Source organism: Actinoplanes sp. NPDC004185 (assembly GCF_053603475.1).
Genome location: NZ_JBSGFR010000016.1, coordinates 132,319 through 182,987, shown reverse-complemented (window position 1 = coordinate 182,987; position 50,669 = coordinate 132,319). Strand labels below are relative to the sequence as shown.

Sequence of the window (50,669 nt, the reverse complement as noted above, 5' to 3'; positions counted from 1 at the left end):
ACCGACGGCATCAACGCCAAGTCCACCGGCATCTACAACATGGTCCGCGACTTCAAGTCCCGCGGCGTGCCCATCGACTGCGTCGGCTTCCAGTCGCACCTGGGCACCGGCATCGACTCGACCTACCAGGCCAACCTGCAGCGCTTCGCCGATCTGGGCGTCGACGTGCAGATCACCGAACTGGACGTGGCCCAGGGCGGCAACCAGGCGAACATCTACGCGACCGTCACGAAGGCCTGCCTGGCCGTGTCCCGGTGCACCGGCATCACCGCCTGGGGCATCCGTGACAGCGACTCGTGGCGCCCGGGCGAGAACCCGCTGCTGTTCGACGGCTCCGGCAACAAGAAGGCCGCGTACACCTCGGTGCTGAACGCCCTCAACGCCGGCGGCACGACGACCCCGGTGACCACCCCGGCCACTCCCCCGGCGTCGGGATCCGGCTCCTGCACCGCCACGCTGACGCCCGGCACCGCCTGGGGCGACCGCTACAACTCCACGGTCACCGTGACCGGGGCCGGCGCCTGGAGCGTCGTCGTCACCCTCACGTCGCCGCAGCAGGTCTCCTCGGTCTGGAACGGCACCGCGACCTGGGACGGCAGCGGCACCGTCATGACGGTGAAGTCCAACGGCTCCGGCAACGCGTTCGGCTTCACCACCATGTTCAACGGCAACACCACCGCCCGTCCCCGGATCACCTCCTGCTCCGGCTCCGGCGGGGGCAGCACCACGCCGACCACGCCCACCACGACCCCGGCCTCGTGCGCGCTGCCGTCGTCGTACCGGTGGAGCTCGACCGGCTCGCTGGCCAACCCGAAGTCGGGCTGGGTGTCGCTCAAGGACTTCACCACCGCGCCGTACAACGGCAAGCAGCTCGTCTACGCCACCACCCACGACACCGGCACGTCGTGGGGCTCCATGAACTTCGGCCTGGTCAACAACTTCTCCGAGCTCGGCTCGGCCGCCCAGAACAAGATGAACGCCGGCACCGTCGCGCCGTCGCTGTTCTACTTCGCCCCGAAGAACATCTGGGTGCTGGCCCACCAGTGGGGCCCGACCGCGTTCTCCTACCGCACGTCGAACGACCCGGCCAACGCCAACAGCTGGTCGGCCGCGCAGCCGCTCTTCACCGGCACCATCAGCGGCTCCGACACCGGACCGATCGACCAGACACTCATCGGTGACGGCACGAACATGTACCTGTTCTTCGCCGGTGACAACGGCAAGATCTACCGGGCCAGCATGCCGATCGGGAACTTCCCCGGCACCTTCGGCTGGTCCTCGACCGTGGTCATGAGCGACTCGAAGAACAGCCTCTTCGAGGCACCCCAGGTCTACAAGGTCCAGGGCCAGAACCAGTACCTGATGATCGTCGAGGCGATCGGCGCGAACGGCCGCTACTTCCGGTCGTTCACCGCCACCAGCCTCAACGGCTCCTGGACCCCGAACGCCGCCACCGAGAGCAACCCGTTCGCGGGCAAGGCCAACAGCGGCGCGACGTGGACCAACGACATCAGCCACGGTGAGCTGATCCGCACGAACGCCGACCAGACCATGACCATCGACCCCTGCAACCTGCAGCTGCTCTACCAGGGCCGCTCGCCGAGCTCCGGCGGCGACTACGGGCTGCTGCCGTACCGTCCGGCGCTGCTGACCCGGCAACGCTGACCGCACGACCCGATCGGCGGGCCCGGCTTCCACGCCGGGCCCGCCGTGGCGTTTCCCACCGGTCGCAGCCGGGGTACCCGTCGCGGGTGGGGACGGACGAACTGTGGCAATGGATCGGCGTCGGCATCAACCTGACGGGGCTGGCCGTCATCATCACGGCGCTGGTCCTGGTGTTCCGGCACCGGGCCCGGACCCGGCGGCCGTCGGCCCTGGCCGGGCTGGCCCCGGCGGAGCGCCGGCGGGTGCTGCGCCAGATCCGCGGCCACGCGCCGGTCGACCCGCGGGACGCCCCGGTGGCGCGCCAGGGCGCCGGTGACCTGCTGGGGCAACGACGGCTCATGGCCACACCGGCCGGGCTGATCCTCGTGCAGGCCGGCCAGGCCGTTCAGCACCGCAGCGTGATCTGGACAGTGCTGGCCCTGGTGGTGACCGCGCTGTGCGCGACGGCGATCATCCTGCTCGGGCGGGATATCAGCCGTGCCCGGCGCTTCCTGGAGCGGCACCCGGCCTGAACCTCAGTCCGGCGGCTGGCGGTGGCGGCCCGGCACCCGGTGCGTCGGCAGCCGGCGCCCCTCGGCGAACTTCTCGATCAGGTGCAGATCCGCCGGCTGGAGGCCGCGGTTCGCCCGCGGCGCGATCAGCAACGCCCGGCCGTCGGTGGTGAGCTCGTCGCGTTCCGGGCTCGGCGCGGGCAGCGCCTCGTCGTCGGTCCAGATGAGCCGGCGGCCTTCGGCCAGCACCTGCCGGGCCGCCGCCAGCTTGAGCGGCCAGCACTGCGGGCCGCGGGGCATCGGGTCGGCGTCCAGGGCCCGGGCCAGCGCCGGCAGCCGCCACAGGCTTTCGAGGCGTTCGGCTTCCGGGCACCAGGTCGTGCACCAGCGGACCTCGACCCGGCCGCCGTCGTGCAGGGCCCGGATCCGGTCGACCAGCAGCGGGGACCAGCGCAACACGTACGACGTGTTGTCCGCCCCCGACCACACCAGCGACTTGCGCGGTGCGGCCCCCCAGCCGGGCTTGATCGTGTTGATGACGCCGTCGACGTCGAGAAGCCACACGGGCTTCTCGACGTCGATCACGCCATGGATTCTAGTTCTGGTCCGCGATGAACGAGGACACCCAGGCCAGCGGTGCGTTCCAGTTGATGGTCAGCTCGTTGGTCGACCAGGACTGAATGTCGTCGATGTAACAGAACTGACCCACGCAGCCGGCCAGCTTGCTCTGCGCCAGCGGGTCCTGGATCGAGGAGTTCGGTCCGCCGGCCAGGGAGCCCTTCGGCGGGTTGGGCAGGGCCGGGTCGAGCTGGTGGGCGTACCAGCGGCTGTGCTGGTTGTGCGAGTTGACCTCGCCGTAACCGGTCACGTAGGACTGGTTGAGCGCGTTGCGGCCGAAGATGTAGTCCATGCCCTCGTAGACCGCGTTGCGGAACCTGTCGCGGCCGGTGATGTCGTAGGCGGAGGCCAGCACGGTCATGTTGTTCAGGATCGCGCTGTTGGAGCCCCAGTCCCACATGTTGTTGGCCGGGGCGTACGCGACGCCGTACGGGTGCGCGTTCTGGATCTTGAGGTACTTCTCCGCGCCGGCGACGATCGAGGCGCGGACCTTGTTGCGGCCGGGCAGCCTGTTCGGCAGCAGGGCCAGGTCGAGGCGGCCGGCCGCGGCGGTGCTGGCCCAGTCGAAGGCACCAGTGCCGAAGATGTCCGCGGTGTGCACCGGCGAAGCGAGGATGTCACGGGCGTACTTCTTGTCACCCGTGCTGATGTAGAGCTCGGCGGCGGCCCAGTAGAAGTCGTCGTCGACCTTGTCGTCGTTGTACGCGCCGCCGCCGGTGCCGTCCTCCACGGTGGCGTAGCGGGCCGGCTCGGCCAGAGCGGCGGTGTAGGCGGTCCGGGCCGCGGCCAGGGCCTTGGCGGCGAACGCCTTGTCGTAGTGGCGGTAGATCCGGGCGGCCTGCGCGGCGGTGGCGGCCAGGTTCAGCGTCGCCGCGGTCGAGACCGGGTGCAGTTCACGCTGCTGGGGGTCGAGGTGCGGCAGCAGCGGCAGCCCGGTCCAGTTGGCGTCGTGGATCTTGTGGTGCACCATGCCGGCGAACGGCTTCCCGGCCGGCACCTGCATCTTGAGCATGAACTCCAGCTCCCAGCGGGCCTCGTCGAGCAGGTCCGGGACCTTGTTGCCGCTCTCCGGGATGGCCAGCGTGCCGTCGCCCAGCTTGCGCGGCTCGGAGGTGCGCTCGTACTGGTTGAGCAGCTGCCAGGTGGAGATGCCCCCGTTGACGACGTACTTGCCGTGGTCGCCGGCGTCGTACCAGCCGCCGGTCACGTCCAGCTTGTAGTCGCAGACGCCGGGCTGGCACGGCACCGAGCCGTCGCCCAGGTTCGGCGGGACGTCGACGTGGCCGGCCGGGCGGGCGTACCCGGGCCGCAGGTCCTCGCGGATCTCGATGCCGCTGCGCTGGGTGTAGTAGAACTTCAGCGCGTCGGCCCGCAGCTGCTCGTAGACGGCGGCGTCGATGTCGAACGGCCGGCTGGTCTCACCGTCGGCGACCAGCGTGTAGCCGGTGCCGCGCTTGCGGTAGCGGCTGAAGTCGATCGTCTGCACGTTCTGCCCGGACGACACGTCGACCCCGCGCGGCACGGTGGTGCCCCGCGCGACGGTGGCGCCGGCCGCGTTCTTCAGCTGCCAGGGCAGCTTGGTGGTGGATTCCGTGACCAGCGTGGCCTTCTTCGGCCCGCGCGGCAGGTAGGCGACCTGGTTGACCCGCACGCGCGGGCCGGTGTCGGGCTGGTAGACCTCCGGCGGCACGCCGCCGACCAGCGAGACGTCGTCCAGGCAGAGCCGCCAGGGGTCGGCGCTCCCGCCGACCTGCAGCGCGACCTGCGCCTGGGCGGTGGTCACGGCCGAGGTGAAGGTGTACGAGTACGTGTCGCCCGAGACGGTCAACGCCGGCGACGCCTCGAAGTACGTGTCGTACGGCGAGACGGCCAGCCCCACGATCGCCCGGGCGACATGCCCATCGGGATCGCCGCTGGCTGTGAACGAGTACCGGTAGGTCTCGCCCGCGACGAGATCGATGTCGTTCTGACCGACGGCGACGTCCCACCGGTTGCTGGTGCCGCCCGGCACGTCCATACAGGCTTTGCCGTCGGTCAGGGCCAACGGCCCGGGATTGCCCCACCACGGGTCGGTGCCGGTGGTGAAGCCGCCGTTGACGACCTGCTCGACCTCGTCGGCGGCAGCGGCCGGACCGGCCGGTACGGCGGTGAGGCCGGCCACGAGCAGGACGGCGGCGCCGAGGGTTCGGATCACGAAGGGTCTCCTTGGGAGCGCTTCCATCAGTCAGTGCAGATATGTTGATCCCCTGGGTAACGACCTGTCAACACGGCTGAAACGTTCAGTGATTCAGCGGCGTGAGCTGGGCGCTCTCGGCACGATGTCCGCTGTGCTGATCCGCGCGTATGACGACAGTGACTGGCTCGCCCTCTGCCGCATCCACGACGCCGCCCGCCTCGACGAGCTGCGCGACTCCGCCGGCTTGGACGCCTTCCTGACTTTGGAACAGACCGCCGAGGGCGAGGGCCTCTTCGACGGCCTCCTCTGGGTCGCCGAGACCGGCGGCGTGGTGACCGGCTTCGTGGCCCTCGACGGCGATGAGATCACCTGGCTCTACGTCGACCCGGCGCACCACCGCCACGGCATCGGCCGGGCTCCGCTGCGCCAAGCCCTCGCCCACACCGGTGACCACGCGGAGGTCACGGTCCTCGACGGCCACCCGCACGCGCTGGCCCTGTATCGCAGCGAAGGCTTCGTCGTGCGGGAGACCCGGACCGGTCCGCTGGCCGGCAACGAACGCTTCACCGCCACCGGCCACCTCATGCGGCGCCCGGCCCCCGGCGGGTGAGCCCGGGAGAACCACCCGCGACACCGCCCGTCCGGCGGTGCCGGGGCTGGCGCGTTGCCCTTAAGGTCTCTAGCTGTGGCGATGCAGTACGGCTTGGGGATCGATCTCGGTACGACCCAGACGGCGGCGGCGGTCCGCGTCGACGGGCGCACCGAGGTGGTCCGGCTGGGCGGGCGCCGGGCCGAGATCCCGTCGCTGGTCTTCGTGCTCCCCGACGGTGGCCTGCTGATCGGTGAGGCGGCCGAGCGCCGTGGTCAGGCCGAGCCGGCGCGGCTGGCCCGTGAGTTCAAGCGCCGCATCGGCGACCCGGTGCCGATCCTGGCCGGTGGCGTGCCGTTCTCCGCGCACGCGCTGACCGCCAAGCTGCTGCGGCACGTGCTGGACACGGTGATCCGGCTGCAGGACGGGCCGCCCACAGTGCTGACCGTGACGCACCCGGCGAACTGGGGACCGTACAAACGGGAGCAACTGGACCAGGCACTGCGGCTGGCCGACACCGGGCCGGCCTTGCTGCGCACCGAGCCGGAGGCCGCGGCGCTCCAGCACGCGACCGCCCGCCGGATCGGTCCGGGCGAGACAGTGGCCGTGTACGACCTGGGTGGCGGGACCTTCGACGCGGCGGTGCTGCGCCGGGAGGGCGAGGGCTTCCAGGTGCTCGGCGAGCCCGAGGGCATCGAGCAGCTCGGCGGCGCGGACTTCGACGAGGCGGTCTTCGGGCACGTCCTGGGTGTGCTCGGCGACCGGGTCGAGGGCCTGGACCCGAACGAGCCCGACGTGGTCACCGCCCTGGCCCGGCTGCGCCGTGACTGTGTGGAGGCCAAGGAGGCGCTGTCCTTCGACACCGAGGTGATGATCCCGGTGGCGCTGCCCGGCGTGCACACCCGGGTCCGGCTGAACCGCTCCGAACTGGAATCGATGATCGCCCCGGCGCTGGCCGACACGGTCGCGGCGATGCACCGGGCGCTGCGCGCGGCGGGGGTGGCCCCGGCCGAGCTGGACGCGGTGCTGCTGGCGGGCGGATCGTCGCGGATCCCGCTGATCGGGCAGCTGCTGGCCACGGCGTTCGACCGGCCGGTGGTGGCCGACCCGCATCCGGAGCACAGCGTCGCGATGGGCGCTGCCGTGGCCACGGCGCTGGTCACCGGTGGGGTATCGCCCTTCGGTGACGCGGTGGCGCCGCCGCCGCTCCCGGTCGCCGTGGCCGATCCGGAGCCGGTCACGCCGGCCGCCACCGACGCGACAGCGGCCTGGCAGGACCCGGAAGTCGGGGACCCCGTGCCCGAGACGCCGGCTACCGCGGGTTTCGCGCAGGCCACCTGGGCGACCGCACCCCCTGACGCCGAATCCACGCAAGCGGCGACGGGCATCGGCACCGCGCCGCAGGACGACGCTGGATCCACCCAGCTCCTGGCGGACAACGGCCCGCAGACCGCGCCAGGAACTCCCGTCGACGCCGGATCCACGCAGCTCCTAGCGGGCAGCGGCCACGGCACCGGTAACGGGAACGGGAACGGGAACGGGACGGCGGGAGCCACACGGATCGTGCCCGGCGGGGCGGCGCACGGCCCGGTGGCCTACTCGCGCGGCGCTGCGTCCGTACCGTCGAACGGGCAGTCCTTCGGTGCCCCGACCCGCACATTCCCCCAGCCGACGAGCCCCGCGCCGCCGTCCGGGCCCCCGCCGGTGCACCATCCGCCGGCGCCGGCCGGCGGCGACCGGCCGCCGGCCCGGCGCAACGGCAAGTTGCTGGTCCTGGTCGGTGCCCTCACCCTCGCGATGATCGCCGGGACCACGGTCCTGGTCGCCCTGGTCCGGCGCGGCGACAAGGACCGGGGCACGGCCGCGGCGCCGACCGCGTCCCCGTCGGCCGGTGCGCCGGCCTTCCCCACCGCCGGGATGCTGATCCAGGTCGACGCCGGCGGCGACAAGCGGCCCGAGCTGAAGTCCAGCGCCTACCTGCTCACCCCCGGCAAACCCGGCCGCACGGCCGTCGCGGACACCGGCGGCGACGCCGTGCCGGAGTGGTCACGCAACCGCGAACGGGTCGCGGTGATGCGGTACGAGCCCAACGGCAGCAATTCCGTCTGGGTGATGAACGCCGACGGCAGCCGGCCGGAGAAGGTCGCCGAGAAGGCCATCGGCGGCCGGGTCTCGTGGAACCCCGACGGCACCGCGCTCGCGTTCCTGAGCCGAGTCGACGGCACCCCGCAGATCTTCACCGTCAAGATCGGCGGGTCGAAGCCGACCCAGCTGACCTCGGCACCCGGCAAGAAGGACGACCCGGCCTGGTCACCCGACGGCGCATCCATCGCCTACTGGAAGGTCGTCGGCGACCAGCCGCAGATCTTCGTCCTGGACACCGGCGATCCCCAGGAGCCCGGCCGCCAGATCACCGAGGGCGACAGCGCCCCCGGCGTCGATCCGAACTGGGCACCGGACGGGAAGACGATCGCGTACACCCGCAACACCGGCAACGGCGCGTCCGACATCTGGCTGATCGACGCCGACGGCGGGCACCCCCGGCAGCTGACCGAGCACGAGGACCGCGAGATGGACCCGTCCTGGTCCCCGGACGGCACCTGGCTGGCCTTCTCCCGCGGACCCCTGGAACAGCCGAAGATCGTGATCGCGAAGGTGGACGGCTCCGCCGAGCAGGTCCTCACCGAGGGGAACGACCGCGAGGGTCACCCCTGCTGGTCCTGACCCTTCCAATCGTCGGCCAGGATCGCCATGACCGTGGCGTCCACCCAGCCCTGCGGCGTCCGCAACGCGTCCCGCCGCACCCCCTCGACGACAAAACCCACCTTCTCGTACGCCCGGCGGGCGCGCGGGTTGAAGGGGTACACCTCGAGGGCGATGCGGTGCAGGCCGAGCTGCTCGAACGCGTACCCGACGAGCAGCCGGACCGCCTCGGTGCCGAGCCCCCGGTCCCGTCCGCCCGGCCCGAACATGGTCCGGAAGTTGCAGCTGCCGTCGGCCGGGTCCCACTCGTTCAGGACGACCTCACCGACCCAGGCTCCGGTGGCGCGCTCCTCGACGGCCAGGTCGAGCCGGTCGCGCTGCCCGGCGCGGGTGCCGTACCACTCGCGGAGCCGCTCCTCGGCGTCCGCGTCCCAGACGATCGGCCGGCTGCCGGTGAGCCGGACGACCTCGGGATCGCGCAGGGCGTCCCGGACGGCCGGGAAGTCACCGGCCACGAACGGACGCAGCACGACGCGGGGGCCGACGAGGGTGGGCTTGACGGAGAAATCGGCGGCCATCGGCCGATGATCGACGACCCACCCCCGCTCGGCAAGCACATTCGCCGGATCGGGAACTGTCGCAAGTCGCACCTCGCGACCTATTGATCACCACCCGTAGCCCCAGGTGGGTACGGGTGTCTATCCTCTGCCGATGCTGGACGCCGAATCACGTCTGTTGATCACGCCTCACCTGGCCGCCTTCCGCCGAGTGACCAGCGCCCTCGACACGGACCAGCGGCGGCTGGAGGAGACGACGGCCGAGCTCGCGGGCAAGCCGGTCCCGGTCCGGCTCTTCGGTGGCTCGCTCGGCAAGGACATAGCCACGGTCAAACGGATCAGGGATCTGCGGCGCAGCCAGCAGGACCTGACCGTCCAGATCGAACAGCAGCAGGCCCACGCAGAGGCTCTGGCCGAGCAGATCGACGCCCTGGTCGAGCCCGCGCTGCGACTCAACGACGGGCACTATCAGCGGCTGGTCGTGGCGACGCTGCTCTACACCCGGGCGCTGGGACAATGCGAGGAGGCCGGCCGGCACCTCGGCACGGCCGCCGGGGCGGCGGGCACGGTGATACGGGCCGTGATGGGCCGGACCACGGGGTCCGCCGACCAGTTCAGGGCCGAGTGGTCGGCCCGCGAATACGACAACCACATCCGCGACGCGGCTGCGGGTCTGCGGGCCCTGCCGGACCAGATCGCGTACGCCGAACGCAGAGTGGCCGAGCTGACCGGGACCACCGTACCGGCCGCCCGGACGCCGGATCTCGCCTTGCTGGACGAGGTGCCGCGGACCCTGGGGAGTGCCGGGGCCCGGCTGGGGCTGGCGGAGAGCCTCGTCCCGCTCGGCGCCCTGCAACGGCAGCTGCGGGCCACCACCGAGGTGATCGAGCAACGGCGCAAGCGGGCCGACCAGAGGCGGCACGCCGCGCTGCGGGCCGCCTACAGCCGCCTCTGACCCTCGCGGGCTCAGCCGGCGGCTTCGTCCAGGTCGACGATCTCGCGGCCGAGGGGCCAGAACGCCGCCGGCACCAGCTTGAAGTTCGCGATGCCGAACGGGATGCCGATGATCGTCACGCACTGGGCGATGCCCGCGACCACGTGACCCAGCGCCAGCCACCAGCCGGCGATGACGACCCACAGCACGTTGGCCAGGCCCGAGGCAACGCCCGCGGTGGGCCGGGTGACCAGGGTGCGGCCGAACGGCCACAGCGAGTACGACGCCAGCCGCAGCGCCGCGACCCCGAACGGGATGGTCACCACGAGAGCGAAGCAGAGCAGCGCGGCCAGCCCGTAGCCCAAGGCCAATACGAAGCCGCTGCCGAAGATGAACCAGAGGACGTTCAGGATGAAGCGCACCTGATCAGCATGACGCGGGCGCGCCAGTGACCCGTCCCGGCGGCCATGGACCCGGCCGTTCGGCCGGGCGCACGGTTCAGGCGACGCCGGCCAGCAGCCCCTCACAGCTGCGGGTGACCGCGCGTGCCGCGGTGCGCAGCTCCCGGGCCGAGAACGGGTGCTCGGCCAGCGTCTGCCAGCGGGTCAGGGCCTCCCGGGCCGCCGCGGCGATCTGCTCCGGCGACGCATCGGCCGGAAGGCTCAGCCGCAGGTACGCGGCCCCGCCCGCCCCGCCGAGCAGCAGGTCCATCTCGGCCAGCTGGGCCTGCGTGCCCGGCAGCCGGCCCGACCGCAGCAGGTGCAGCAGCCGCAGCTCGACGAACTCGTGGGCGCTGGCCCGGATCCGCTCGGCCTGCGCCGCCAGCGCCGAGCCGGGGTCGATGAACTCGTCCAGCACGGCCAGCGCGGACCGGGCCTTGAGCACCTCGCTGCGCCCGACGAACTGGGCCGCGAAGACCTCCCGCAGCCGGTCGATGCCGCTGTGCGCGGTCAGTGCGGCGGCCAGATCGGCGGAGTCGTGCACCTTCTGCTCGCGGATGAGCCGCACCGACAGCCGCACGCCGAACAGCCCGAGCCGGCCGAGCACCTCACGCCGGCCGGGCGCCGAGCCGGCGAAGCGGTCGGCGGTCAGCAGCAGCTCCACCACGTCGGCCATCGGCAGCGCGGCCACCGCGGCCAGAGTGCGGAACTCGTCCTCACGCAGCGTCGCCCCGGCCGCGCCGAGCAGGCCGGCCACCGGCACGACGACGGGGCAGAGCCGGCGCAACCGGTCGTCGGCGGCGTAGCGGGCGGCGACCCGGGCGGCCGCCTCCATCGCGTCCAGCCGGGCGCCACCGATCTCGTCGGCCCGGGAGAGCACCCCGACGGTGTTGACCGGGGTGCCGCCGGCCAGGTCGTCGCCGTGGAAAGACTCCAGGAAGCGGAGGTCGTCGGCGTGCATGTGGCGCAGCAGGTAGATGACCGCGTCGGTCTGAGCGGGCCGGTCGGACTCGGCGTCGAGGAACGCGGTGGTCCGCAGGGACACCTCGGTGGACAGCGATGCGATGCCGGGCGTGTCGATCAGGGTGTGCCGGCGCAGGCGGGCGCTGGGGACGCGTACCTCGAGGTGGTCGATCTGCCCGGCGGGCCGGTCGAGGGTGATCCGGACCGCGCCGGCGACCCGGCGGAACGGCAACGGCCGGGTGCTGCCGTCCCGCAGGTGGGCCGTGACCGCGTACGTCGGGCCGTCGGCGTACCAGGTCACGATGCGGGTGCACTCCCCCGCGTCGGTGGGGGCCAGGCCCTCACCGACCAGCGCGTTGAGCAGGGTGGACTTGCCCGCCTTGACCTTGCCGGCGAGGGCCACCCGCAGCGGCTCGCCCAGGCGGCGCCGGGCGGCGCCGACCGCCGCCCGCACGGCCGGGTCACCCGTCTCGGCCAGCGCCCGGTCCAGCAACGCCTGCACGTCCGCCAGCAGAGTCATGCCAGCTTGTCCAGTTCCGCGCGCTGGGCGGCGAGCTGCCGGGCCCGCGCCGCACGCTGGTCCGCCGGCAGCGCGGCCGTCTCGCGGACCGCGGACGCCGCCTCGGCCGTCGAGCGTTCCACGGCGGCGGCCCGGGCGGTGAACTCGTCGCGCAGCAGCCGCTGGGTGCGCCGGACCGCCTCGCGGGAGTCGCGGCCCACGTGGAAGGAGACGTCGTCGATGTAGCGGCGCAGCTCGGTGCGGGCCTGCTGGCGGCGCTGCTGGATCTGCCGTTCGCGTTCCTGCTTGACCAGCCGGCGGCCCAGGGTGAGCCCGGCGATCAGGCCGATCGGCGCGGCGATGAACACGTTGAACATCGCGCCGATGGCCCCGAGCATGTAGAAGCCGCCGTAGGTGATCCGGGCGGCGGTGAACGCGCCGAGGAACTGCTGCATGCCGGAGCGGTGGAAGTCCACGTCGAGCCCGCCCACCTTGCCCAGCCCCTGCTCCGGTGAGGGCAGGTCCAGGTCGAGGCCCTCGTACTCCAGGTCGAAGCGGGCGGCCACCTCCTGGGCGAGCTGGTCGCTGCGCTGGGCCAGCAGCATCAGGTTGTCCACCGCGGCCGCGGACGCCTCGCGGGCCGCCCAGGCCTGGAACTCCGGCCAGGTGTCGCGCGGGTCGGACTCGTTGAGCAGCTCCTCCCCGGCGCGCAGCATGGTCCGCAGGCGTTCGCGCAGGTCGTGGTCGACGTCGGCGGTGAGGTCCTGGATGCCGTCGCCGAGCACGGTCTGCCAGGAGCCCAGGGTGCGGGTGCGGCGCTGCTTCTCGGCGTACCGCTGGACCAGGGTCTCCGCCGCCGCGGGTGAGCTCGCCGCGGCCTGCTCGGCCACCACCCGCTCGCGCAGCTGGGCCACGACGAACGCCAGCTCGGCGCGCGCGGCCGTGCGGGCCCCGGTCCGGGCGGCGCCGAGCACGTCGCGGCGCAGCAGCTCGACCAACAGCGGATAGCCGGACTCGGTGTTGAGCTCGGTGCTGTCGCGGGCCTGGGCCCGCAGCCGCAGGAACGACGAGACGGCCACGACCGGCACGTCGAGACCGGCGGCGGCGAGGTGCCCGGCGTCGAGCTCGACGATGCGCCGCCACTCGCCGTACAAGTCGGTCTTGGTGACGACGCAGTACGCGGCCGGGCAGCGCTCCAGCACCCGGCGCAGGAAGTCGACCTCGGCGGCGGTCAGCTCCTGGGACGCGTCGGTGACGAACAGCGCCGCCGCGGCCCCGGTCAGCGCGCCGAGGGTCAGGTTGCCGTGCGCGGAGTCGAGGCCGCCGACGCCCGGCGTGTCGACGAAGGACAGCCCGGCGCCGAGCAGCCGCCGGTCGAGGCGGACCTCCACGCTGCGCGGCGCCCGCGCCCCGGCCGCCGCAGCCGCGCCGGTGACATGCCCGCTGAGCTGGTCGAACGGCACGGCGACGGGATCCACCGAGCCGTCCTCGGCCGGCACGTGCAGGGTGACCGAGGGCTCGGTGCCGTAGCGCAGGAGGGTCGGCACGGCGGTGACGACGTCCGGGTCCACCGGGCACACGTCGGTGCGCAACAGGGCGTTGACCAGTGTGCTCTTGCCCTGCTTGAACTCGCCCACCACCGCCACGGTGACGTCACCGCTCTGCAGCTGGGCGGTCGCGCGGTCCAGGCGTCCGGCGAGGTCGGGCCGGTCGTGGGCGACGGCCAGGCGGCGTGCGCCGGCCAGCTCGGTGAGCAGGTCCGTGGCCAACGACTCCCTCACTCATCTCGACGCAGCCCTGCTCAGAGGCTACGCGGGCGGTGCCGGCCGGAGGAGGTCACCCCGGCGCACCGCGCGCAGCGTGCGGACGGCGACGACCGACCAGGCGGCCAGCAGCATCGCATAGAGCGCCACGGCCAGGGCGGCCGGCAGGGCCGACGGGACGCGGGTGGCGAGCCCGCTCGCGCCGGTCACGACCGTGCCGACCGGGAACGTGAAGCTCCACCATGTGAGCGAGAACGGCAGCCCGGCCCGGGCGGTGCGCACGGTGATCACGGCGGCCAGGGCCGCCCAGCCCAGAGCGAAAACCAGCGCCGGTACGCCGTAGAGCAGCACCAGCAGCTGCGCGGCGGCGGCGTACGGCTCACCCAGCACACCGTCGGCGGCGCGGCCCAGCAGGTGCACGGCGGTGACCGACTGACCGACCGGGCCGAGCACGATCCACCACGTCGGCACCATCCGGGCCGCGCCGCGGCCGTACGAGACGAGCCGGCGCCACAGCCGGACGAACACCAGCGCCGCCGCGACGAGGCTGAGCCCGGCCATCGCGTAGCAGGCCGCCAGCAGCTCGACGGGCCAGGGCACGTGGGGCACGAGCAGGGCGCCGGTCGCCGCCGAGACCATCGGCGAGACGACCGGCATGAGCCGGCCACCGAAAGCCGTGCCCGGTCCGGGCCGGTGCCGGGTCACCATCCGGTACGGGATCATGACGGCGACCGCCAGCCCGAGCAGTGTCCCGGCCGTCCAGAGCACCACGTCCACCGCGACGGCGGCGGGCTCACCGATCCAGTCCCGGCCCAGCAGCAACGTCCCCGCGCCGACGGTCAGCAGGGCCATCGGCGGCGCGCCCCAGAACTGCTCCGAGACGACGTCCCCCGCGTACGCCCGCCGGTGCCGGACCGCGGCGGTGACCAGGACGACCAGCAGGGCCGACGCCAGCGCCCACACGACGGTGGCGAGGGCCCGCAGCCCCGGCACCTGCAGCGGCAGCGAAGCCGCGGCCGTGGCGACGATGCCCGTACCCATGACAGCGGCGAACCAGTTGGGGCCGATCACGATCGGGGCGGGGCGCACGGGACGTTCGAGCAGGACGGTCATGATCTCCACTGTCCGGCCCCACTCGGCTCCCCGGTAGCCGCCGCCCGCCTGTGGGGTCATAAGCTCGCGTTATGCCTCTGCCGCCGGCCTTCGCCGACCTGACCGGCTTCGACCTGCTGCTCAGCGTGGCCCGGCTGGGCAGTGTGGGCCGCGCGGCCACGGCACACCACATTTCCCAGCCGGCCGCCAGCGCCCGCCTCCGCGAGCTGGAACGCCGCCTCGGGCTGACCCTGCTGCACCGCTCCGCGCGCGGCTCGACGCTGACCACGACCGGCGCCCTGGTCGCCGACTGGGCCCGCGCCGCCGTGGACGCGGCCGACGCCCTGGCCACCGGCGTCGCCGCGCTGCGCGAGACCCACGAGAGCCGGCTCGCGGTCGCGGCCAGCCAGACCGTCGCGGAATACCTGCTACCGGCGTGGCTGGTGGCCCTGCGCACCGGCCATCCCGGGCTCAGCGTGACCCTGCGCGCGGCCAACTCGGCCGACGTGGCGGCCGCGGTGCTGGCGCACGAGGTCGACCTCGGCTTCGTCGAAGGCCCGGAGCCGCCGGCCGGCCTGCACGCCGAGACCGTCGCCACCGACCGGCTGGCGGTCGTGGTGGCGCCCGGGCACCCGTGGTCGAAACGGCGGCGCGGTGTCACCCCGGCCGAGCTGGCCGGGACCCCGCTGGTGTCGCGGGAGGCCGGCTCGGGCACCCGGCGGGCGTTCGAGCAGGCCCTGGCCCCGCTGGCCGCGGCGGCCCCGCTGCTCGAGCTGTCGTCGACGACCGCGATCAAGCACGCGGTGGCGGCCGGCAGCGGGGCGGCGGTGCTCAGCTCGCTCGCGGTCACCGCGGAGCTGGCGGCGGGCACGCTGGTCGCGGTCCCGACGGCGATGCCGCTGCAGCGGCAGTTGCGGGCGGTGTGGCCGGCCTCCGGACAGCTGATCGGCCCGGCCCGCGACCTGTACGCGATCGCCCGCCGCCGCCAGCCCCGCTGAGCCGGCTCCGTCGCGGCCGGCGTGGGGGTTCACCGCCGAGCCGGCCACTCAGGCCGGCCGCGCCGATCTGTACCGGGTGTGGCGGATCCGCTCGATGATCGGCGCTTACGGGCGCTCTATCCGTTCACGCCCTGCGGTCGGAGCGCGACCATTCGGTCCAGCCTCCCACCTGCGCGAACACCGCAGACAGATTGCTGACAGCGGGCGCCGCGCCGGCGCCGTGCCACGCTGCCGCCAGGCCTGCTGGGGGGGCCGGTCTGGGGGACCATCATGCGCCGTCGTCTGTGGACAGTCGCCGTGGCAGCACTCGTCGCGCCGTTCGCCTCCGTGGCACCGGCACACGCGGCCGTCACCCCGGTCGCGAAGGTCAATTTCCAGCCGGCCGCCGCGGCGGTCCCGGCCGGCTACACCGCCGACACCGGGCTCGGCTTCGACGCCACGCGCGGGTCGGGCTGGGTGACGGCCGGCACGCACGACCCGCTGGACCTGAGCCGCAACACCCGCGACCGGGCGCGCACCGGGATCGACGCGCGGCTCAACACCCTCATCCACCTCCAGTACGGCGACGTCGGCGGCACCAGTGGCGTGCCGACCCCCGGCGCCTGGGAGTACGCGCTGTCCCCGGGCTCGTACCAGGTGACCGTGTCGGTCGGTGACCAGCCCGCGTACGACAGCACGCACACGATCCGGGTCGAGGGCGTGACCGCGGTGTCCGGCTTCGTCTCCACCACCGCGGCCGAGTTCCGCACCGCCACCGTGACCGTGCCGGTGAGCGACGGGCGGCTGACCGTCGACGCGACCGGCGGCACCAACACCAAGCTGAACTACCTGGAGATCGCGCGGGCCGGCGCACCGGCCGCACCCACCGGTCTCACCGCCAGGCCGGGCGACGCGCAGGTGGCCCTGGCCTGGACAGCGTCGGCCGCCGCGGATCTGGCCGGCTACCGGGTCCACCGCGGCGGCACGCTGATCTCGGGCGCGACCCCGCTGACCCGCGCGGCGTGGCTGGACACCACCGCCCGCAACGGCACCGCGTACGGCTACACCGTCACCGCCGTGGACAGCACCGGCACCGAGTCACCGCCGTCGGCCACCGTCACCGCGACCCCGGCGGCGTTCGCGCTCAAGGTGAACTTCTCCGACGCCGCCACCGCCCCGCCCACCGGCTACGTGCGCGACTCCGGTGACGCGTTCACCACCGCTCGCGGCTACGGCTGGGTGCAGCTGGGCACCACGACGCCGCTGAGCCTGGCCGGCAACGGCCGCAACCGGAACCCGGACGCCGCCCAGCCCGACGTCCGGCTCGCCACCCTGATCCACGCCCAGTTGCCGGCCGGCTCGACGGGAGTCACCACGCCCGGGTCGTGGGAGGCCGTCGTGCCGAACGGGACCTACACGGTGACGGCCGCGGTCGGTGACGCGGGCACGGCCGTCAACAGCGTGCACTGGCTCAGCATCGAGGATCAGAACGCCGTCGCCGCGTTCACCCCGACCGCGTCCGTCAAGCACGCCACGGCGACCCGGACGGTCACCGTCACCGACGGACGGCTCACGCTCAGCCCGGCCGGTGGCACCAACACCAAGCTCGACTACGTGGACGTCGCCAGCGTGCCGGCAGCGGGCGCGATCCCCGGCGTACGGACCAGCACACCGGCCAACGGCGCCACCGCGGTGTCGCCGACCGGCAGTGTCGTCGAGGATCTGGTGCTGCCCAACGGCGGCGTCGACCAGGCCACGCTGACGTCCGCGACCGTGACGTTGACGCGGGTCAGCGACGGCGTGGCGGTGCCGGCCAACACCATCACCAGCGGCGGCGGAGACGTCGTCAACCTCTCCCCGACCGCGGCGCTCGCGGCGGACACCGCGTACCGGTTCAGCCTGACCGCGGGGGTGAAGGACGTGAGCGGGCGGGCCTTCACGCCGTACTCCATCGTCTTCACGACCGGGGCCGGCACCGGGCCGGGCGGCCCGGCCGCCTTCGACAAGGTGGTCGGCGTCGCGACCGGCGCGTCCTTCACGACGGTGGTCGAGGGCCCCGGCAACCGCCTGTACGCGGGCACCCTCGACGGGCGCATCTTCCGCTTCCCGATCAACGCGGACGGCACCCTGGGCACCGCCACGATCATCACCGCGGTCCGGGACAACGCGGCGGCCCTCGGGCTGCCCGGCGCGCCCGCCCGCACGGTGATCGGCATGGCCTTCGACCCGGCGGGCAACCTCTGGGTCACCGACAACTACGAGTTCACCGGTCCGCTGAACGTGCCCGACTGGTCCGGCCGCATCGGCCGGCTCAGCGGCACCGACCTGGGCACCTACACGCCGGTGGTGGTGAACCTGCCCCGCTCGGTGAAGGACCACGAGACCAACTCGCTCGCCTTCGGACCCGACGGCGCGCTGTACGTGTCGCAGGGCGCCGACAACGCGATGGGCGCGCCCGACTCGACCTGGGGCAACCGGCCCGAGCAACTTCTCAGCGCGGCCGTGCTGCGGCTCGACCCGGCGGCGTTCACCGGTACGCCGATCAACGTGAAGACCGCGGACGGTGGCACCTACAACCCTTACGCAGCCGGGGCTCCGGTGACCCTGCACGCGACCGGCGTCCGGAACGCCTACGACCTGGTGTGGCACCGCAACGGCCACCTGTACGCGCCGACGAACGGCTCGGCGGCCGGCGGCAACACTCCGGCGACCCCCGCACCGCTGCCCGCGTCCTGCGCCCGCCGCGGCTACACCGGCCCAGCCGTGCCGGCGCTGACGTCAGTGCCGACCGCCGAGACCGACTACGTGTTCGACGTGAAGGCGGGTCGCTACTACGGGCACCCGAACCCGCAACGCTGCGAGTGGGTGCTGGCCGGCGGCAACCCGACCGCGGGCACGGATCCGTTCCAGGTGGGCGCGTACCCGGCCGGCACACTGCCGGACCCCAACTTCGACCTCGCCGGCACCTACGACGCGGGCCTGCACGCCTCGGCCGACGGCGCGATCGAGTATCGCGGCGGCGCGCTCGACGGCAAGCTGCTCGTCGTCCGCTACTCGGCCGGACAGGACATCGAGACGTTCGACGTGGCGGCGAACGGCACGCTGAGCAACCGCACGACCGGCATCACCGGACTGACCGGATTCAGCCAGCCACTGGACGTGACGCAGGATGTGAGCACGGGCAACCTGTACGTGACCGAGCTCGGCGCGAGCCGGATCACGCTGCTCAAGCCCCGTGCCTGACCGGCTCGTGGGGAAATCACCCGTCCGGGGTCACGAAAACGGCACGCCGAGACCTGACCGGTATCGAGATGTGCGAAGCTGCGCGCCTACATCTCGACCCTCGTCTTCGGAGGCATGCCGTGGCATCGCTCCTGTCCATCGTTGCCGCCCTCCTGGTCGGCCTGCTCGCGGGCTGGCTGATCTGGGGCCGGATCCTCGTATCCCGGCGGTCCGCGGCCGCGGAGGCCGCCCCGGCGGCTGCCGTCGCCGCACCCGTCGGGACCACCGAACCGGAGACTACGGTGCCGGCCGAGGTGGATCCGGTCGCCGCTGAGCCCATCGTGGAGAGCGGGCCGGTGGCCGAGACTGTCACTCCGGCCGAGCCGGTTGTCACGGCCGCGCCCACCGCCGAGACCGAGACCGTCGAGCCGGCCGAGCCGGTCGTCACCGTGGCTGAGACCGTTCCCGCCGCGGATGTCGAGCCGATCGCCGCCGCCAAGCCGATCGCCGCCACCACGGCGGATGTCGAGCCGATCGCCGCCACCACGCCGGACGCTGAGCCGATCGCCACCGCCACGCCGGATGTCGAGCCGGCCGAGACGAAGCCCGTCGCCGTGCCCGTCGCTGAGACGGAGCCCGTCACCGTGCCCGTCGCTGAGACGGAGCCCGTTGCGGCACCCGAGCCGATCGCGGCACCCGAACCCGTCGCGGCCCCCGAACCCGTCGCGGCCCCCGAGCCCGTCGCCGCGCCCGAGCCGATCGTCGCAACCCCCGCGCCCGTCGCGGTCGCCCCGGCTGCCGCCGAGCCGACGCCCGCCACCCCGGCGCCCGTCGCGCCAGCCGGGACCGCTCGTCCGGCCGACAAGCTGACCCGCATCGAGGGCATCGGCCCGAAGATCGCCGCCACCCTCGCCGCCGCCGGCATCAGCACCTACCGCGACCTCGCCGATGCCGATCTCGCCGCACTGCGAGCCACGATCAAGGCCGCCAAGCTGCGCCTCTCGCCCAATCTGGCGACCTGGCCGGAGCAGGCCCGCCTGCTGGCCGAGGGCGACCAGCGCGCCTTCACCGCCCTGGCCGACGACCTGGCCGCCGACCGCGAACCGGGCGTCGAGCCCATCACCGCCACCGAGGCAGCGTCCACCGAGGCAGCCGACCCGGTTGCCGCAGTGACCCCCGACGTGGTTACTCCCTCAGCACTCGACAGCACGACGGCCGACGGGACCGTGTCCGCCGGTTCTGCTGCTGACGCCGTACCGGCGCAGCGCAGTGCCGAGACGACCGCGCCGGACGATCTCACCCGGATCGAGGGGATCGGCCCGAAGATGGCCGGCGCACTCGTCGCCGCCGGCATCACCAGCTACGCGCAGCTGGCCGCCACGGACGAGGCCGGGCTGCGGGCCGCGATCGCGGCCGCCGGCATGCGTTTCTCGCCCAGCCTGGTGACCTGGCCGCAGCAGGCGAAGCTGCTGGCCGACCGCGGCGTCGTGCGGAGCTGACCCGAACGGCCCGGACAACGGCGAAGGCCCGACCCCGTGCCGGGGCCGGGCCTTCGCCGTCGGTGCCAAGGACCACCGGTGATCTTCGGGGCGGCATTGTCCACAGTGGGCATCAGCGGACGTCGTGAAGTCCGTCGTGACGGTCTGCTCGGCGGTTTGGTGAGGCTGTTCAGCAGCGACCACACGGCCGCCCCGGACAGCGCGCTTCACCAGCGCCGCGATGCCCGGCACCATAGGTGCGGACGCCCAGGAGTGACCGTAGTCGTCGGTTTCGCTGTGGGCGTCACGCGCCGCCCTGGCCACACCGGCCCGTTTCCGGGAGCGTGAGCGTCATGGACGCCGTTTTCGTACTGGTGCACAGCCCGTCGGTCGGTCCGGGGACCTGGCAACCGGTCGCCGATCAGCTGCGCGCCCGGGGCGCCACCGTCGTCGTGCCCTCGCTGGCCGGCGTGGGCGCGGCCGGGCCGCCGTTCTGGCCGCGGGTCGCGGAGCTGGTCGGTGCGGCCATCGCCGGGCTGCCGGCGGACCGGACGGTGGTGCTGGTGGCGCACAGCAACGCCGGGCTGTTCGTGCCGGTCATCGTCGCGGCCGCCACCCGGCCGGTTGTCGGCTGCCTGTTCGTGGACGCGGCGCTGCCCGCCCGGCAGGGACCCACCCCGGTGGTCCCGCCGGAGGCGCTGGCGTTCCTGCGGGCCAAGGCCGTCGACGGCGTCCTGCCGCCCTGGACCACCTGGTTCGACGAGGCCGAGGTGGCGCCCATGCTGCCCGACCCCGCCGTCCGCGCGTCCGTCGAGGCCGAGCAGCCGCGGCTGCCGCTGAGCTACTACGAGCAGCAGATCCCCGGGCCGGCCGGCTGGGACGCGCAGCCGTGCGGTTATCTGCTGTTCGGACCGCCGTACGAGCAGGTCGCCGACGAGGCCGCGGCGCGGGGCTGGGCCGTGGAGCGGATCGCCGGCCGGCACCTGCACCAGGTGGTCGATCCGGCCGGGGTCGCCGGGCGCATCGCCGGCATGGCGGCCACCTGGTCCCCGCCCTCGTCGCCGGCCGGCGCGAGGGCCTAGATTCGGGGCATGCCGCTCACCCACGAGGTCGTCAACCAGCCGCCACCCCTGGCCGGTCACGACATCGCCGCCGACGCCGCCCTGCTCGAAGGCCTGACCCGGGAGGGCGCCGGCTGGGCCGCCGAGGATCTGCACCGGCTGGGCAAGCTCGGCGGGCAGCCGGAGGCCCAGCGCTGGGCCGCCGACGCCAACCGGTACGAGCCGCGCCTGCTCACCCACGACCGGTACGGCAACCGCATCGACGAGGTCGAGTTCCACCCGGCCTGGCACAGCCTCATGGACGTCGCCGTCGGGGCCGGGCTGGCGGGAGCCCCCTGGTCCGACGGCCGGGCCGGGGCGCACGTCGCGCGGGCCGCCGGCACATACGTGTGGAGCCAGGTCGAGGCGGGCCACTCCTGCCCGGTCTCGATGACGTACGCGGTCGTCCCGGCTCTGCGCAACGCGCCCGAGCTGGCCGCCGTGTACGAGCCGCTGCTGACCGCCCGGGTGTACGACCCGGGCCTGCGGACGCCGGCGGCCAAACGGGGGCTGCTCGCCGGCATGGGCATGACCGAGAAGCAGGGCGGCTCCGACGTGCGGGCCAACTCGACCACGGCCACCCCGGCCACCGACGGCACGTACCGGTTGCGCGGCCACAAGTGGTTCACCAGCGCGCCCATGTGTGACCTGTTCCTGGTGCTGGCCCAGGCCCCGGGCGGGTTGTCGTGTTTCCTGGTGCCGCGGGTGCTGCCGGACGGCGGCCGCAACCCGTTCCGGATCCAGCGGCTCAAGGACAAGCTCGGCAACCGCAGCAACGCCAGCAGCGAGCCGGAGTTCGACGACACGGTGGCCTGGCTGGTCGGCGAGGAGGGCCGCGGGGTGCGGACCATCATCGAGATGGTCGCGATGACCCGGCTGGACTGCGTGACCGGCTCGGCCTCGGGGATGCGCGCCGCGCTGGTCCAGGCCGTGCACCACACGCGGCACCGCGCCGCCTTCGGCGGGCCGCTCATCGACAAGCCGCTGATGCGCAACGTCCTGGCGGACCTGGCGGTGGAGTCGGAGGCCGCGACGGCGCTGGCTCTGCGGCTGGCCGGGGCCGTCGACCGGGGGGTACGCGGTGACGCGGGCGAGCGCGCGTTCAGCCGCCTGGCCATCGCGGTCGGCAAGTTCTGGGTGTGCAAGCGCCAGCCGGCCGTCGTCGGGGAGGCTCTGGAGTGCCTGGGCGGCAACGGTTACGTGGAGGAGTCGGGCCTGCCCCGGCTCTACCGCGACGCCCCGCTGAACTCGATCTGGGAGGGCTCCGGCAACGTCCAGGCGCTGGACGTGCTGCGGGCCCTGCGCCGCGACCCGGCCGGGCTGGACGCGTTCCGGGCCGAGGTGGGCGCGGCCGCGGGCGCCGACTCCCGCCTCGACGCCGCCACGGCCGAGCTGACCGCGCTGCTCAGCGACGGCGAGGATCTGGAGTCGGACGCGCGCCGCGTCGTGGAACGGATGGCGCTGGTCCTGCAGGGTTCTCTGCTGGTCCGGCACGCGCCGGCGGCCGTGGCCGACGCCTTCTGCGCGAGCCGGCTGGGCGGCGACTGGGGCCACTCGTTCGGCACGCTGCCCCGCGGCGTGGACACCGCGGCGCTGCTCGACCGGGCCCTGCCGGCCTAGCAGCCGCACCCCGTGCTCGTCTGAAGTCTCAGGTGCCCGGCGCCGGTGCCGATGGCCCGTCGTGCGGACAATTCGGGTCGACCGGGTCACGGCGTGGACGGCGGCCGGCCTGCTGATCTGCTTCGCGTACCCGGTCCTGGGTGACGGCACCCTGGCCGGGGCGGTGCTGTACGACCTGTTCGAGCTGCTGACGCTCGTGGTCGTGCTGGTGCGCGTGCGGCGTAACCGGCCCGCGGACCGGCTGGGCTGGTACGTCTTCGCCGCCTCGATCGGGTTCCGGCTGACCGGCGACGTCACGTACGAGATCTACCGGCAGGTCCTGCACCAGTCGCCGTTCCCCTCCCTGGCCGACGTCTTCTACCTGGGCAGCTGCCCGCTGCTGACGGCCGGCACTCTGCTGCTGGCCCGGGGCCCTGTCGGCCGCGACCTGGCCGGCCTGCTCGACGGTGCGATCATCGCCACCGGGCTGGGCCTGGTGTGGTGGGTGCTGGCCATCGGACCGATCGCCGGTGACAGCTCCATCCCGCTGCTGGAACGGCTGCTCGGCGCTGCCTACCCCGGTTGCGATCTCGTGCTCCTGGCCCTCGTGGCCCGCGTGCTGACCCGCTCCGGGCGCCCCACGGTCAGCGTCGCGCTGCTGGTCACGGGCACCGGCACGCTGCTCGCCGCCGACGTCGGTTTCCCGTTCGTCACCGCCTACCGCCCGGAGCTGGAAGGCCTCATCTCGATCGGCTGGTTGCTCTCCAACGTCGTCTGGGGCGCCGCGGCCCTGCACCGGTCCGCCGCCGCGCCGGCCCCGGCCCGCACCGGCGGGACCCGCGTCGGCCCGGGCCGGCTGGTCCTGCTGACCGGCAGCACCCTGCTCGTGCCGACCCTGCTGTTCGTCCAGGGCGCTCTCGGCTTCCCGCACCTGAGCTGGCTGTCCATCGGCGTCGGCGCGGTGCTGCTCTTCGTCCTGGTGCTGCTGCGGATGTCCGGTTTCGTCACGCAGGTGCAGCAGCAGGCCCGGCAGTTGGAAGACCTGGCCATGCGCGACGACCTGACCGGCCTGCCCAACCGCCGCTACTTCGAGGAGCGGCTCACGGCCGCGGTGGCCGCCGGACCGGCGCAGGTGGCGGTGCTCGACCTCAACGGTTTCAAGGACGTCAACGACCGCTTCGGTCACGCCGTCGGCGACCGGCTGCTGGCGGTCGTCGCGCAGCGCCTCGCGGACCGGCTGCGCGGCGACGACATGGTGGCCCGGATGGGCGGCGACGAGTTCGCCGTCCTGGTCACCGGGGCGTCCGCGGACGCCATGGCCGGCATCGTCGGCCGGCTGACCGGCTCCCTGCGCCGGCCGGTGGAGGTGGGCGGCCAGGAACTGCTGGTCGGCGCCAGCGTCGGCATCGCCGACGCCGAGGGCACCGATGACCCGTACGAGGTGCTGCGGCGCGCCGACACTGCCATGTACGCGGCCAAGGACCAGGGCGGCAGTCACGTCCGCCGCTACGCCGTGGAGCTCGACGAACGGGCCCGCGCGGAGGCCCGGCTCGGTACGGAGATGCGGACGGCGCTGGACACCGGCCAGTTCCGCCTCGTCTACCAGCCCATCGTCTCGCTGCCCGACGCCCGCATCGTCGCCGTCGAAGCCCTCATCCGCTGGCACCACCCCGAGCGCGGCCTGGTCAACCCGGCCGACTTCATCCCCGTCGCCGAGCAGAACGGCCTCATCGTCGAACTCGGTGCCTGGATCCTGCGGACCGCCTGCGCCCAGGCCGTCGCCTGGCACGCCACGTACGGTGCGGCCGCGCCGGCACGCGTCAGCGTCAATGTCTCCGCGCGCCAGCTCGCCGAACCGGACTTCGCCGATCTGGTGGCCGAAGTACTGGCCTGGACGGGCCTGAGTGCGCACAATCTGATCATCGAAGTCACCGAGACCGCCGTCTTCCGGGGCGGGCAGAGCGTGCAGACCGTCAAGGACCTGCACCAGCTCGGCGTACGCATCGCCCTGGACGACTTCGGCACCGGCCACTCCTCCCTCGGCCTGCTGCAGACCGTGCCCGTCGACACCCTCAAAGTCGACAAGAGCTTCGTCGACACCATCACCATGGCCGGCCGGCACGCCGTCATCGCCACCGCCCTGATCCAGGTCGCCGACGGCCTCGGCCTCACCGCCGTCGCCGAAGGCGTCGAAACCGCCGAACAAGCCACCGAACTGCACCGCCTCGGCTACCGGCTGGCCCAGGGCTACCACTTCGGCCGGCCCGTGACCCAGCCCGACTTCCACGATGTCGTCAGCGGCACCGAGACAGTGGCGGTGTGACCCGGTGGAATCCTCAGATGAATACGCCGGCGACCGATTGCCCTCCGTGCGACACAAACGACTCTGGTGGTGGTGGCTGACCCTCGGCGTGCTGGCCGTGGGCGGTTACTACCTGCTGCCGCACGACAGCCTCGCCGCGAACCTGGTCTACAACTTCATCGGGCTGCTGTCCTGCCTGGTGATCCCGCTGGCGGTACGCCTGCACCGGCCCGAACGGCGGGCGATGTGGTACTGGTTCGCCGCCGGGCAGACCACCTGGGTCGGCGGTGACCTGGTCTGGGAGTACTACAAGTACGTCCTGCACCAGGAGCCGTACCCGTCGGCGGCCGACTTCTTCTATCTGAGCGCGTACCCGATGCTGGTCGTCGGTCTGGTGCTGCTGAGCCGCGGCCGCCGCCGCGGCGGTGATCTCGCCGGGCTGGTGGACCCCGCGATCGTGGCGATCGGCATCGGCCTGGTCTTCTGGGTGTTCGTGATGCACCCGATCGCGGCCGGCTCGACCGCCTCGACGCTGGAGCGGGTCATCGGGGTCGCCTATCCCGCCGCCGACGCCCTGCTGCTGGCCATCCTGGCCCGGTTCTTCACCAACTCCGGCCGGCGCTCGGCCAGCGCCCGGCTGCTGAGCGTGGCCGCACTGCTGCTGCTCGCCGCGGATGTCGCCTACTCGCTGGTCTCGCTGTACTCGGACTCCGAGGGCGGCAGTCTGCTCGACGCCGGCTGGCTGCTCTCCTACGTCGCCTGGGCCGCGGCCGCGCTGCACCCCTCGATGCGCTGGACCGGCACGACGGCGAACCGGCCCGGCGACGCGCGGGTGGGGCGGTCCCGGCTGGTCCTGCTGGCGGTCTGCTCGCTGCTGGCCCCCGGGCTGCTGTTCGTGCCCGGCATCGGCGGCAATGCCGTCGACCGGCTGGCGATCGCCGCCGGCGCCGTCCTGCTGTTCCTCCTCGTGCTCCTGCGGATGTCCGGCTTCGTGGCCCAGGTCCAGCAGCAGGCCGACCAGCTGGAGGACCTGGCGATGGCCGACGACCTGACCGGTCTGGCCAACCGCCGCCGGCTGGAGCAGGGACTGACCGAGGGCCTGGCCGCCGGGCCGGTGCAGGTGGCCCTGCTCGACCTGGACGACTTCAAGGAGGTCAACGACGCGCTCGGGCACGCCGTCGGGGACCGGCTGCTGATCGGTGTGGCCGAGCGCCTGTCCCGGGCCGCCGGGCCCGGCGCCCTGGTGGCCCGGATGGGCGGCGACGAGTTCGCGGTCCTGCTCACCGGCGCGGACGCCGCGACGGCCGACGCCGCCGTCACCCGGCTCGCCGGCTCGCTGCGCTCCCCCGTGCACGCCGGCGGCCACGAACTGCTGATCGGCGTCAGCATCGGCGTCGCCGACGGTACGGGCACCACCGACCCCGTCGAGGTGCTGCGCCGGGCCGACGTCGCCATGTACGCCGCCAAGTCCGTCGGCGACACCCACCGCCGCCACACCGCCGACCTCGACGACACCGCGGACGAGCAGGCCCGGCTGGGTGCCGAGCTGCGTACCGCGCTGGACACCGGCCAGTTCCGGATGGTCTACCAGCCCATCGTCGAGCTGCCACACGGGCGGCTGCGGGCGGTCGAGGCGCTGGTCCGCTGGGACCACCCGGAACGCGGCATGGTCCCGCCCGACCGGTTCATCCCGGCGGCCGAGCACAACGGGCTCATCGTCGAGCTGGGCGAGTGGATCCTGCGGACCGCGTGCGCCCAGGCCGTCGAGTGGCAGGCCGACTGGGGTTCCCGCGCGCCGCAGCGGATCAGCGTCAACGTCTCGGCCCGGCAGCTGGCCCAGCCCGGCTTCACGGCCGTGGTGGCGCGCGCCCTCGCGGACACGGGGCTACCGGTCGGCAAGCTCACCGTCGAGGTCACCGAGACCGCGGTGTTCGGCGGCGGCCAGGCAGTGCAGACCCTCGACGAGCTGCACCGGCTGGGCGTCCGGATCGCCCTGGACGACTTCGGCAACGGGCACTCCTCGCTCGGCCTGCTCCAGACCGTGCCGGTGGACGTGCTCAAGGTCGACAAGTCCTTCGTCGACAACATCACGATGGCCGGCCGGCACGCCGTCATCGCCACCGCGCTGATCCGGGTCAGCGAGGGCCTCGGGCTGACCGCGGTCGCGGAGGGTGTGGAGACGGCGGAACAGGCCGAGGAGCTGTACCGCCTGGGCTATCAGCTGGCCCAGGGCTACCACTTCGGCAAGCCGCAGGCCGAGCCCGACTTCGCGGCGTACGCCGTGCGCGAACCGGCCTCCAGCCCGTAGGGTGCGCCGGTGGACTTCCGCCGGCTGTGGGCCGCGTACGCGGTCAGCGAACTCGGCACGGCGCTGAGCCTGGGCGCCCTTCCCCTGATCGCCACGCTGGCGCTGCACGCCTCCGTGCTGCAGGTGTCGCTGCTGGCGGCGCTCGGCGGGGTGGCCGGCGCGGCTCTGGCGCTGCCGCTCGGCCCGTGGATCGAGGTCCGGCACAAGCGCCCGGTGATGATCGGCGCGGACCTGCTGCGGTGCGCCGCTCTGGGCAGTCTCCCGGTCGCCGCCGCCCTCGGCGCCCTGACCTACACCCAGCTGTGCCTGGTGGCGGTGGCCCAGTCGGTCGGCGGCATCGCCTTCCAGGCGGCGAGCGGCGCCCATCTCAAGGCGCTCGTCCCGCCGGACCAGCTGGCCGTGGCCAACGGCCGGTTCGAGGCGACGTTCTGGACGGTCAGCACGGCGGGCCCGCCGCTGGGCGGGGTGCTGATCGCCGCCGTGGGGGCGACGGCCACAGTGGCCCTGGACGCGGTCAGCTTCCTGCTGTCGGCGCTGGGCATCCGCCGGTTGCGGGGCCCGGAGCCGCCACCGCCCGCACCGACCGGCGAACGGCACCGGGCGGCGCAGCTCACGGCCGGCTGGCGGTACATCCTGCGGCACCGCGACCTGCGCCTGCTCTACGCCAACTCGCTGGTCTTCGGCGCCGGCGTGATGGCCACGGCCCCGCTGCTGGCGGTCCTGATGCTGCGCGAGCGGGGCTTCGCCCCCTGGCAGTACGGCCTGGCGTTCGGCATCCCCTGCCTCGGTGGCCTGCTCGGCGCGCTGACCGCCCGGCCCCTGACCCGCCGGTACGGCCGGCGCCGGGTGCTGCTGGTCTCCGGGGCCGCCAAGGCCTTGCCACTGGTCCTGATCCCGCTCGCCCCGGCTGGCGTGGCGGGGCTGGCGTCGATCACGCTGGGCCAGTTCCTGCTCGTCGCCTGTGCGGGGGCGTTCAACCCGACCTTCGCGACGTACCGGATGCAGGCCACCGAGGACGGCTACCTGGCGCGGGTCTTCGCCGCCTGGTCGATCAGCTCGCGGGTGGCCCAGCCGGCCTGCATCGCCGCGAGTGGCCTGCTGGCCGCGGCGACCAGCGTGCGGACGGCACTGTTCGTGCTCGCCGGGACGGTGCTGACCAGCGCCTTCCTGCTGCCGTGGCGCACGCCCGCGGCGGAGGCGGCCCCGGCGGCCGGTGAGCTGACGGAATCGCGGTCATGACCGGGGACGTGCGGCTGCGCGACACCACGCCGGCGGATGTCGAGATCTTCCACAGTCACCGGCAGCAGCCGGAGGCCGCACGACGGGCGAACATCGCAGCCCCGGACCGCCAGGTCTACCTGGACTACTGGGCCGAGCACGTGCTCGGTGACGACACCGTCCTCGTGCAGACGGTGCTCGTGGACGGTGAGGTCGCGGGCAACCTGCTGGCGTGGTGGCGGGACGGCCGTCGTTACCTGGGCGGCTGGTTCAGCCAGGACTTCTGGGGGCGCGGGATCGGCGGCCGGGCCCTGCGGATGTTCCTGGCCCGTGAGCCGATCCGGCCCCTCTACGCCGACACCGACATCGTCAACACCGCGTCCCAGCACCTGATGGAACGCTGCGGCTTCGAGCGGGCCGGAATCCGGGAGACCAGCGTGGCATACGTCCTGCGCTGACCCACGGTCAGCGGGGACCGAGCAGGTCGTTGACGCTGGCGATCAGGTCCTGCTGGCTGATCGGGTCGACCAGGCCGCCGGTGCGGGCGTCCTGCATGGCCTTGGCCAGCTGGACCCGGCGCAGGATCTCCTTGATGTCCGCGCCGGTCATGCCGTGGCTGAGCCGGCCCAGCTCGGCCAGATCGATGCCGTCGGCGAACATGGTGAAGCCCGGCTCCTCGTGCACCGCGGCCAGCTGGGCGATCATCTTGCGGAAGATCTCCGCCCGGCTCACCTCGTCGGGCTTGGGCACGGAGATCTTGACGTCGAAGCGGCCCGAGCGGATCAGCGAGTCGTCGACCCGGTGCGGGAAGTTCGTCGTCGCCACCACGATGACGTTCGGGTTGGCCTCGATCAGGTCGTTCATCTCCTGCTTGAAGATGCCGGCCACGGCGTTGATCGCCTGGCTGGCCGCGTCGCCGCCGGAGCCCGCGTAGCTGATGATCGAGTCGAACTCGTCGAACAGGATCAGAGTGGGCACCCGGTAGCGGCGGGCGTCGCGGAAGATCTGCTTGATGTTGCGCTCGGAGCCGCCCAGCCACTTGTCCAGGATCTCCGGCGTGCGGATCTCGCGGAAATCGGCGCCGATCTCGTTGGCCAGCGCCCGGGACAGCATGGTCTTGCCGGTGCCCGGCGGGCCGTACATGAGGATGCCCTGCGGCCGGCGCGCGCCCCACCGGGCCATCGCCTCCGGATGCCGGAACGACACGGCGATCTGGCGCAGCTCGGCGACCACGTCGGCCAGACCGCCGACCTGGTCGAGGGTGACCGTCTGGGTGGTGGGGGCGACCCGCGGGATGGTCTCGCGGCTGACCACGTACCGCCGGCCGGCCAGTGGCAGCTCCCCCGCCTCCGGACCGAGCAGCTCGACCACCGCCTGCAGGGTCAGCTTGACCATCGCCTCCAGGTGGGCGGGCTGGACGTCGTCGCGGGCGACCTCGGCCCGCAGCCGCACGACACTGCCGGCCTGGTCGTAGGTCACCGCGGCCTGCAGCCCGGCGGCCGCGTCGGCCAGGACCGCGGCGCCCGGCTCCCGCTCCGCCGCCGGCCCCGAGGGCCGGTCCAGACCGAGCTTCTTGTACGCCGCGACGGCCGCCGCCCCCACCCCGTCCACGATCTTGGTGGTCACCGGGTCCCCGGCGGCGATCCGCTTGGCCAGCAGCGTCCCGACCGGGTCGTTGCCCAGCACGACCGCCCGGATGCGCTCCCGCTGAGGCACGTCGTCATCGTTGGTGCGGATCTCCGCGACGAACACGTGCACCGGTCCGGCATCGGTGTCCGCGCTGGTCACGGTCAGGGTCGCCCGGCGCACCGGCGCGGGGAAAGCGGCCCGGCGCAGCAACTCGACCGGGTTGACCCGGGCAGCGGCCAGAATGGTGGCGGCATCGATGATCTCAACCGTGGCGCCCGCATATTCGAAGGACATGACGGCCCCCTCTCCCGACCAAGAGTGACACGACCCCCCGACATTCCGCCCGCTACCTCTTTCGTCGGGTTTTCCGGCCGGGCCGGGCGTGTACCGCCCGCGAACGGATCCGGCCCGACAGGATGGCCGCGTGAAGCTGTCGAAGAGTAGCCGTCCCATCACGGTGGATGAGTGCACTGAGTGGAACGCCCAGGAGCTGACCCGGCAGCGGGTCAGCCGCCGCTCGATGCTGAAGGCCGTCATGGCCGGCGCCGGCGGGTACGCGTACGCGCAGTTCCAGCTGGCCGACGCGGCCTTCGCGGCCGGCGGTGGCAAGGCGGGCAAGGCCGGGGTGGTCGTCTCCGGCCGGCACCTGTCGTTCGTGCCCGCGTCCGACGGGATGCTGCGCCCGGCGATGGCCGTGACCGCCCAGCTGGTCAGCAAGACCGGCAAGCTGCCGCACAAGCTGCGCGCGTTCGTCGACGTCGGCGCCGAGCCGGGCGAGTACGGCCACCGGACCGAGGCGGAGATCCAGCACCTGGTCGGCCAGTACGCGATCCCCGGCGGCCCGATCGGGAGCCAGTTCTACCTCAAGGCGACCGTGGACGGGCTGCGCGCCGACACCGTCTACCACTACCGGATCCGGCTGTCCGACGGCACGGTCAGCGGCGACGCGCACTTCAGCACGGCTCCGTCCCGGCACTCCGCGGTGGCGGCGCCGTTCACCTTCACCGCCTTCGCCGACGTCGGCACCAACACCGCGCCCCGGGACCCGAAGTACGCCTGGGGCCAGAACCCCGCGTCCGTCACCGCGGCCGGCGGCAAGTGGCCGTCCGGGATCTTCGACGACAACTCGTACCTACCGGACGATCCGGTGGCCGGGCCGCACGGCACCGACAGACGTCCCGCGCTGACCCAGACCATGCTCATGGCGACCCAGCGGCCGGTCTTCACGCTGCTGGCCGGCGACATCTGCTACGCCAACCCGTCCGGCTCCGGGCTGCCCGCCGACGACACGACGGCGCTGACCGCGGTCGCCCCGACCGGCCGCAACCTCTACAACCCGTACGTCTGGGACGTCTTCCTCAACCAGATCGAGCCGCTGGCCGCGTACACCCCGTGGATGTTCACCACCGGCAACCACGACATGGAACCGCTGTACGGCAACACCAAGTTCCTCGGCGACAGCCCCACCCACGGTTACGGCGGCCTGGTGTCGCGGCTGGACTTCCCGGCCAACGGCCCGAAGAGCTGCCCGTCGGTGTACCGGTTCGTCTACGCCAACGTGGGCGTGATCTCCGTCGACGCCAACGAGCTCTCGGCCGAGCTGCAGACCAACACCGGCTATTCCGGCGGCGCCCAGGTGAGCTGGCTCAAGCACACGTTGCGCAAGTGGCGGACCGAGCGGGCCGGGGACATCGACTTCGTGGTCGCGTTCCTGCACCAGTGCGCGTACTCGACGACGGACAACCACGCCTCCGACGGTGGCGTCCGCGACGCGCTCGACCCGCTGTTCAGCGAGTACGAGGTCGACCTGGTCGTGCAGGGGCACAACCACCTGCTCGAACGCACCGACCCGATCCGCTACGGCCGGCGTACCCGCTCCGCGCCGGACGGCTCGACGATCCATCCGGCCAAGGACGGTGTCACCTACCTCTGTGTCGGTTCCGGCGGCCGGCCGCGCTATCCGTTCCGGCAGGCGCCCGGTCCGGTCGCGCCGCCCCCGCCGGGGATCACCCCGGCCGGGCCGCAGAAGCTGCCGGCGGGCCAGCGTTACCGGGGTTACCAGCCGCCCGGCGGCCCGAACGAGGTGGAGAACAACACCGAGAACATCGTCAACAGCTACTTCTGGTCCACGCAGGACAGCAAGATCAAGGCGGCCGGGCACCCGGGCGGCAGCCGGATCCCCGAGGTGGTCGACTGGTCCCAGGTGCGCTACGACGACTACGCCTTCATCGCTGTCGACGTCGTGCCCGCCGCCCGTGGTGCGCGCACCACGATGACCGTGCGCAGCCTGGCCGACGCCCTGCCGGGGAGCAAGCAGCCCTACACCGAGATCGACCGCATCACGCTGGCCCGTACCGCCGGGCACGCGGCCGTCAGCACGCGCGAGGATCCGGGGCCGGCCGGGGCCTGACCGTGCGCTGGCCCTCCGGGTAGACCTTGTGGAAGGTGATGAGCCAGCGGATCTGCTCGCGGGGCGGCACTCCGCAGCCGCGCAGGAAGCCCACGAGGGAGTCCTGCCGGGGAGTGCTCGCGGCGGTGATCAGATTGTGGACCGTGGCGCGGGAGATGGGTGTCCCCGCGTCGCGGCTACGCTTGGCGACGCTGTCCAGCGAGCGTCTGCGCATGGCCATCAACGCGCGCAGGCGTCCCGCGAACTCGACCGGTGTGGCGGCGCCGGTGGGATCCGGCGGCACCGCCGTCGTGGTGGTGGCGTTCATCAAACCTCGCCCCTCGTCTGGACCGTCCGGACACCGCCGATCGTGGTGGGGGCCCCTGCCCCGAACAAGAACGCAGTTGCGTACGAGTTGTCGGCGCCGGTCGGTATCGTCGTCGCGTGCCCGAGCTGATCGCCCCCGCCGTCCACCTGCACCAGGCCTGGCTGGAGGCCCACGCCGAGTGGGGGCCAGGAGCGCACGAGGACGGCTTCGGGCTGGACCCCGCCGACGAGGTCGGCACACCGGCCGGCTTCGCGGCCTGGCTGGCCCGGCTCTCGGAGCAGTCCGATCCGGCGCGGACGACGGACGCCGGCCGGCACCGGTGCACGTACCGCTGGATCATCGAGAGTGATCGCGTGCTGGGCGGGATCGCGCTGCGCCACGGCGACGACGACTACGTACGGTGGGCCGGCCACCTGGGTTACGGCATCCGGCCGTCGGCGCGCCGGCGCGGGCTGGGCGCCTGGGCGCTGGACCGGATGCTCGACGAGGCGCGCGGGCTGGGCCTGCAACGGGTGCTGGCCGTCTGCGCGCCCGGCAATGTCGCTTCGATGCGGACGATCGAGCGCGGTGGCGGGGTCTTCGAGGGCCTCGGGGAGACCCCGTTCGGTCCCGCCCGCAGATACTGGTTCGAGCTGTGACCGGGCCCGGCACCCGGAGCGGCGGCGCGGATGGATGGGACGCCGCCGCCCGGGTGCCGGTGACTCAGCAGCCGACGCGGGCGGTGCCCACGGCGACGTCGTCGTACCAGAGGGTGTCGGCCCCCTCGCCGTAGCTCTCCCAGCCCAGGCGCAGGTCCGTCAGGGCCGGTCGCCAGGTGCGGTTCAGCCACTGGCTGTCGATGTCGTGCGTCGGCACGCCGTCCTGCAGCAGCCCGGGCACCGACGTGCCGTTGAGCCAGGTCTGCATGGTGCCGTTGCTCTGGTCCACCTTGAACTCCACGCAGTTCCAGCTACCGGTCGGCAGTGGCGCGGACTGCGCCACCCCGGCCGGGCTCTGCTCCGGCAGCGTGGCGTCGTCGGAGGCCCGGTTCCATTGCAGGGCGCCGTTCTGGCCGCCGAAGCGCAGGTCCCGGTTGCCGTCGTTGGCGTCCCGCAACGCCACCGCCGTGGTGTGCGCCGCCGGCAGGGCGGTGGTGTGCCGCACCCAGTAGCGGACGAACAGAGCGGACGCCCCGGCCGGCAGCAGCGCGGTGTTGCGCATGAACACGTGGTTGCAGTAGCCGGCCGTGCCGTCGACCCGCAGGGAGGTGCTGCCGCTGTGCGCGACCGCCGGGTCGAAGGCCGCCTTGCCCGTGCCCGAGCAGTCCGGGTAGGTCACCGCCCAGTTGGCCTGCGTGCCCTCGAAGCCGTCGCAGCGGGCGCCGGACCCGCACCCGGCCTGCGGCGGGGTCGAGGTCGGCGGGGTGCTGGGCGGGGTGCTCGGTGGCGTGCTCGGCGGGGTGCTCGGCGGGGTGCTGGTGGGCGGGGCGTCGCCGTTGCAGGAGACGCCGTTGAGGGCGAAGGACACCGGGGCCGGGTTGCTGCCCGAGTACGTCCCCTGGAAGCCGAAGCTGGCCGACGCCCCGGTGGCCAGGGCGGTGTTGTAGCTCGGCGCCGCCGCGGTCACCGCGGTGCCGGACTGGGTCAGCTGCGCGTTCCAGCCGGAGGTGACCCGCTGGTTGCCGGTGAACGTCCACGTCACGACCCAGCCGTTGACCGGCGCGCCGTTGTTGGTGACCCGGACGTCGGCGGTGAAGCCGGTGCTCCACTGGTTGGCGGTGTAGGTGACGTCGCACGCCGTGGCGGCGGCCGCGGGGGACACGGCGGTCAGCACCGCGCCGATCAGCAGCGCGCCGGCTGCCGCGAGTCGGATCAACATGGCGTGCCGTTCAGGGCGAAGTCGGTCGGGTCGGCCGGGGTGGACCCGGTGAAGGTGGCCTGGAAGCCGGTCGAGGTGGTGGCGCCGGTGGCCAGGGAGCCGTTCCAGGCCGCGTTGCGCACGGTGATCGTGCTGCCGGACTGCGACCAGGTGCCGCTCCAGCCACTGCTCAGCGTGACGTTGGCCGGCGCGGTGAAGGTCAGCGTCCACGAGTTCAGCGCGGCGCCGCGGTTGGTGATCCGCACGTCGGCGGTGAAGCCGTTCGACCAGGCGTTGGCCGAGTAGGCCACCGAACAGGTGCCGGTCGGCGGCGGGGTCGTCGCGGGCGGTGGAGTGCTCGGCGGCGGCGTGCTGGGGGCCGGCGTGGTGGGAGTGGGCGAGGACGTGACCGGCGGCGGGCTCACCGGGCCGGCCGCGATCGCGAGGTCGTAGGCGCGCTGCGGGACGAACTGCCCGGCCCCGGCGATGCAGCCGTCGGCCTCACCCGGCAGCTTGATCCACAGGTACGCGTCCAGGATGGGGTCGGCCACCGCGGTGGTACTGGCGATGCCGATCGCCCGCCCGGCCGGGTCGCACCACTCGCTGCCCAGCGGTCCGTTGCCGTTGCGGCTGGTGTCGATGACGCCCTTGAGGCGGGAGACCCCCGTGGCGGCGATGACGTTGCGGATGTAGGCGGTCGACTCCGCGGTGGTGCGGTAGTTCGAGACGTTGACCGAGATCCCGTCGGCGCTGTTGGCGATGTCCGCGCGGACCAGCCGGGCGGCCATCTCGGCCGGGGCCAGCCAGGCCGAGTTCCCCGCGTCGAAGTAGACCTTGGCGGCGGACGAGGCGGCCTTGAGCTTCTTGCCCGCGTACGCCATGGAGGCATAGACGTCCTGCTGCTGGGCCGCGGTGAGGCAGTTCGTCATGATGGGGAGCACGTCCGGCTCCAGGATGATCGCGGCCGAGCGTCCCTTGAGCCCGGCGGCCACCTGGTCGATCCACTGCCGGTACGCGGTGTGGTTGGCCAGCCCGCCGGAGCTGGCTCCGCTGCAGTCGCGGTTCGGGATGTTGTAGACGACCATGATCGGCGTCTTGCCGGCCGCGGCGGCGGCTCCCACGTAGGCGTCCACCTCGGCGGCCACCGTGGCGGTGTTGTTCTGGGTGTACCAGCGGCCCTGCGGGACGTTGGCGATCCGGTCGCGGATCACGGCCGCCCGGGAGTCGCCCGGGTTGGCGGCGACCCAGCGGGCGGCACTGGCCTGCGGGTCGACATAGAAGGGGGACTCGGCGGCCGAGGCGGCACCGGGCCAGAGCACCGCGGTGCCGGCGACCACGGCCGCCGCGGCCGCCGTGGTGGAGGCGAGGGATCTCAAGCGCATTCGACAACTCCTGGGGATGAGTATGGGAGCGCTCCCATGCATCGACCACGGTAGTTGTAACAAGGTGGAAATCTCAAGGCCGTGCGCGATGATGTCCGGATGACGATCCCTGACGACGTGCTGGCCTACAACCGGACGCTGATCGAGCAGTTCCGGACCGACGGCGGAAAATCGCTCGGGAACCGGCCCCTGCTGCTGCTCAGCACGGTCGGCCGCCGCAGCGGCCAGGAGCGGACCAGCCCGATGATGTACGTCCGCAGCGGCGACCGCCTCCTCGTGATCGCCTCGAACAACGGTGCCCACGAGGACCCCCAGTGGTACCGCAATCTGCTGGCCGACGCCTCGGTCACGGTCGAACTGCCCGGCGAGCGGTTCACAGCCCGGGCCGAACCGCTGTCCGGCGACGACTACGACCGCGAGTGGGCCGCGATCAAGCAGAGCTTCCCGTTCTTCGCCGAGCACGAGGCCCGCGCCGGCCGCCGCATCCCGGTGGTGGCCCTGCTCAGGACGGCCTGAGCTGGTTCTGTACGTCTTGGGGCACCCGCACACCGCGACTGCGCAGATCGGCGATGAAGCGGGCCGCCAGCGGGTCGGGCTCCCCCGGCGTCACCGCGACCAGCGGCCGGGTCCACCGGGGCGAGAAGGAACGGACCACGCCCGGGAAGCCCGCGCTGACGGCACTGACCGGACTGATCGCGATGCCGAGGCCGGCCGCGGCGAGCTGAGGTACCGCGGCGGTGACCGCCGTTCTCACCACCGGCTTCAGGCGGACGCCGGCGGCGCTCAGCGACCGGTCGAGCCAGCTGCTCAAGCTGTTCTCCGGCGCGAAGTGCACCAGATCCGCACCGTCGAGCTCGGCCAGTTCCACCGATCCCTGCTCCGCCAGCCGATGGCCTCTCGGCGCGGTCAGCACGATCTCCTCCTCGGCGAGAGCCGTGGAGATGAAACGGCCGTCGAACGGTCCGGGCACCACGAGGATGTCGACATCCTCCCCGTCGACCGGGTTGAACAGGCCGTCCGGCCTGACGGCCTCCCTGATGGCGATCGCCACCCGGGGGTGACGCCGGTGCCAGGCGCGGATCACCGGGGCGAGCAACGGCACGGTCAGGCTCTGCGCGCAGACCAGGCGCAGCGATCCGCCCTCTGCCTCACCCGTGGCCCGGGCCGAGCGCACAGCTGACGCGGCTGCGTCGACAGCTCGTCGAGCGTCCGCCACGGCCGCGCGCCCGGCCGGGGTGAGCGAGACACCACGTGCTTCCCGGCGCAGCAGAGGTGTCCGGGTCTCGCGCTCCAGCGCCGCGATCTGCTGGGACACCGCGGGCTGCGAGGAGTGCAGCAGCCGGGCCGCCTCGGTGATGGAGCCGGTGTCCGTGACCGCGATCAGACACTCCAGCGCCCGCAGCGTAGCCATTCGAGAATCTTATCGCAGACCCTCGAAAGCTCATTGTTCCTGAGGGAAGCGTCGGCGGTCGCCGGTTGCTGGACCAGGCAGAGCTCATCACGATCGAGGAGAACGACATGGCACAGACCTTCATCACCGGCGGTTCCGGCTTCATCGGCCGGCGACTGGTGCACCGCCTGCTGGTCGATGGGCACGCGGTCAAGGTCCTGGTCCGCAGTGCGGCGTCCGCGGACGTGGTGGCCGCGCTGGGCGCCCAGCCGGTGCGCGGCGAGCTGACCGAGCCCGAGACGTGGCGCGCCGCCGTCGAGGGCAGCGAGGTGCTGTTCCACCTGGCCGCGGAGACCGACATCACGGCCGGGCGGGAGCGGCAGGAGCTGATCACGGTGGGCGGCACCCGAGCCGCCCTGCAAGCGGCCCGGCAGGCCGGAGTGGCCCGCTTCGTGCACTGCGGCAGCGAATCCGCTCTGCTGGCGGGCGAGCCGCTCGTCGACGTCGACGAGAGCGCGCCCCTGCGACCGGACTCCGAGGCTGCCTACTGCGCGACGAAAGCGGAAGCCGAGGCGCTGGTCCTGGCCGCGAACGGGCCCCGCTTCAGCACCGTGTCGATCCGGCCGCGGTTCGTCTGGGGACCCGAGAGCTCCCTGGTCGAAGGTCTCATCCACGCGGCCCGCAACGGCGAGTTCGCCTGGATCGAGGGCGGCCGGCACCGCACCGACGTCACCTTCGTCGACAACGCGGTCGAGGGCCTGGTCCGGGGATGGCTGCACGGCCGGCCGGGACAGGCCTACTTCATCACCGATCAGCACCGCGTCACCCTCCGCGAGTTCCTCGAGGAGAACTTCGCGATCTACGGGGTCGACGCCGCCGTCCCCGACCTGGACGCCGGCACCGCGGCCAAGGTGATTCCCGTTCCCGCGCGCTGGTTCCTGGAGCAGACCTGCACGCTGCGCACCGGCAAGGCCGTCGCCGAGCTCGGCTACCAGGCCATCGTCACGCAGGCCGACGGCCTGAACGCGGTGCGGGACGCGGTCGCCCTAGCCCGTGGGTAGCTGCTCGCCCGGGCGGACCAGGCCGCGCTGGTACGCCAGCACCACCAGCTGCGCCCGGTCCCGGACGTCGAGCTTGGTCATCGCCCGGTTGACGTGCGTCTTCACGGTCAGCGGGGAGACGTACAGCCGCTCGGCGATGTCGTCGTTCGACAGGCCGTGGGCGACCAGCACCAGGATCTCGCGTTCCCGCTCGGTCAGGCCGGTCAGCTCCACCGGGACCGCCCCGGCCCCGGCCTCCGGCTGGCTCAGGAACCGGCTGACCAGCCCGCGGGTGGCCCGCGGCGACAGCAGCGCCTCGCCGCCGGCCACCACCCGGATCGCGTGCAACAGGTCCGCGGGCGCGACGCTCTTGCCCAGGAAGCCACTGGCGCCGGCCTGCAGCGCGAGCACCACGTTGTCGTCGTTCTCGAAGGTGGTGAGGACGAGCACGCGTACCCCGGCGAGGTTGTCGTCGGCGCCGATCCGGCGGGTGGCCTCCAGGCCGTCCATCCGCGGCATCCGGATGTCCATCAGCACCACGTCGGCCCGGGCCGTACGGGCCAGCGCCACCGCCTCACCCCCGTCGGACGCCTCGCCGACCACCTCGAACTCCGGCTCGGAGTCGATGATCATCTTGAAGCCGGCCCGGATCAGCGTCTGGTCGTCGGCCAGCAGCACGCGGATGGTCACCGGAGGCAGCCCTTCGCCGGGACTTCCTCGGTCGGCAGCACGGCGTGCACCCGGAAGCGGCCGTCGCCGAGCGGGCCGGCGGTCACGGTGCCGCCAGCCGCGGTGGCCCGCTCGCGCATGCCGAGCAGGCCGTAGCCGGTGCCCTCGGTGTCCCGGTCGGGCCGGATGTCGTTGGTGACCTCCAGGATGACGCCGCTGGGGGCGTACTCGACGAGCAGGACGGCCCGGCCGTCGCCGTACCGGTGGGCGTTGGTCAGGGCCTCCTGCACGATCCGGTACGCCGCCAGGTCGACCATCGCCGGCAACTCGCGCGGCTCGCCGAGCAGCTGGTTCCGTACGGCGAAACCGGCGGCCTGCAGGGCGCCCAGCAGATCGGGCAGCCGCGACAATCCCGGGGCCGGCTCGGTGTTGGCCTGTTCGTCGGAGTTGCGCAGCACGCCCACCACCGACGAGATCTCCTTGAGCACCAGGTCGGAGGCCTCGCGGATGTGCGCCAGCACCGGGCCCACCTGGTCGGGCCGGCGCTCCAGGACGTGGGTGGCCGCGCCCGCCTGCACGCTGATCACCGCGATGTGGTGGGCGACCACGTCGTGCAGCTCGCGGGCGATCCGCAGCCGCTCGTCGATCACCCGGCGCTGCGCCTCCTGCTCGCGGGTCTGCTCGGCGCGGTGCGCCCGGGCCTCGACCTCGGCGACATAGGCGCGGTGGCTGCGGGCGGCGTCCCCGACCGCGGCGGCCATGAAGATCCAGGCGAAGACGGCCAGCACGTCCGGACGCCATCCCGACGAGGTGACGACGGCGGCGGTGTAGACCACCGAGGCCGCGGCCAGGGCGCAGGTCCAGCCGTCGCGGCGGTTGCGGTGGGCCGCGATGGAATAGGTGATCACGCCGAGCACCAGGATCAGGCCGGGATTGCTGACCCCCTGGCTGATCCCGCCGACGGTGGCGCCGGTGGCGATCACCAGGGCCGCGCGAGGACGGCTGCGGCGTTGCAGAACGGCGAGGAACGCCACGACGGCGACCAGCACGTCGCCGACCGTCACGGTCTCGGCCAGAGCGGACCTCGGCTCCAGCACCGCCGACTTCAGCACGAACCCGGCCAGCACGACGGCGAGCAGCGCGTCGACCAGCAGCGGGTGCCACTGGGTGACAGGCCACCGCTTGATCCGCATGACGCCGGTCTCCTCCATCACGCTGACCGTACGCGGGCGGGCGGGACCGGGTCGTCGTCTCGTCGCAGTAGCCGGGGCCGGCCCGAAATACCACGGCGATGGTATGCGGTGCCTGCACCGGGACGACGCGCCGGGACCGGGATTCATTGATCGTTTCAAGGGTCACCTGACGACGCGATCCCGGGAGTACCGATGGCCACCTACCTCTACCGGCTGGGCCGGTTCAGTTTCCGCCGGCGCAGACTGATCCTCGCGCTCTGGCTCGCCGCGCTGGCGTTACTCGGCGTGGGCGCGGCCACGTTGTCGGGGCCCACCTCCGACGAGTTCAAGATCCCGGGCACCGAGGCCCAGGAGGCGATGGACCTGCTCGGTCAGCGCTTCCCCGGCGCCGGTGCGGACGGCGCCCAGGCCCGGGTGGTGTTCGCGGCTCCCGCCGGCGAGAAGCTCACCGACGCGCGCAACCGGGCCGCCGTCGCGGAGACCGTCGCCCAGCTCAAGACCGGCGCGCAGGTCGCCGCGGTCACCGACCCGCTGCAGGGCACCGTCAACCAGGCCGGCACGGTCGCGTACGCGCAGGTGACGTACAAGGTCGCCGCCACCGCGCTGACCGACGCCGACCGCGAGGCGCTCACCGAGGCCACCGAAGCGGGCCGGGACGCCGGCCTGGCCGTGGAGGCCGGCGGTGACGCGGTCCAGGAGCAGGGCGGCCCGGGCAACTCCGAGATCCTCGGCATCCTGGTCGCCGCGGTGGTCCTGGTCATCACCTTCGGCTCGCTGGTCGCGGCCGGGCTGCCGCTGCTGACGGCCATCCTCGGCGTCGCCGCGGCCGTGCTCGGCATCCAGATCGCCTCCGGCTTCGTCGACCTGGGCAGCAGCACCTCCACGCTCGCCCTGATGCTCGGCATCGCCGTGGCCATCGACTACGCGCTGTTCATCGTCTCCCGCTACCGCCACGAGATCACCATCGGGCGCCGCACCGAGGAAGCGGTCGCCCGCGCGGTCGGCACGGCCGGTTCCGCGGTCACCTTCGCCGGGCTCACCGTGTTCATCGCCCTGGCCGCGCTGACCGTGGTCAACATCCCGGTCCTGACCCAGATGGGACTGGCGGCCGCTTTCGCCGTCGTCGTCGCGGTGCTGATCGCCCTGACTTTGCTGCCCGCCCTGCTCGGCTTCGCCGGCCAGCGCGTCATGGGCCGCCGGGGCCGCGACCCGGAGGCCGGCGCGACCAAGCCGTCGGCCGGGCTGCGCTGGGCCCGGTTCGTCACCCGCCGCCCGGTGGCCGTCCTGATCGCCGCCGTGCTGGGCCTGCTGGTCCTCGCGATCCCGGCCCTGGACCTGCGCCTGGGTCTGCCCGGCGACAACATGGCCGGCACCGAGACCACCCAGCGCAAGGCGTACGACATGCTGACCGACGGCTTCGGGCCGGGCTTCAACGGCCCGCTGACCGTGGTGGTCGACGCCGCGTCGAGCCCGGACCCGCGGAACGCCGCGGCCACGGCGGCCGGGACGATCAAGGGCCTGGCCGGGGTCGTCACGGTCAGCCCGCCCACCCTCAACCCGGCCGGTGACACGGCGATCCTGCAGGTCATCCCGGCCACCGCACCGGACAGCGCGGAGACCGAGGCGCTGGTGCACGCGATCCGCGACCAGAACGACGGCCTGCGCGAGCGCACCGGGGCGGACCTGTCGGTCACGGGCACCACGGCGGTCGACATCGACATGTCCGACAAGATGGGCAGCGCGCTGGTGCCGTACCTGGCGGTGATCGTGGCGCTGGCGTTCCTGCTGCTGACGCTGCTGTTCCGGTCGATCCTGGTGCCGATCAAGGCGATCGGCGGCTTCCTGCTCTCGGTGATCGCCACCTTCGGCGCCGTCGTGGCCGTCTTCCAGTGGGGGTGGCTCGGCGGGCTGTTCGGCATCGACCAGGCCGGCCCGGTGATGAGCATGCTGCCGGTGTTCCTGATCGGCATCGTCTTCGGCCTGGCCATGGACTACGAGGTCTTCCTGGTCAGCCGGATGCGCGAGGAGCACGTGCACGGCACCCCGCCGACCCAGGCGGTGGTCAACGGCTTCGCGCACGGGGCCCGGGTGGTGACGGCCGCGGCGATCATCATGGTCAGCGTCTTCTCCGGCTTCATCCTGTCGCCCGAGTCGTTCATCAAGTCCATCGGCTTCGCGCTGGCCGCGGCCATCCTGTTCGACGCGTTCGTGGTCCGGATGACCATCGTGCCGGCGGTCATGACGCTGCTCGGGCGCCGGGCCTGGTGGCTGCCGCGCTGGCTGGACCGGGTGCTGCCGGACATCGACGTGGAGGGCGAGAAGCTGCGCGTCCCGCCGGACGAGCTGAGCGAGCCGGAACACACCGGCTCGGATCTGGTCACCGCAGGCCGATGAGAGTGGCCCGGACCGCCCCGGCGGTCCGGGCCCTCACCCGTGAACAGAGGTGACCCGCGATGACGCTCGCCGACGACCGTCCGGCCGTAGCTCCCGTGGCCGTACCGCGGACCCGGCCGGCGCCGCTGCGCGAACTGGCGCTGATCGCGGCGCTGTGGGCCGCCTACAGCCTGGGCCGGCTGGCCGCGGACGGCCACGTCGCCACGGCCATGGCCCACGCGAGCCGGGTCTGGGACCTGGAGCGGCTGCTGCGCCTGCCCGGCGAGACCGGCCTGCAGCACCTGCTGCTGCGCTCCGGCGCGGTGATCGAGGCGGCGAACAGCTACTACGCGTACGTTCACTTCCCGGCCACGATCGCCTTCCTGCTCTGGGTCTACCTGCGCCGCCCCACCCACTACCGGCCCGTGCGCAACACCCTGGCCCTGCTCACCGGCGCGGCGCTGGTGGTTCATCTGATCTTTCCGCTGGCCCCGCCCCGGATGCTGGCGCGCACGGGCCTGGTCGACACCGGGCAGCTGTTCGGGCCCAGCGTCTACGGCTCCCCCGGCACCGACAGCGTCACCAACCAGTACGCCGCCATGCCGTCGCTGCACGTGGGCTGGTCGCTGCTGGTGGGGCTGACGCTGATGAGGCTGACGCGGGGCCGGTGGCGATGGTTGTGGCTGCTCCACCCGCTTGTCACGCTGCTGGTGGTGGTCGGGACCGCCAACCACTACTGGATCGATGCCGCGGTGGCTGCCGCACTGCTGGTCGTCGCGATGCGGCTGACCGGGCTCGGCCTCTCCCCTCAGGTCTCACCACCAGTCGTTCCCGCGCCGCGTCGGATTCCCTCGGCCCGCGAGCCGGCACCGCACGGCCTCCCTCGGCGCAGTCCCACCCGGCCTCGCAGCACCCGGCCCGGGCCGGCTCGGCGCGGCCCCGCATCCCGCGGCCCGGTTCCGCACGGCCGTACACCGCGCCCCTGACCCGTACCTGCTCGGAGCAAGTGAGCCCGAGGCTGGTAGATCTACACCGTTCCGGCATGGCGGATGAGGACTCCCAGCTTCTGCCCCAGGACGGCTACCCCGACGGCGACAGCCACCGCCAGGACAGCGGCTGAGGCCAGCCCCTCGGCAGCGACCAGAACCCCGGCGAGAACCGTGGCCAGCGCGGTACCCATGAACAACGCCCGGCCGGCCATGGTGATCGCGACCATGAATCTCACGCCTGCCCCCACCGCCTGATCGGCTCCGACCGACCGGTACGCCACGGCAGCGCCGATGACGTAGAGCAACAGCGAACCGCTCAGCCCCAGGGCGGCCACGAAGACAGGTACAGCGATCAGCGTGCCGCTCACTGCCGGCCTGGCGGTCCAGGCGGAGGCGACCAGGGCGCACACTATCAGCACCGAGGACAGTGCCGTGACCAGCAGACACGTCTGCCTGCCGGCCGTACGGGACGCGGTGCGCCGAGCGTCGGCCATGGCGGACCACCGCCGGGCTTCGTTCTTGATGGCGGCTATGGCGTCAGCTATGTCTTGGTCCGTCGACCCCGGCATGTCACGCTCCTCGGAGTCAGACCTTCGCGCAGCCATTCGCCACCCTATCGCCGCGGGAGCCGGAGGCGGCGGCCGTGACCCGGGAGGACCACGACATGGAGAGGACGCCGAGCGGGTCACGTTCCTCGACGGCGACGTGGCCGAAGCCGTGCGGATCGCGCTGGCGGCAGCCGACGGCAAGAACGTGGAGGTGCTGTCGGCGGACATCGGCCGCCGGCGTCTCGATCGTGGACTGATCGACGAGATCGACCTGTGCATCGCACCGGTGCTGCTGGTGGACGGCATCCGGCTCTACGACCACGTCGGCGGCCGGCCGGTCCACCTGCACCGCGTCGGCGCCGATGACCCGACGGCCGAGGTGGACGTGCGGTACCGGCCGGCGGCCCGCGTAGGGCGCCCAGGGCCGGCCAGGCGCGGTCTCCGGCAATCAGTCAGAGGTCCAGGGCCGATCCTGGGCACGAACGGCCAGGCGACGGATCTCCTCGACGACAGGCGGCCACAGTGCGGCGGGCAGATCGACCCTATGGGCGGGCACTGAGTGCCGCCTGAGCCGGACTCAGCGGAGCCACAGCGTCGCACCTCCAGGATCCGGGACGACAATACGATGCGAACGGCCGAGCCGAATGTCGCCGGCCGGAGGAGGTCCGACCGCCTTGCGTACGAACCCGTCCGCGCCACGCGCCGGCCTCGGTGGATCGCCGACGACCTACGTCGTCCGGCGGATCAGATCCCAGGAGTGGCGGGAACTGCGGGCGGTCAGGCTCGAGGCGGTGCGGGACACCCCCACGGCGTTCAGCTCCTCGTACGCCGAGGTGGCCGGCCGTGACGACGCCTCCTGGCAGGAGCAGGCGATTGCCGAGGCGACCTCTGACGACGGGGCGACCTTCATCGCCTGTGACCGGAACAACGACTGGGTGGGCTCGGCCAGTGTCGAGCCGTTGGCGGAGGTCCCCGACCACGCCCACCTCCATGCCGTCTATGTCCGTGCGGGCCACCGCGGACCGACCGGCCTCGGTGCCCGGCTCGTCGAGGCGGCGGTCCGTTTCGCGGAGCACATCGACGTCTCGCACCTGACCCTCGGCGTCCACGAGCGCAACGCCCGAGCGCTGGCGTTCTACCAGCGGATCGGATTCTCGATGACGGGCAAGGTGATCCCGTACCGGCCGAACCCGGTCGAGCGGTGCCTCATCCTGGAACACCGCGATTTCAAGAGACGCCGCTGACCCCGCGGGCCAGCCGGGCGCCCAGCCCGAGCAGCGCCGCGCCGCTCAGCCCGTCGAGCGCCCGGCGCACCCCGGAGCGGTCGAACACCCGCCGGAACACCGCCACCAGGTTCGCCACGGTGCAGAACCACAGCAGCGTGACGGCAACGGCGAGCAGCGACAGGGTGAGGGTGTCGAGGGTGCCGGGATGCGCGGGCAGGAACTGCGGCAGCAGCGCCAGAAAGAACACCGCCGCCTTCGGGTTGAGGGCGTTGCAGAGCAGCCCGTCCCGGAACGCCCCGCCGGTGGACCCCGGCGCGGCGCCCGGACCGGTCGCGGTGGGACGGATCGCTGCCAGCAAGGCCTTGATCCCCAGGTACGCGAGGTACGCCGGACCCGCGTACCGGATGGTCGTGAGCACCACCGGGACCGTCGCGACCAGCGCGGCCACCCCCGCGGCCGCCGCCACCGCCCACAGGAAGACGCCGGTGGCCACGCCCGTGGCCGCGGCCATGCCCTCCGCCCGCCCGCGCAGGGCCGCGCGGCGCACGACCACCGCGAAGTCCGGGCCCGGCGACATCGCGCCCAGGCCCACCACCCCGCTGAACGCCATCAGCTGAGCCGCCGTCGTCATGCGGCCCACGGTACGACCACCGGGGTGACGTGCACCGCCCGGCGGCCCCGCTGTGCGTGGTTCCCGGGCCCGACCAGGCATCATGGCCGCGTGGAAACGGTGCGGGAGACGGTCGGGGCGATCGTCGGCGGGCGGACGGGGTACGAGGACGGCCTCGACGCGCTCACCGTCGCGCCGGCCGCCGAGGTGGATCCGGTGCTGGTCACGGCCCTGTTCGACGCCACCGCGCGGCTCTGGCGTGGTGGCTGGCAGCCGGCCGAGCTGCACCGCCTGGTCACCCGGCGCGGCACCGGGGTGCAGCCGCTGCTGATCGTCGACTCCGTCGCCGCGTACCTGCGGGGTTTCCGGCCCAAGACGGTCGACGAGCGCTGGCGGGCCCAGGCCGCCGAGCTCGACGCCCGCCCGTGGTGGGGTGACGACGCCGGCTACCTGCGGCAGGTCACCACCCACCGCCGCGTCGACCGGGTCACCCTGATCGACGCCATGCTGAGTCTGGTGACCCTGCTGAACGGGCTGCCGCCGATCGAGGTGCTCGTGCCGCCACCCGGGCAGGCGGCGCCGGTGCGGCGGGCGCCCGGCAACGACGCCAAGCTGGAACGGGTACGGGCGTTGCTGGCCAAGGCCGAGGCGACGACCTTCCCGGCCGAGGCGGAGGCGTACAGCGCCAAGGCCCAGGAGCTGATCTCGCGGCACAGCATCGACGAGGCGCTGCTGGCCGCCGGGGGTGAGAGCGCCGTGGTCCCGTACGCCCGGCGGATCGGGGTCGACCACCCGTACGAGAGTGAGAAGGCGTCGCTGCTGAACTCCGTCGCCCGGGCCAACCGCTGCCACGTGGTCTGGTCCCCCGAGTTCGGCTTCGCCACCGTCTTCGGCTTCGACGCCGACATCGACGCGGTGGACCTGCTGCACACCTCGCTGCTGGTGCAGGCGCACCGGGCGATGGCGCGCACCGAGCCGCGCGGCAAGGCGGGCCGGTCGCGGCTGAAGAACTTCCGGCAGTCGTTCCTGGTCGGCTACGCGGTACGGATCGGGGAACGGCTCGCCGAGGCCAGCCGGGCCGCCCTGGACCAAGCGGCCGATCCCGCGGCGCTGCTGCCGGTGCTCGCCTCGCGGGACGTGCAGGTGCGCGAGGCGCGGGACCGTTCTTTCCCGAGCACCACGCGCGGGCGCGGCTTCCGGGTGGCCAGCCTGGAGGGCTGGGAATCGGGCCGCGAGGCCGCCGACGAGGCGAAACTGCACTGAGGGCCCGACCGTTTCCGGCCGGGCCCTCAGCAGGGACGGATCAGTGGGCGTGCAGCAGCTCGTGGGTCTGCTGGATCTTCGCCCACGACTTCGGGGCCTGCGGCGCGGCCTTACGGGCCAGCGCGGAGACACCCTCGACCGCCGGCTTGGACGGCGTGTAGAGCCAGGCCTGGAACAGCTCGTCCAGCTGCTGGCCGGAGACCTTCTCGGCCAGCGCGATGAACTCGGCGGTGTTGCCGTCGCTGTCCTTGTGCTCGGCCACCCAGGTGCGCAGCAGCTCGAAGAAGTCGTCGTCACCGATGGTCCGGCGCAACTGGTGCAGCGTCATGGCGCCCCGGTCGTACACCGGGTTGCTGAAGATGTCGGCCGCGCCGGGGTCGCCGGGTGCGACGGTCCAGAAGTCGGCGGGCTGGGTGGCGTACAGGTAGTCGAAGAGCTCCTGGGCCGTGCCCTCACCCTGCTGCTCGGACCACAGCCACTCGGCGTAGCTGGCGAAGCCCTCGTTGAGCCAGATCTCCTTCCACTGCTCGACCGCCACGCTGTCGCCGAACCACTGGTGGGCGTTCTCGTGCACGATCACCGACATGTTGGCGCCGCTGCGGAAGAAGCCGGACGAGTAGACCGACCGGGTCTGGTTCTCCAGGGCGAAACCGAGCGCGCCCGGCGGGCCCACGACGCCGCCCTGCGCCTCGAACGGGTACGGCCCGAAGACGCTGCTCTCCCACTCGACGACCTCGGCGGTGCGCTCGACGCTGGCCTTGGCCGCGTCCTCGAAGTCCTGCGGCAGCAGCTCCGAGTACGCGTTGATGACCTGCTGGCCGTCGGCCGTGGTGTCACGGGTGATCTCGTACTGCCCGATCGCCAGGAACGCCAGGTAGGTGGCCTGCGGATGCAGCGAGCGCCAGCTCCACCGCTTCCAGCCCAGGATGTCCTGGGTGGGGTTGCGCGGCATGACGCCGTTGCTGAGCACCTCGACGCCGTCGGGCACGGCCACGGAGACGTCGAAGGTGGCCTTGTCGCTCGGGTGGTCGTTGCTCGGGAACCACCACCAGGCGATCTCGGGCTGGCCGACCGCCAGGGCGCCGTCGGCGGTGCGCGTCCAGGCGGTGTAGCCGGCCGCGACCTTGTTGGACGGCACGCCGGAATACTGCACCACGACGGTCATCGTCTGGCCCTGGCTGACGGTCCGCGACGGCGTGACGACCAGCTCGTGGTCGCCCTCGCGGGCGAAGGTGGCGGCCCGGTTGTTGACCTTCACGGAGGCCACGTCGAGCACGAAGTCGAGGTGGAAGGAGCTGAGGTCCTGCGTCGCCGCGGCCAGGATCGTGGTGGTGCCGGTGAGGCGGTCCTCGCCGGGGTAGTAGCGCAGCCGTACGTCGTAGTGCGAGACGTCGTAGCCGCTGTTGCCGTAGTCCGGGAAGTATTCGTCGCCCAGCCCGGCGCCGCCGGGAGTGGGTGCGGCCTGGGCCGGGAGCGCGGTCCCGGCCAGGGTCAGTGCGGTGGCGAGCGTTGCCACCAGCAGTCGTCGCACGGTCGAACTTCCTTCCGTCGCGGACCGGGTCACGGTCCGGCGTGGAGTGGTCAGCCCGAACCTATCGAAGTATCTCGACGTCCGCGCCCCTCGGGCGGACCACGATAGAGTCGTCTGCATCTATGGAAGGCATCCGCATGCTTGTCATGACCAAACCGTTCGGGGCTCTCCCGGCCGGCCGGCTCGCCGCGACCCTGGCCGAGCTCGGCGCGGACGGAGCCGAGCTGGTCGTGCGCGACGGCCAGACCGTGACCCCGGACGACCCCACCCGGCTCAGGGACGTCGCCGCCGAGCTCACCCGCCACGGCCTGCAGCTCGGCATGGTCACCACCGATCTGGTCCGGGCCGACGACACCGCCGACACGATCCTGGGGGTGTGCGCCGAGCTGGGCGTGCCGCTGGTCCGCCTGGGCTGGTGGCGGTACGACGCCACCCTCGGCTACCAGCACATCCTTGACACCGCACGGCGTGACCTGGCCGCCCTGGCCGGACTGGGCCGCCGGCGCGGCGTACGGGTGGCCCTGCAGTTGCACCACGGCACGATCCACCCGTCGGCGGCGCACGCGCTGCGCCTCACGGAGGAGTTGCCCTTCTACCTCGACCCCGGCAACCAGGCCATGGAAGGCAGCGAACAACTGCCGATGAGCCTGGACCTGTCAGGTGACCGGATCGCCTGCGTCGGCGTGAAGAACGCGGCCTGGCGCGAAGGTCGTCTCGCCTGGCAGCCACTGGCCGACGGCGGCGGGGTCGTCGACTGGCCCGCGACGCTGGGCACGCTCCGCGAGCGCGGTTATGCCGGCCCGTTGTCCCTGCACGCGCACTACCCGATGGCCGACCCGGTGACCGAGGTCGGCCGGGACCTGGCCCACTTGCGGAGACTCAGCTCCTGAGTGGACCGCGCCCCGGCCGGCCGCGTCAGCGAGCGAGCGCGAGGCCCTGCTTGTCGGTGAACTTCCCGACCGCGATCATGATGAAGTCGATCAGCGCCCAGAGGCCGAAGCCGCCGAAGGTGATCAGCATGAGAACCCCGGTGCCGATCTTGCCGACGTAGAAGCGGTGGATGCCGAGCACGCCCACGAAGAAGCTGAGCACCAGCGCGACGATCCAGGACTTCGAGCCCGTGCCGGCGGGGGCCTGGGTAGCAGTCATTTTCTCTATGTCTCCCTGTCAGAGATGCATTAAAGCCGGTGCACCGTAGCGGGACCGAGCGGCCACAAGCAAGATCAGAGCGGCCCAGTCAGAAACGATGCGACCACCGCCGGACACGTGTCGTCATGGAAATGGCCAGGGGCTGTCTCAGGGCTCAAACGGCAGGCCGTTACCGATGTACGGCGCGTCGCCGTACGCGAAGACGCCGCCGTCACCGGCCAACAGCCAATAACCGGCGCCGGTGCGGGTGGCGCAGACCGCGACGACCGGCTGGCGCAACGCGACGCCGCCGGCCGAACCGTAGAAGCCGGCCGAGCCGTAAGCGAAGATCCCGCCGTCCCCGCCGACGAGCCAGTAGCCATTGCCCGACGGATGCGCGGCCATACCCACCACCGGCGAGTTGAGCGGCTTACCGCCCATCGAACCCTGG

General features: G+C 72.8%; 43 protein-coding genes. 24 read left to right on the top strand and 19 right to left on the bottom strand.

Going from position 1 to position 50,669, the window contains the following annotated elements:
* Together ACWEOZ_RS18795 and ACWEOZ_RS18790 are read left to right on the top strand one after the other, a co-directional pair.
* Positions 1-1,665, top strand: a 1,665-nt coding sequence (locus ACWEOZ_RS18795; protein ID WP_451911954.1) for a non-reducing end alpha-L-arabinofuranosidase family hydrolase, incomplete at its 5' end; no start/stop codon positions are given.
* Between the two features lie 86 nt (positions 1,666-1,751).
* Positions 1,752-2,177, top strand: a complete 426-nt coding sequence (locus ACWEOZ_RS18790) for a hypothetical protein (protein ID WP_451911953.1) — start codon at positions 1,752-1,754, stop codon at positions 2,175-2,177.
* Positions 2,178-2,180: 3 nt separating this feature from the next.
* On the opposite strand, the gene ACWEOZ_RS18785 is transcribed toward ACWEOZ_RS18790, so the two are convergent.
* Together ACWEOZ_RS18785 and ACWEOZ_RS18780 are read right to left on the bottom strand one after the other, a co-directional pair.
* The gene (locus tag ACWEOZ_RS18785) at positions 2,181-2,741 is read right to left on the bottom strand and encodes a hypothetical protein (protein WP_451911952.1); all 561 of its coding nucleotides are present in this window, start codon (positions 2,739-2,741) and stop codon (positions 2,181-2,183) included.
* A gap of 10 nt (positions 2,742-2,751) precedes the next feature.
* Positions 2,752-4,968, bottom strand: coding sequence for a glycoside hydrolase family 9 protein (locus tag ACWEOZ_RS18780; protein WP_451911951.1), 2,217 nt, complete (start codon positions 4,966-4,968; stop codon positions 2,752-2,754).
* A gap of 124 nt (positions 4,969-5,092) precedes the next feature.
* On the opposite strand from ACWEOZ_RS18780, the gene ACWEOZ_RS18775 reads away from it, so the two are divergent.
* Together ACWEOZ_RS18775 and ACWEOZ_RS18770 are read left to right on the top strand one after the other, a co-directional pair.
* Positions 5,093-5,560, top strand: a complete 468-nt coding sequence (locus ACWEOZ_RS18775) for a GNAT family N-acetyltransferase (protein ID WP_451911964.1) — start codon at positions 5,093-5,095, stop codon at positions 5,558-5,560.
* 81 nt (positions 5,561-5,641) lie between these two features.
* Positions 5,642-8,263, top strand: a complete 2,622-nt coding sequence (locus ACWEOZ_RS18770) for an Hsp70 family protein (RefSeq protein WP_451911950.1) — start codon at positions 5,642-5,644, stop codon at positions 8,261-8,263.
* On the opposite strand, the gene ACWEOZ_RS18765 is transcribed toward ACWEOZ_RS18770, so the two are convergent.
* Positions 8,245-8,820, bottom strand: a complete 576-nt coding sequence (locus ACWEOZ_RS18765) for a GNAT family N-acetyltransferase (RefSeq protein WP_451911949.1) — start codon at positions 8,818-8,820, stop codon at positions 8,245-8,247. The genes ACWEOZ_RS18770 and ACWEOZ_RS18765 overlap by 19 nt on opposite strands.
* Positions 8,821-8,953: 133 nt before the next feature.
* Here ACWEOZ_RS18765 and ACWEOZ_RS18760 point away from each other — a divergent pair, with 133 nt between their 5' ends.
* Positions 8,954-9,754, top strand: coding sequence for a hypothetical protein (locus tag ACWEOZ_RS18760; protein WP_451911948.1), 801 nt, complete (start codon positions 8,954-8,956; stop codon positions 9,752-9,754).
* 11 nt (positions 9,755-9,765) lie between these two features.
* Here ACWEOZ_RS18760 and ACWEOZ_RS18755 read toward each other — a convergent pair whose 3' ends face one another.
* The 4 genes from ACWEOZ_RS18755 to ACWEOZ_RS18740 form a co-directional block, all read right to left on the bottom strand.
* Positions 9,766-10,155 (bottom strand): YccF domain-containing protein, encoded by a 390-nt coding sequence (locus ACWEOZ_RS18755; protein WP_451911947.1) that lies wholly within the window; start codon positions 10,153-10,155, stop codon positions 9,766-9,768.
* 76 nt (positions 10,156-10,231) lie between these two features.
* Positions 10,232-11,656, bottom strand: a complete 1,425-nt coding sequence (locus tag ACWEOZ_RS18750; protein WP_451911946.1) for a dynamin family protein — start codon at positions 11,654-11,656, stop codon at positions 10,232-10,234.
* Positions 11,653-13,416 (bottom strand): dynamin family protein, encoded by a 1,764-nt coding sequence (locus ACWEOZ_RS18745; protein ID WP_451911945.1) that lies wholly within the window; start codon positions 13,414-13,416, stop codon positions 11,653-11,655. The genes ACWEOZ_RS18750 and ACWEOZ_RS18745 overlap by 4 nt, the downstream gene beginning before the upstream one ends.
* Positions 13,417-13,443: 27 nt before the next feature.
* Positions 13,444-14,571: a TDT family transporter gene (locus ACWEOZ_RS18740; protein WP_451911944.1), complete on the bottom strand. Its 1,128-nt coding sequence runs from the start codon at positions 14,569-14,571 to the stop codon at positions 13,444-13,446.
* 11 nt (positions 14,572-14,582) lie between these two features.
* On the opposite strand from ACWEOZ_RS18740, the gene ACWEOZ_RS18735 reads away from it, so the two are divergent.
* The 9 genes from ACWEOZ_RS18735 (at position 14,583) to ACWEOZ_RS18695 (ending at position 29,152) form a co-directional block, all read left to right on the top strand.
* Positions 14,583-15,488, top strand: coding sequence for a LysR family transcriptional regulator (locus tag ACWEOZ_RS18735; protein ID WP_451911943.1), 906 nt, complete (start codon positions 14,583-14,585; stop codon positions 15,486-15,488).
* A 270-nt stretch (positions 15,489-15,758) separates the two neighbouring features.
* Positions 15,759-18,710: an Ig-like domain-containing protein gene (locus tag ACWEOZ_RS18730; protein WP_451911942.1), complete on the top strand. Its 2,952-nt coding sequence runs from the start codon at positions 15,759-15,761 to the stop codon at positions 18,708-18,710.
* Positions 18,711-18,829: 119 nt separating this feature from the next.
* Positions 18,830-20,188 (top strand): helix-hairpin-helix domain-containing protein, encoded by a 1,359-nt coding sequence (locus ACWEOZ_RS18725; RefSeq protein WP_451911941.1) that lies wholly within the window; start codon positions 18,830-18,832, stop codon positions 20,186-20,188.
* A 332-nt stretch (positions 20,189-20,520) separates the two neighbouring features.
* Complete coding sequence (locus tag ACWEOZ_RS18720) at positions 20,521-21,249, top strand: alpha/beta hydrolase (protein ID WP_451911940.1); 729 nt, start codon at positions 20,521-20,523, stop codon at positions 21,247-21,249.
* A 9-nt stretch (positions 21,250-21,258) separates the two neighbouring features.
* A complete protein-coding gene (locus tag ACWEOZ_RS18715; RefSeq protein ID WP_451911939.1) occupies positions 21,259-22,887 on the top strand; it encodes an acyl-CoA dehydrogenase family protein in 1,629 nt (542 codons plus the stop codon).
* A 61-nt stretch (positions 22,888-22,948) separates the two neighbouring features.
* Positions 22,949-25,189, top strand: coding sequence for a putative bifunctional diguanylate cyclase/phosphodiesterase (locus ACWEOZ_RS18710; RefSeq protein WP_451911938.1), 2,241 nt, complete (start codon positions 22,949-22,951; stop codon positions 25,187-25,189).
* Between the two features lie 46 nt (positions 25,190-25,235).
* On the top strand, positions 25,236-27,476 hold the full coding sequence (locus tag ACWEOZ_RS18705) for a putative bifunctional diguanylate cyclase/phosphodiesterase (RefSeq protein WP_451911937.1): 2,241 nt from the start codon (positions 25,236-25,238) through the stop codon (positions 27,474-27,476).
* A 9-nt stretch (positions 27,477-27,485) separates the two neighbouring features.
* On the top strand, positions 27,486-28,715 hold the full coding sequence (locus ACWEOZ_RS18700; protein ID WP_451911936.1) for an MFS transporter: 1,230 nt from the start codon (positions 27,486-27,488) through the stop codon (positions 28,713-28,715).
* Positions 28,712-29,152: a GNAT family N-acetyltransferase gene (locus ACWEOZ_RS18695; RefSeq protein WP_451911935.1), complete on the top strand. Its 441-nt coding sequence runs from the start codon at positions 28,712-28,714 to the stop codon at positions 29,150-29,152. The genes ACWEOZ_RS18700 and ACWEOZ_RS18695 overlap by 4 nt, the downstream gene beginning before the upstream one ends.
* 7 nt (positions 29,153-29,159) lie before the next feature.
* On the opposite strand, the gene ACWEOZ_RS18690 is transcribed toward ACWEOZ_RS18695, so the two are convergent.
* Positions 29,160-30,617: an ATP-binding protein gene (locus ACWEOZ_RS18690; protein ID WP_451911934.1), complete on the bottom strand. Its 1,458-nt coding sequence runs from the start codon at positions 30,615-30,617 to the stop codon at positions 29,160-29,162.
* A gap of 163 nt (positions 30,618-30,780) precedes the next feature.
* Between ACWEOZ_RS18690 and ACWEOZ_RS18685 the strand changes: the two genes are divergently transcribed.
* Positions 30,781-32,733 (top strand): purple acid phosphatase family protein, encoded by a 1,953-nt coding sequence (locus ACWEOZ_RS18685; protein ID WP_451911933.1) that lies wholly within the window; start codon positions 30,781-30,783, stop codon positions 32,731-32,733.
* Here the strand turns inward: ACWEOZ_RS18685 and ACWEOZ_RS18680 are convergent.
* Positions 32,696-33,040, bottom strand: a complete 345-nt coding sequence (locus ACWEOZ_RS18680) for a helix-turn-helix domain-containing protein (RefSeq protein WP_360543749.1) — start codon at positions 33,038-33,040, stop codon at positions 32,696-32,698. The two genes, ACWEOZ_RS18685 and ACWEOZ_RS18680, sit on opposite strands and share 38 nt — an antisense overlap.
* A gap of 116 nt (positions 33,041-33,156) precedes the next feature.
* On the opposite strand from ACWEOZ_RS18680, the gene ACWEOZ_RS18675 reads away from it, so the two are divergent.
* Positions 33,157-33,678, top strand: coding sequence for a GNAT family N-acetyltransferase (locus ACWEOZ_RS18675; RefSeq protein WP_451911932.1), 522 nt, complete (start codon positions 33,157-33,159; stop codon positions 33,676-33,678).
* Between the two features lie 64 nt (positions 33,679-33,742).
* On the opposite strand, the gene ACWEOZ_RS18670 is transcribed toward ACWEOZ_RS18675, so the two are convergent.
* Both ACWEOZ_RS18670 and ACWEOZ_RS18665 read right to left on the bottom strand, forming a co-directional pair.
* The gene (locus ACWEOZ_RS18670; RefSeq protein ID WP_451911931.1) at positions 33,743-34,897 is read right to left on the bottom strand and encodes a cellulose-binding domain-containing protein; all 1,155 of its coding nucleotides are present in this window, start codon (positions 34,895-34,897) and stop codon (positions 33,743-33,745) included.
* Positions 34,891-36,258 carry a glycoside hydrolase family 6 protein gene (locus ACWEOZ_RS18665; protein WP_451911930.1) on the bottom strand — a complete coding sequence of 456 codons (1,368 nt, stop codon included), beginning with the start codon at positions 36,256-36,258 and terminating at the stop codon, positions 34,891-34,893. Before ACWEOZ_RS18665 ends, ACWEOZ_RS18670 begins: the two co-directional genes overlap by 7 nt.
* Positions 36,259-36,357: 99 nt before the next feature.
* Here ACWEOZ_RS18665 and ACWEOZ_RS18660 point away from each other — a divergent pair, with 99 nt between their 5' ends.
* The gene (locus ACWEOZ_RS18660) at positions 36,358-36,774 is read left to right on the top strand and encodes a nitroreductase/quinone reductase family protein (protein WP_451911929.1); all 417 of its coding nucleotides are present in this window, start codon (positions 36,358-36,360) and stop codon (positions 36,772-36,774) included.
* Here the strand turns inward: ACWEOZ_RS18660 and ACWEOZ_RS18655 are convergent.
* Positions 36,761-37,669 (bottom strand): LysR family transcriptional regulator, encoded by a 909-nt coding sequence (locus ACWEOZ_RS18655; protein WP_451911928.1) that lies wholly within the window; start codon positions 37,667-37,669, stop codon positions 36,761-36,763. The genes ACWEOZ_RS18660 and ACWEOZ_RS18655 overlap by 14 nt on opposite strands.
* Positions 37,670-37,776: 107 nt before the next feature.
* Between ACWEOZ_RS18655 and ACWEOZ_RS18650 the strand changes: the two genes are divergently transcribed.
* Entirely contained in the window at positions 37,777-38,709 is a 933-nt protein-coding gene (locus ACWEOZ_RS18650; protein WP_451911927.1) for an NAD-dependent epimerase/dehydratase family protein, read from the top strand.
* On the opposite strand, the gene ACWEOZ_RS18645 is transcribed toward ACWEOZ_RS18650, so the two are convergent.
* Positions 38,695-39,378 (bottom strand): response regulator, encoded by a 684-nt coding sequence (locus tag ACWEOZ_RS18645; RefSeq protein WP_451911926.1) that lies wholly within the window; start codon positions 39,376-39,378, stop codon positions 38,695-38,697. The two genes, ACWEOZ_RS18650 and ACWEOZ_RS18645, sit on opposite strands and share 15 nt — an antisense overlap.
* Positions 39,375-40,568 (bottom strand): sensor histidine kinase, encoded by a 1,194-nt coding sequence (locus ACWEOZ_RS18640; protein WP_451911925.1) that lies wholly within the window; start codon positions 40,566-40,568, stop codon positions 39,375-39,377. The genes ACWEOZ_RS18645 and ACWEOZ_RS18640 overlap by 4 nt, the downstream gene beginning before the upstream one ends.
* A gap of 174 nt (positions 40,569-40,742) precedes the next feature.
* Here ACWEOZ_RS18640 and ACWEOZ_RS18635 point away from each other — a divergent pair, with 174 nt between their 5' ends.
* Positions 40,743-42,944, top strand: coding sequence for an MMPL family transporter (locus ACWEOZ_RS18635; RefSeq protein ID WP_451911924.1), 2,202 nt, complete (start codon positions 40,743-40,745; stop codon positions 42,942-42,944).
* Positions 42,945-43,003: 59 nt separating this feature from the next.
* Positions 43,004-43,909 carry a phosphatase PAP2 family protein gene (locus ACWEOZ_RS18630; RefSeq protein WP_451911923.1) on the top strand — a complete coding sequence of 302 codons (906 nt, stop codon included), beginning with the start codon at positions 43,004-43,006 and terminating at the stop codon, positions 43,907-43,909.
* A 41-nt stretch (positions 43,910-43,950) separates the two neighbouring features.
* Here the strand turns inward: ACWEOZ_RS18630 and ACWEOZ_RS18625 are convergent, their stop codons facing one another.
* Entirely contained in the window at positions 43,951-44,406 is a 456-nt protein-coding gene (locus ACWEOZ_RS18625) for a hypothetical protein (protein WP_451911922.1), read from the bottom strand.
* 211 nt (positions 44,407-44,617) lie between these two features.
* Between ACWEOZ_RS18625 and ACWEOZ_RS18620 the strand changes: the two genes are divergently transcribed.
* Both ACWEOZ_RS18620 and ACWEOZ_RS18615 read left to right on the top strand, forming a co-directional pair.
* On the top strand, positions 44,618-45,019 hold the full coding sequence (locus tag ACWEOZ_RS18620) for a hypothetical protein (protein ID WP_451911921.1): 402 nt from the start codon (positions 44,618-44,620) through the stop codon (positions 45,017-45,019).
* A 115-nt stretch (positions 45,020-45,134) separates the two neighbouring features.
* Entirely contained in the window at positions 45,135-45,704 is a 570-nt protein-coding gene (locus ACWEOZ_RS18615) for a GNAT family N-acetyltransferase (protein ID WP_451911920.1), read from the top strand.
* Here ACWEOZ_RS18615 and ACWEOZ_RS18610 read toward each other — a convergent pair.
* On the bottom strand, positions 45,688-46,317 hold the full coding sequence (locus tag ACWEOZ_RS18610; RefSeq protein WP_451911919.1) for a LysE family translocator: 630 nt from the start codon (positions 46,315-46,317) through the stop codon (positions 45,688-45,690). The two genes, ACWEOZ_RS18615 and ACWEOZ_RS18610, sit on opposite strands and share 17 nt — an antisense overlap.
* 90 nt (positions 46,318-46,407) lie before the next feature.
* Between ACWEOZ_RS18610 and ACWEOZ_RS18605 the strand changes: the two genes are divergently transcribed.
* A complete protein-coding gene (locus ACWEOZ_RS18605) occupies positions 46,408-47,559 on the top strand; it encodes a DUF2786 domain-containing protein (protein ID WP_451911918.1) in 1,152 nt (383 codons plus the stop codon).
* 40 nt (positions 47,560-47,599) lie between these two features.
* On the opposite strand, the gene ACWEOZ_RS18600 is transcribed toward ACWEOZ_RS18605, so the two are convergent.
* Entirely contained in the window at positions 47,600-49,090 is a 1,491-nt protein-coding gene (locus ACWEOZ_RS18600; RefSeq protein WP_451911917.1) for a M1 family metallopeptidase, read from the bottom strand.
* 146 nt (positions 49,091-49,236) lie between these two features.
* On the opposite strand from ACWEOZ_RS18600, the gene ACWEOZ_RS18595 reads away from it, so the two are divergent.
* On the top strand, positions 49,237-49,980 hold the full coding sequence (locus ACWEOZ_RS18595; RefSeq protein WP_451911916.1) for a sugar phosphate isomerase/epimerase family protein: 744 nt from the start codon (positions 49,237-49,239) through the stop codon (positions 49,978-49,980).
* A 25-nt stretch (positions 49,981-50,005) separates the two neighbouring features.
* Here the strand turns inward: ACWEOZ_RS18595 and ACWEOZ_RS18590 are convergent, their stop codons facing one another.
* Both ACWEOZ_RS18590 and ACWEOZ_RS18585 read right to left on the bottom strand, forming a co-directional pair.
* Positions 50,006-50,239, bottom strand: coding sequence for a TM2 domain-containing protein (locus tag ACWEOZ_RS18590; RefSeq protein WP_451911915.1), 234 nt, complete (start codon positions 50,237-50,239; stop codon positions 50,006-50,008).
* 147 nt (positions 50,240-50,386) lie between these two features.
* Positions 50,387-50,669, bottom strand: a 283-nt coding sequence (locus ACWEOZ_RS18585) for a hypothetical protein (RefSeq protein WP_451911914.1), incomplete at its 5' end; no start/stop codon positions are given.

What these genes read in the sequence shown, in the direction of transcription:
- ACWEOZ_RS18775 (WP_451911964.1), top strand. Translation starts at nt 5,093, where the DNA reads ATGTCCGCTGTGCTGATCCGCGCGTATGACGACAGTGACTGGCTCGCC.
- ACWEOZ_RS18770 (WP_451911950.1), top strand. Translation starts at nt 5,642, where the DNA reads ATGCAGTACGGCTTGGGGATCGATCTCGGTACGACCCAGACGGCGGCG.
- ACWEOZ_RS18765 (WP_451911949.1), bottom strand. Translation starts at nt 8,820, where the DNA reads ATGGCCGCCGATTTCTCCGTCAAGCCCACCCTCGTCGGCCCCCGCGTC.
- ACWEOZ_RS18760 (WP_451911948.1), top strand. Translation starts at nt 8,954, where the DNA reads ATGCTGGACGCCGAATCACGTCTGTTGATCACGCCTCACCTGGCCGCC.
- ACWEOZ_RS18750 (WP_451911946.1), bottom strand. Translation starts at nt 11,656, where the DNA reads ATGACTCTGCTGGCGGACGTGCAGGCGTTGCTGGACCGGGCGCTGGCC.
- ACWEOZ_RS18740 (WP_451911944.1), bottom strand. Translation starts at nt 14,571, where the DNA reads ATGACCCCACAGGCGGGCGGCGGCTACCGGGGAGCCGAGTGGGGCCGG.
- ACWEOZ_RS18735 (WP_451911943.1), top strand. Translation starts at nt 14,583, where the DNA reads ATGCCTCTGCCGCCGGCCTTCGCCGACCTGACCGGCTTCGACCTGCTG.
- ACWEOZ_RS18730 (WP_451911942.1), top strand. Translation starts at nt 15,759, where the DNA reads ATGCGCCGTCGTCTGTGGACAGTCGCCGTGGCAGCACTCGTCGCGCCG.
- ACWEOZ_RS18720 (WP_451911940.1), top strand. Translation starts at nt 20,521, where the DNA reads ATGGACGCCGTTTTCGTACTGGTGCACAGCCCGTCGGTCGGTCCGGGG.
- ACWEOZ_RS18715 (WP_451911939.1), top strand. Translation starts at nt 21,259, where the DNA reads ATGCCGCTCACCCACGAGGTCGTCAACCAGCCGCCACCCCTGGCCGGT.
- ACWEOZ_RS18695 (WP_451911935.1), top strand. Translation starts at nt 28,712, where the DNA reads ATGACCGGGGACGTGCGGCTGCGCGACACCACGCCGGCGGATGTCGAG.
- ACWEOZ_RS18690 (WP_451911934.1), bottom strand. Translation starts at nt 30,617, where the DNA reads ATGTCCTTCGAATATGCGGGCGCCACGGTTGAGATCATCGATGCCGCC.
- ACWEOZ_RS18680 (WP_360543749.1), bottom strand. Translation starts at nt 33,040, where the DNA reads ATGAACGCCACCACCACGACGGCGGTGCCGCCGGATCCCACCGGCGCC.
- ACWEOZ_RS18670 (WP_451911931.1), bottom strand. Translation starts at nt 34,897, where the DNA reads ATGTTGATCCGACTCGCGGCAGCCGGCGCGCTGCTGATCGGCGCGGTG.
- ACWEOZ_RS18665 (WP_451911930.1), bottom strand. Translation starts at nt 36,258, where the DNA reads ATGCGCTTGAGATCCCTCGCCTCCACCACGGCGGCCGCGGCGGCCGTG.
- ACWEOZ_RS18660 (WP_451911929.1), top strand. Translation starts at nt 36,358, where the DNA reads ATGACGATCCCTGACGACGTGCTGGCCTACAACCGGACGCTGATCGAG.
- ACWEOZ_RS18655 (WP_451911928.1), bottom strand. Translation starts at nt 37,669, where the DNA reads ATGGCTACGCTGCGGGCGCTGGAGTGTCTGATCGCGGTCACGGACACC.
- ACWEOZ_RS18650 (WP_451911927.1), top strand. Translation starts at nt 37,777, where the DNA reads ATGGCACAGACCTTCATCACCGGCGGTTCCGGCTTCATCGGCCGGCGA.
- ACWEOZ_RS18640 (WP_451911925.1), bottom strand. Translation starts at nt 40,568, where the DNA reads ATGGAGGAGACCGGCGTCATGCGGATCAAGCGGTGGCCTGTCACCCAG.
- ACWEOZ_RS18635 (WP_451911924.1), top strand. Translation starts at nt 40,743, where the DNA reads ATGGCCACCTACCTCTACCGGCTGGGCCGGTTCAGTTTCCGCCGGCGC.
- ACWEOZ_RS18630 (WP_451911923.1), top strand. Translation starts at nt 43,004, where the DNA reads ATGACGCTCGCCGACGACCGTCCGGCCGTAGCTCCCGTGGCCGTACCG.
- ACWEOZ_RS18625 (WP_451911922.1), bottom strand. Translation starts at nt 44,406, where the DNA reads ATGGCCGACGCTCGGCGCACCGCGTCCCGTACGGCCGGCAGGCAGACG.
- ACWEOZ_RS18610 (WP_451911919.1), bottom strand. Translation starts at nt 46,317, where the DNA reads ATGACGACGGCGGCTCAGCTGATGGCGTTCAGCGGGGTGGTGGGCCTG.
- ACWEOZ_RS18595 (WP_451911916.1), top strand. Translation starts at nt 49,237, where the DNA reads ATGACCAAACCGTTCGGGGCTCTCCCGGCCGGCCGGCTCGCCGCGACC.
- ACWEOZ_RS18590 (WP_451911915.1), bottom strand. Translation starts at nt 50,239, where the DNA reads ATGACTGCTACCCAGGCCCCCGCCGGCACGGGCTCGAAGTCCTGGATC.